Source organism: Pantoea sp. PvP021, assembly GCF_054056055.1.
Genome location: NZ_JBSRXX010000008.1, coordinates 1 through 56,934, shown reverse-complemented (window position 1 = coordinate 56,934; position 56,934 = coordinate 1). Strand labels below are relative to the sequence as shown.

The following is a 56,934-nucleotide window of genomic DNA, read 5'->3' as shown; positions in this document are numbered from 1 at the left end:
CCGGCTCAATCCCGATACCGCCCGCCAGCTGGTGATCAACCTGTCACGCTATCTGCGCTACAACCTGGAACTGAACGACGATGAGCTAATCGACATCCGTAAAGAGCTGTGGCAGGTGAAAGATTACATCGCCATCGAGCAGGCCCGGTTTGGCGATAAGCTGACGATGATCTATGACGTCGATGAGGATCTCCATTTTCTGCTGCCGAGTCTGCTGATCCAGCCTCTGGTGGAGAATGCCATTGTCCATGGCATCCAGCCCTGTAAAGGCAAAGGCGTGGTGACGCTGAGCGTCCGGGATCTGGGCGATCAGGTGCGGATCTCGGTGCGGGACACCGGCCAGGGCATCAGTGACGAAGTGATAGCACGGGTGGCGCGCAACGAGATGCCCGGTAATAAAATCGGCCTGCTCAATGTGCATCATCGGGTAAAACTTTTGTCGGGTCAGGGATTGAATATCGTGCGGCATCAGCCGGGCACCGAGATTTCCTTTACGCTGAGTAAGAATGGCCAGCGCCTGGCGGAGAATCTGTTATGAAAGCCATTATTGTGGAAGATGAATTCCTGGCGCAGCAGGAGCTGAGCTGGATGATTCAGCATCACAGCAAAATCGAGATCGAAGCCTGTTTTGACGATGGTCTGGACGTGCTGAAGTACCTGCAACAGCATCGGGTTGATGTGATTTTCCTCGATATCAACATCCCCTCACTGGATGGCATGCTGCTGGCACAGAATATCCATCAGTTTGCCCACAAGCCACTGATTGTCTTTATTACCGCGTGGAAAGAGCATGCGGTAGAAGCGTTTGAGCTGGAGGCGTTTGACTACATTCTCAAGCCCTACCAGGAGTCGCGGATTGTTACCATGCTGAACAAGCTCGAAGCCACAGCGCAGGCGCAGCAGGCGGTCAGCCATCTCAGCGCCACGCCCGCGCCGCAGACAGTCAACCTGATCAAAGATGAGCGCATTATCGTCACTGACGTGAATGATATTTACTACGTTGAGGCGCATGAGAAGCTGACGTTTGTTTATACCCGGCGCGAATCCTACGTGATGTCGATGAATATTACCGAGTTCTGTTCACGCCTGCCGGAACAGCAATTTTTCCGCTGCCACCGCTCTTACTGCGTCAGCCTCAGCAAGATTCGTGAAATCGAGCCGTGGTTTAACAATACCTATCTGCTGAAGCTGCGCGATCTGGAGTTTCAGGTGCCGGTCAGCCGCAGTAAGGTGAAGCAGTTTCGACAGCTGATGCGCCTGTAGCGCAGGAGGGTTAAAGGTCTGTTCAGAAAGGGGGATGGCGAAGCAGGAGAGCAGCAAAAAGTCCGGGGGGTTTTCCCGATCCTGCCCCGCTGAAGCAGGCCGATCGGGAAAATCGCTCGCGCGCAGAATGGCAGTGCGCGCGAGGTAAAGCAGAATCAGATTTCGCGACCCAGCGTCTGGCGCAGATGCGCGCCCGCGCCCAGCAGGCCAGGCTGGTCGTGCGTAATCATATAAACCGGGATGCTGGCAACATAGTCGCGGAAGCGGCCTTTATCTTCAAACGCCGCACGGAAACCCGACGACTTAAAGAACTCCAGGAAGCGTGGCACGATGCCACCGGCAATATAGACACCACCAAAGGTGCCAAGATTCAGCGCCAGGTTGCCGCCGAAACGGCCCATGATGACGCAGAACATTGACAGCGCGCGACGGCAGTCGGTGCAGCTGTCATCCAGCGCACGCTGGCTGACATCTTTCGGCTTCAGGTTTTCCGGCACGCGATTATCCACTTTAACAATCGCACGATAGAGGTTAACCAGACCGGCACCTGACAGCACACGTTCCGCTGAAACATGGCCCAGCTCTTCGCGCAGCACTTCCAGGATCTGATCTTCTTCTTCGCTGTTGGCAGCGAAGTCGACATGACCGCCCTCACCTGGCAGGCTGACCCAGCGCTTGTCCACATGCACCAGATGGCTGACGCCTAATCCGGTGCCGGCACCATAAATCGCGATAGGTTTATCTTTGACTGGCTCTGTACCGCCAAACTGAATCACGTTTTCGGCGGTCAGCATCGGGATCGCCATAGATACCGCAGTGAAGTCGTTAATGATTTCCAGGTGTTCAAAACCGATGTTCTCTTTGAGCTTGCGCGTGGAAAACGCCCAGTCATGGTTGGTCATTTCAACCCAGTCATCGGTAATCGGGCAGGCAATGGCAATACAGCCATCTTTAACGTCCTGCTGTTGTTCATCAAGATAGTGGCGGATGACGGCTTCGAGGCTGTCGTATTCTGATGTTGAGAATGTTTTGGCCTGGGTGATGCTGCCGCTTTCCACCTCACACAGGGCGAGGCGTGCGTTAGTACCGCCGACATCGCCGACCAAGGCATAGGTTGTCATTCTTCTGTTGCTCCGCTTGGGGTCTTAAGAGTTGGAGGACACTATAAAATTCTGCCCATAAAACAACAACGCTCACCGGTGCGATTGGTGAGCGTCTTACTCAGGTGTGCTACAGCCTAACCGCGATAGTCCACCCTGCACAGCGGCAACTATCTGAATCTTAGCCGCCGTTGCGTTGATTCAGGCAGGCGGTGACTTTTCGTAGCAGTGGCGGCAAATCCTCTTTCTGCATGACGACTTCAACCAGAGAGAGCCACTTCGGCTCTGAGAGTCGCGCCATCACTTCCTCTAACTGCACCGTTTCACTGATACGCCAGCTCTGCGCCTGGCCCTGCAGGCTAAGGGCGTGCGGTAAGGCCGTCCAGTTCCACTGGGCAATATCATTGTAACGTTGTGTTGCGCCGTGAATCGCCCGTTCGACGGTATAGCCTTCATTATTCAGCAAAAAGAGTATCAGTCGCTGCTGGTCACGCAGCATCGAACCCAGTTCCTGAATTGTCAGCTGCGCCGAACCGTCCCCGATGATCAGGATAACCCGGCGATCAGGATCGGCAGTCTGCGCGCCAAATGCTGCCGGAAGAGTATAGCCGATTGATCCCCATAATGGCTGAACCACCAGCTGCGCCTGCGAGGGCAATCTTAACGCGGCGGCCCCAAAGGCAGCTGTCCCCTGCTCGGCCAGAATAAGGTCGCCGGGTTGCAGGAATGCCTGCATCGCCTGCCAGAACGCCTGCTGGCTGATTACCGCCGCCGGTTCTGCAGATTGCGCGGCGGGCGGTGCGGCGGCGGGTTGCCACTGCTGGCCATAGCGTTTAAACAGCGGCAGCAGTTCGCTCAGCGCATCCGCCATCGACAGTGGCGCAAAACGTTCACCGCCCACGCTGGCGCTGGAGGGCTGCAGATCAATCAGTCGCTCAGGGTTAAACTGCTGCGTGAAGCCTGCAGTAATGGTGTCGGTAAATCGCACCCCGACGCAGATCGCCACATCCACCTGCTCGATCTGTTCGCACACCTGACCTGCGCTGGCCTCACCGGCATAGGTACCGACGTAACCCGGCTGCTGTTCATCCAGAACCCCCTTGCCCATCAGCAGGCTGGCACAGGGAATCGCACACTGTTCACGCAGCGCGGCCAGTGCGGACTGCTGCTGCCAGCGCAGCGCAAGAAAATCGGCCAGCAGTGAAACCCGCTGCGCCGGTGCCAGCAAACGTTCCGCCGCATCGCTGAAAGCGCGACGCGCAGCGGGCGAAGAGGATTGATGACTGTTCAGGGGCTGCGCGGGTGGCTGCACCTCCATGGCCGCCACGTCGACGGCCAGCGACAAATAGCCGGGACGACGGGCCTGCAGCGCACTGACGATCACCCGATCAATCTCAGCCGTGGCGTTGTCGGCGGTAAGCTGTGCCGTTGCCGCACTGACTTCTGTGGCCATGCGAATAAAATGCTGGAAATCGCCATCGCCCAGCGAATGATGAACACAATCCCCCTGCAACTGGGCCTGCGTCGCAGGCGCGCCAACGATATGGATCACCGGCAGATACTCGGCATAACTGCCCGCAATGCCATTAATCGCGCTGAGCTCGCCCACACCAAAGGTGGTCAAAAGCGCTCCCGCGCCGTTGCAGCGTGCATAACCGTCTGCCGCATAGGCTGCGTTAAGCTCATTAGCGCAGCCTACCCAGCTGATGGCCGGATGGGCGATGACGTGGTCAAGAAATTGCAGGTTATAGTCGCCCGGCACGCCAAACAGATGCTTTACACCAATCTCCTGCAGACGGGTCAGCAGGTAATCTCCAACAGTGAACGTGGACATTGCGCATTCCTTTCAGGGAAGAGTCGGGTTAAGTATCTGACACAGGATGAAATTAGCGAGGCGTGCCGCTATTTTAGCCAGCCGCAATGGCTGGAAAGGCGACGTTACGCTGGCGGAATATTCTGTAAAAATGCGAATTGCAGCGCGCTGTCACTGAGTGTAACCGTATACACTGATAGACTTTTGGCACATATCCCCGTTTTTACCCAGGAGCGCTGAATGTCCCTTTTCCCTCATCCCGATCGCTATCAACAGATGGAATATCGCCGCAGCGGCCGCAGCGGAATCAAACTGCCCGCCATTTCGCTGGGACTGTGGCATAACTTTGGTGACAGTACCCGGGTCGATAACAGCCGTGAGCTGCTGCGTCATGCGTTTGACCTTGGCATCACGCACTTCGACTTAGCCAACAATTACGGTCCACCCCCTGGCTCAGCCGAAGAGAACTTCGGGCGTATTCTGCGGGAAGATTTTCGTGCCCATCGTGATGAGCTGATCATCTCCACTAAAGCGGGCTATACCATGTGGCAGGGGCCTTATGGGGATTGGGGTTCGCGTAAATATCTGGTCGCCAGTCTGGATCAGAGCCTGAAGCGAATGGGGCTGGAGTATGTGGATATTTTCTATCATCACCGTCCCGATCCGGAAACCCCGCTGGAAGAGACGATGCGCGCGCTGGATCATGTGGTGCGCCAGGGCAAAGCGCTTTACGCTGCCCTTTCTAACTATCCGGCCGATCTCGCCGCCGAAGCGATAGCTATCCTGCGCGATCTCGGCACCCCTTGTCTGATTCACCAGCCGCGCTATTCGATGTTTGAACGCACACCTGAGCAGGGATTGATTCAGACGCTGGGCGATGCGGGCGTCGGCTGTATCGCCTTCTCTCCGCTGGCAGGCGGCGTGCTCACCGATCGCTATCTGCAGGGCATTCCGGAAGATTCGCGCGCGGCCAGCGGCAGCAAGTTCCTGAATGAGAACCAGCTGACGGATGAGAAGATGGAGAAAGTCCGCAAGCTTAATGCTATTGCGCAGCAGCGCGAACAGAAGCTGGCGCAGATGGCGCTGGCGTGGGTGCTGCGCGATGAGCGTGTGACTTCAGTACTGATCGGAGCCAGCAAAACAGCCCAGATCGATGACGCGGTGGCGATGCTCGCTCGCCGTCAGTTCAGCGACAGCGAGTTAGCTGCGATTGACGCGGCGCTGCTGTAACGGTTTTAGCGCCCGGCTGAGGCTGGGCGTTTTCTGCGCCAGAATAGTCTCAAACCCCTTTCTCTCCCCAATTTCCTCACAATCTTCCGACACAATGATGCGGTAACAACAGCAATACGCAGGCATAATCGCTGCGCCGCAACAGCGTCAGACTGTTGATGAGGAGAAGAAAATGAAAAGAGCCCTTATTTTTGCTGCCCTGCTGGCCCTGTTGTCGCCGCTGGCACACCACACAGCCCAGGCCTCCAGTGCCTCTATTACTCTGGCCCCCGGCGTCACCCTGAATCTTGGCGATCGCGATCGCCGTGGCTATTACTGGGATGGTGGTCGCTGGCGTGAACCGCGCTGGTGGAACGACCGCTATTCTTACAACGAACGCCGCTGGTGGCGACACGAAGAGTGGCGTCGTCAGCAGCAGTGGGAGCGCGAACGCCGCTGGCATGAGCGCGACCGTGAGCGTCGCTGGGAACATCAGTATCGCCGCGATCGTGATCGTGGATGGGATCATCATGACCGTCGTGGTCCTGACCATCGCGGTCCAGACCATCACGGACACGATCGCCATTAATAAAAACGCCCGGCAGAACCGGGCGCTTTTATTTATTGATTAGGTCAGGCCTGATTGCTGCCAGACGGAGCCAGCACAGGAAACCCGGTCAGATCGGAAAGACGCAAAAGATGTCATCCCTGACATGCTCGGCCCGGCTACGGGCCAACGCGTTGCGTTGTTCAAAAACGCTCCCGGCGTTTTTGTCCCTGGCGCGGGACGCTTTCCTCCTCTGACCGGATTCCCTGTGCTTTAAGCTAATTCGCGGCTGAAAGATATCTGACTTGAGTTTGTCAGTTGTCTGCAATGCCCGGCATAGCCGGGCGTTTTCTTGTTTACCATAACCGCTACAGCCCCAGCGCTTCACCCACCAGCAGGTAAAGATTCAGCGTAATCACCAGCAGCACGATCAGTCGCCCGGTATTCTGCATCAGACGCGAGTTAACCATATCGTCGCCCATCAGCTCGCGGTTGCCGGTAAAGGAGAGCAGCGGAATCAACGCCAGCGCAATACCGAAACTCAGCAGCACCTGACTCATTACCAGAACCCTTGTCGGGTCCCAGCCGGCCCAGATGACAATAAAGGAGGGCAGCATGGTGACGGTTCGGCGCACCCACAGGGGAATATGGAAGTGGATAAAGCCCTGCATCACCACCTGCCCCGCCAGCGTACCGACCACCGTTGAAGATAATCCGGCGGCCACCAGGCTCAGACCAAACACCGTCGCCGCTGCCTGACCTAACAGCGGTTGCAACGTCAGATAGGCCTGATCGAGTTCAGCGATTTTACTGTGACCGCTGAAGTGAAACGCCGCTGCGGCGGTCGCCATCATTGCCAGGTTAACAAATCCGGCGATGGTCATGGCAATCGCCACATCCAGTTTAGTTGAGGAGTACCGCTGACCTTTGCTGTCCTCACTTTTACCCTGCGTCAGCGCGGAGTGCAGGTAAATCACGTGCGGCATAATGGTCGCACCCAGCACACCCGCCGCCAGGAATACGGCATCCGACGTTGGTAACGCGGGCAGCGCCATGCCGATCACCAGCTCTTTGACACTGGGTTGTGAGAAAAAGAGTTCAACGATATAGGCCGCCGCCACAAACAGCAGCAGTCCGCCAATCACCAGCTCCAGCGGCTTTTGCCCCCGGCTCTGTAACATTAATATCAGGAACGTGGCGATGCCGGTCAGCACCGCGCCCTGCATCAAAGAAATGCCGAGCAGCAGTTTGAACCCCAGCGCGGCACCGATAAATTCCGCCAGGTCAGTGGCCATGGCGATAATTTCCGCCTGCACCCAGTAAAACCAGACGGCGGGCCGGGGAAAACGATCGCGGATGTGTTCAGCGAGGTTTTTGCCGGTAGCGATACCCAGCTTGGCTGACATCAGCTGAATCAGCATGGCCATGATGTTGGCCCATACCACCACCCACAGCAATTTGTAGCCGTAAGCAGCGCCCGCCTGAATGTTGGTCGCAAAGTTGCCCGGATCGATATAGCCGATAGCGGCGATAAAAGCGGGCCCCAGTAGTGCGAGTTTGACTTTTCTGACTCCGCGAGCGGCGCGCTCGGCGGTACGACTTTCAAACATATCCGGTACCCTGTCTGAACATTTGCCTGCCCCGGCAGCTTAGGGGTTAGCAGGTGCAAGTGAAATTCGTTTGTTGTTATCGGTGTAATAGATGCTGCTATAAAGTATAGCCATTGCTATACATTACAGTAAAGGATGTGATTGCTAAAAATGTGAGCAATAGTGTCACTTTACGCCCGGTGTAAAATTCAGACAATAATTATGTGGTTATCTGAAGTGAAGTATTTGTAAACAGGACGTGATCTCTGGAACTTTTCTGGAAAATATAACGATAGCGAATACTTATATTGTGGTTCAGATCTCGTTTTTAAGTAACGCGTTACATAGAATACGCAACAAAATACAACCCTCCTCAAATTTGGAGCAACCATGTCCCATATTTTGCAATTTCTTTTAGCACTGGTGGTGGTCGGGATACTCGCCTTGCTGGTTAGTCACGATCGTAAAAGCATTCGCATTCGCTACATTATACAGCTACTGGTGATTGAAATTGTGCTCGCCTGGTTCTTCCTGAACTCAGAAGCGGGACTCGGTTTCGTCAAAGGATTCGCGGGCTTCTTTGACCATCTGCTGAAGTATGCCGCTGAGGGTACCAACTTCGTCTTCGGCAACATGAGCGACAAAGGCCTGGCCTTCTTCTTCCTTAACGTATTGTGCCCTATCGTCTTTATCTCTGCGCTGATCGGTATTCTGCAGCATTTCCGTATCCTGCCATGGGTGATTCGCGGTATTGGTACCGTACTGTCGAAAGTGAATGGCATGGGAAAACTGGAATCTTTCAACGCCGTAAGTTCTCTGATACTGGGACAATCAGAAAACTTCATCGCCTATAAAGATATCCTGGGCCAAATGTCACAGCGCCGCATGTACACCATGGCCGCGACCGCGATGTCGACCGTATCGATGTCGATAGTCGGCGCCTACATGACCATGCTGCAGCCGAAGTATGTGGTCGCCGCGCTGGTGCTCAATATGTTCAGCACCTTTATCGTGCTGTCGCTGATCAACCCTTATCGCGTTGAGAACGAAGAAGATCTGCAGTTGCAGGATCTGCACAAAGGCCAGAGCTTCTTTGAGATGCTGGGCGAGTATATCCTGGCCGGTTTCCGCGTCGCGATTATCGTTGCCGCCATGCTGATTGGTTTTATCGCGCTGATTTCAGGTCTGAATGCGCTGTTTGATCTGATCTTCGGCATCTCCTTCCAGGGCGTTCTCGGCTTTGTCTTCTATCCGTTTGCCTGGGTGATGGGCGTGCCTGCTGGCGAAGCGTTGCAGGTCGGCAGTATTATGGCGACCAAGCTGGTGTCGAATGAGTTTGTTGCCATGATGGATCTGCAGAAAATCGCGGGTCAGCTGTCACCACATTCAGAAGGTATTCTTTCTGTGTTCCTGGTCTCGTTCGCTAACTTCTCTTCTATCGGCATCGTGGCCGGTGCGATTAAAGGTCTGAACGAAGAACAGGGTAACGTGGTTTCCCGCTTTGGTCTGAAGCTGCTGTACGGCTCTACGCTGGTGAGCGTGCTTTCCGCCGCTATCGCCGGTCTGGTTCTGGCGTTCTAAGCACGGTTCTGCGCACTACTCTAAGCATCAAAGGGCGAGCAGGTCTCGCCCTTCTCTTTCTGCTCTATCCTTGCTCTGCTTCCCGCTGATTCCCCTTTCCCGCGTTACCTCTTTCATTGCACATGTCACATCTGCATTCAGATAGTGCACGAGAGGCGGCACAACGTCCTGCAAACAGCATCGGATTTCATGACAGGTTATGCCGGTTAATAACGCAATTAAGCGTGCGCAGCAGCGTGAATGGCAAAGCAATAGCGTTGGGATCCGCAGCAACTGGCGAATAAGAGATTAATCAGAAAGGATTTTGACAACGGCGTGTCAGAAAATGGTGGAGATAAGCGGGATCGAACCGCTGACCTCTTGCATGCCATGCAAGCGCTCTCCCAGCTGAGCTATACCCCCACATCTGGAATCGTTTTTCAGTGCCAAACTTTTGGGAAGAAGTTTGGTGGAGCTAAGCGGGATCGAACCGCTGACCTCCTGCATGCCATGCAGGCGCTCTCCCAGCTGAGCTATAGCCCCGAACCGAAAAACTGTCGCGTTAAGCGACGGACGGCATAATATGAAACCCCCTCCGGGGTGTCAACGGCAAAATGACATTCTCTGTTTGATCGCTGAAAAAGGCGGCAACCTGCGAAGTTTCAGCAGCATGCTGCAGGGGAAAATCGTGTCTGTTCACACAGGACCGTTTTTTAACTGTTATTCAGTCTGCCGTCAGGTTAATTCACGGTTAAATATGTTATAGGAATTTTCTTGTCTTCGGCTTTTTCGCATGCAAAACTTAGCCCGCTAATTTAGTGGTACCCGGGACCCTCTCCCGCGCACCACGCGTCCACCAGGCGTTATCGTCCCATTAATCATAAAAAAACTACTGAGATACTATGTCGCTGCATACACCTAAAGAAATCGCACAACTGGCGATCCAGTCAGGCGTGGCTAAAAGCCGTGCACCTGTCAGCATCCTTCTGATTCTCGGCTTTATGGCGGGCGCATTTATTGCGACCGGCTTCCTGCTGGATCTTCACGTGATCAACACCCTTCCCGCTGAATGGGGCTCTTTTGGTGGCCTGTTAGGTGCCGCGGTCTTCCCGGTGGGGATCATCATGACCGTGCTGGCGGGTGGTGAGCTGCTGACCGGTAATATGATGACATTACCGGTGGCCTGGTTCGCCCGTCGCATCAGCTTTATGAGCGTGGCGCGCAACTGGTTCTGGGTTACCCTGGCTAACTTTCTCGGCAGCGTGGCTGTCGCCTGGTTCTTTGGTCACATGCTGGGTATGACCGAGGGCGATTACCTGAAGAAGACCGTTGCTATCGCTTCTGCAAAAGTCCACGCTGATTTCCTGCACGCCTTTATTTCCGGTATCGGCTGTAACTGGCTGGTTTGCCTGGCGGTATGGCTGGCCTTTGCCAGTAAAGATGTGGTCGGCAAGATCTTCGGCATGTGGTTCCCGGTGATGGCATTTGTGGCCATTGGCTTCCAGCACGTTGTCGCTAACATGTTTATTATTCCGGCCGCCATTTTTGCCGGTCAGATGAGCTGGGCAGAGTACTTCCCTAATTTTATTGCCGTCTTCTCAGGCAATGCCGTGGGTGGTGCCGTTTTCGTTGGTCTGGCCTATTTCCTTGCATTCCGCCCTGCCGCTGAACCCGCCAGTAATCCTCAGTAATGATGTTTTGCCTTTTGTCGAGAGACAAAAGGCAATTTCAGCTTCAGTTACTTTCACCCGTTACGTTTTGCTGTAATATGTCCTGCTAATGTATTAATCAGGGACTGCATCGTGAAAAAGGAATGGCTTACACCCGAAGAGCTGGCTGCAGAGACGGGTTACAGTCGGCAAACGGTGAATAAATGGATCAAGCGGGAAAACTGGACGACCACGCCGAAGCCCGGTGTGCAAGGCGGTAAAGCCCGATTGATTCACATTGATGAGCGCGTGAAAAGTTTTATTCAGTCGACCCGTAACCTTAACGAGCCGACGGCAACTTATGGCACTCCGTCTAATTCATTACCTGCGTTATTAATAAGTTCCGTCCAGCAAATGACTCAGGACGAGCAGGATCAATTCACTGCACTAATCTTACGCGAAGGTATCAAGGGCGTTTTGCAGCGACTGGGAATCAGCGAAGAGTAAGGTGTATTTATCAGGGAAGGTATGATGAAAAAGGAATGGTTAACACCCGAAGAACTCGCCTCAGAGACGGGCCTGAGCCGACAGACAGTGAACAAATGGATTAAGCGCGAAAACTGGACCACCCTGCCCAGACCCGGCATTCAGGGCGGCAAGGCGCGATTGATTCATGTCGATGATCGCGTAGAAAAATTTATCCATTCGACGCGTAGCCTGCACGAACCCGCCGCAATGTACAGGGTTCCGGCAGATTCACTGACGGCACTGTTGGTGAATGCGGTTCCACAAATGAGTCAGGCTGAACAGGAGCAGCTGTCAGCGCTGATATTACGGATAGGTATTAAAGGCATGTTGCAGCGTCTGGATATTACTGAAGAGTAAAAACCGGAAGCGCGAAGCTTCCGGTTCTGTTTATTAAGCCTGCGCTTCCCTCTCACTGATAAAGGCCAGCGCCTGCTCAATACGTGCAATGCTGCGGCTGCGGCCTATCGCTTCCACGGTGACATCCAGTCCGGGTGACTGACCGGCACCGGTCACGGCCACGCGCAGCGGCATGCCCACTTTCCCCATCCCGACTTCCAGCTCATCTGCGGTGCTCTGAATAGCCTGATGTACGTTTTCAGCCGTCCACTCTTCAATCGCGGCCAGCTTATCGCGTACCACTTCCAGCGGCTGACGCGCTACCGGACGAAGATGTTTCTTCGCGGCATCGGCATCAAATTCTGCAAAGTCTTCATAGAAGTAGCGGCAGGATGCAGCCATCTCTTTCAATGTTTTGCAGCGCTCGCCTAACAGACCAACCAGCTTCGCCAGTTCCGGCCCCGTGCGGGTATCAATTTTCTGCTCTTCAATATGCCACTGCAGGTGTGTCGCCACATATTCTGGCGGCAGCGTATTGATGTAGTGATGGTTCAGCCACTGCAGTTTCTCAGTGTTGAACGCACTGGCAGACTTACTGACTGCATCCAGGGTAAAGAGCTCAGCCATTTCGGCCACGCTGAAGATTTCCTGATCGCCATGTGACCAGCCCAGACGAACCAGGTAGTTGAGCAGCGCTTCTGGCAGGTAGCCATCATCACGATACTGCATCACCCCTACCGCGCCATGACGCTTGGAGAGCTTTTTGCCATCATCACCCAGGATCATTGAGACATGGGCATAGACCGGAACCTGCGCGCCAATCGCTTTGAGGATGTTGATCTGACGTGGCGTGTTGTTAATGTGGTCTTCACCGCGAATCACATGGGTGATGCCCATATCCCAGTCATCCACGACGACGCAGAAGTTGTAGGTTGGCGAACCATCGGTGCGGCGGATGATCAGATCATCCAGCTCCTGGTTGCTGAACTCAATCGGGCCACGGATCTGGTCGTCAAAGATGACCGAACCTTCCTGCGGATTGCGGAAACGCACAACGCACGGCTCATCATCTGCATGATGTTCATGGCTGTCACGGCAGCGGCCGTCGTAACGCGGCTTTTCGTTGTTGGCCATCTGCTCTTCACGCAGCGCTTCCAGACGTTCTTTAGAGCAGTAGCATTTATAGGCGGTGCCCGCTTCCAGCATTTCATCAATGACCGCGTTGTAACGATCAAAACGTTTTGTCTGGTAGTAAGGGCCTTCATTCCAGTCGAGGCTCAGCCAGTTCATGCCATCCATGATGGCTTCGATAGCTTCCGGCGTGGAGCGCTCCAGATCGGTATCTTCAATGCGCAGCACGAACTCGCCCTGGTTGTGACGGGCAAAGAGCCAGGAGTAAAGTGCGGTACGGGCGCCACCTACATGCAGATAGCCAGTCGGGCTGGGCGCGAAGCGTGTTTTGATTTTCATTGAGTATTGCCTTAGATGCGCGGGTTCTCTGTCTGGATGACAAAAAACAGGTTAGACGCGAAAAAACAGTGGGCACATTCTAGCATCTGACGGTGAATCCTCAATGCATGCCCGCCGGTTGCCGCCCGGGAAAAGGGGCTTTTCTGCCAGTAAAACCAGCACATTGGCTAAAAGCGCGACAGGGTGTTTAAAAATAAACCGAACGCACATTTATGTTTTAAAAAGCGTTGACTCAAAATCAACTATCCCTATAATGCGACTCCACACAGCGGGGGTGATTAGCTCAGTTGGTAGAGCATCTCCCTTACAAGGAGGGGGTCGGCGGTTCGAACCCGTCATCACCCACCACTCTTAACAGCGTGGCCCGCAGTGAACAGGTATGAAGATATGGGTGATTAGCTCAGTTGGTAGAGCATCTCCCTTACAAGGAGGGGGTCGGCGGTTCGAACCCGTCATCACCCACCATATCTTGCCTGTTAGTAGTACTGAAGTACGAAGTGGGTGATTAGCTCAGTTGGTAGAGCATCTCCCTTACAAGGAGGGGGTCGGCGGTTCGAACCCGTCATCACCCACCACTTCGGGTCGTTAGCTCAGTTGGTAGAGCAGTTGACTTTTAATCAATTGGTCGCAGGTTCGAATCCTGCACGACCCACCAATTCAGAATAAAGCGCCTTTAAGGCGCTTTTTTCGTTTCCGGGGCACGGACTTTACCGTGCAGGGTGAGAACCTGCTGCAGGTTCGACTGAATCGCCGGGAGCGATTCAGGCTGATGCGACAGCATCACCCGCAGGGCGAGGCCCACGACGGGCCGAGGCTATCCTGCACGACCCACCAATTCAGAAAAAAGCGCCTTTAAGGCGCTTTTTTCGTTTCTGCTGCACTGACTTAAGCATGACTTAAATCTGAACTGCCCTTTTCTGCGACTTCAGGCTTTAAAAAGCGTGCTGGATCAGGGAGCACTGACATTGGCTTAACAGATAAGCTCTCGCCTTTTCGCAACCTTAACAATTTCAGCTCTCAAGTCGTTTCACAGCGTGCCGATAACGTATCTGACAACTTACAGGGAGAAAAATGATGTCTTCAATTTCCGGAATTCTAAGCAGTGCAGTCAGTGGCGGTGACAGCGGTGGCGGTAGTGTTGCCTCGCAGGTCGCGGCGCTGAATAAACAGATTCAGAACGTCTTAACGCAAGTCAAAGAGCTGGCCGACAACAAAGAACTGACTGACGAACAGAAGTCTGAAATGCAGCAGATGTATCAGTCACAAATCACCATGCTGCAGGCACAGATTGCTCAGCTGGAACAGAAGCAGGCCGAGCAGGATCAGCCAAAGAGTGACAGCTCGTCTGTCAGTGAGAGCAAAGCAGACGGGATTAACCGCCCTACCGACACCAACAAAATTGACGTCTACATCTAAAATGCGGGCCTGGCCTCGCGTTGTTGCGCCAGCAGCGTCGCCTGCTGGCGCACCTCCTGCCAGATCGCTTCGGCAGCAGGCGTCAGCGAACGGTTTTTACGCTTGATCAGCGTCAGACTGCGATTGATCTCCGGATATAGACGCCGCACGGTTAATGCGCGATCAGCCGGCAACGGTAACGCCAGCGCGGGCAGAATACTGATGCCGATCCCCACCTGCACCATCGGAAACAGCGTAGCGGGATGACCAATCTCCTGAACGACTTCAGCCCTGATATTCTGCTGCTGCATCGCCGCATCAATGAGGACCCGACTGCCCGAAGCATAGTCCTGAAGCACCATGGTGCGGCCATCCAGCATTGACCATTCTGCCCTTTCCACCTGCGCCAGCGGATCATCATCACGGCATAGCAGCAGGAAAGGCTCATCCAGAATCGCGATGCTGTCAAAATCGCTGTCGCTGAGTGGCCCAATCACAATCCCGAAATCGACTTCGGCGTTACGCACACTTTGCAGCACCCACTGCTGGGCGCGATCGTGCAGTATCACTTTGATGTCAGGAAAGTGTTGCTGGCTGGCAGCCAGACATTGCGGCATCAGATGAGCGGAAATGGTCTGGCTGGCTGCCACCCTGACGGTACCACTGCGCTGTTCGCCAAAACTGCGGATATCCAGCAGCGTGGTATGAATCTCCTCCAGCAGGCGCTCCATGCGTGACGCCAGCTGTTTTCCCGCTTCAGTCAGCATCACCTCCCGGGTGGTTCGATCCAGCAATCGCACGCCGGTTTCCGCTTCCAGCTCTTTAATACTGTGGCTGACCGCCGACTGACTCAGCCCTATCGCCTGCCCCGCCTGGCTGAATCCGCCATAGTGAGCCACCGCAATAAAGGTTCGTAGCTGACGCAGGGTGTAATTCATCGATTCTGCTCATAGATTAATTCAATAAATCAATTTTATTTCTAAACAGCTTTCACGCACAATCGCGCTATTGAAAAATTTACCGGAATTTAACAATGGGATTTTTAAAACTTGATCCGATGATGGTTAAACTCATCATCACCGTGCTGCTGGCCTCTTTTCTGCCAGCCAGAGGGATCTACGTCGATATATTCAGCTATCTCGCGACAGCAGCGATAGCACTGCTGTTCTTTATGCATGGTGCCAAGCTGTCGCGTGAAAAGATCATCTCAGGCAGCAGTCACTGGCGGTTGCATCTGTGGATTATGTTCAGCACCTTTGTGCTGTTTCCGGTGCTGGGTCTGTTGCTGGTCTGGTGGCATCCGGTTAATGTCGGCCCGGAAATTTATACCGGCTTTATCTACCTCTGTATCCTGCCTGCGACCGTGCAATCCGCTATCGCGTTTACCTCCATGGCGGGCGGTAACGTTGCGGCAGCGGTATGCAGCGCCTCTGCATCAAGCCTGCTGGGTGTGTTTATTTCGCCGTTGCTGGTGAACCTGGTGATGGATATTCACAGCAGCGCGCCCAGCGATGGACTGGAGCAGATCGGGAAGATTATGCTGCAACTGATGGTGCCTTTCGTACTGGGACACCTCTCACGGCGCTGGATCGGTGGCTGGGTTGAGAAGCACCGCAGCCTGATTGGCAAAACCGACCAGACCTCGATTCTGCTGGTGGTCTACTCCGCCTTCAGTGAAGCGGTGGTTAATGGCATCTGGCATCGCGTTGGGTTGATTACGCTGCTGTGGATTGTGGCAGGCTCAATCATTCTGCTGACCGCCGTGCTGATTATCAACCTGCTGGCCTCGCGTCTGTTCCGCTTTAAACGCGCCGATGAGATTGTGGTGCTGTTTTGTGGTTCGAAGAAGAGTCTGGCGAATGGCGTGCCGATGGCGAATATCCTGTTCCCGGCCAGTACCGTGGGGATTATTGTGCTGCCGCTGATGATTTTCCACCAGGTACAGCTGATGGTCTGCTCATTTATTGCCGGACGTTATAAGAAGACCAATGAGAAGCAGCAGCAGGCTGTGCAGGTCAAGGATTCGGTAATGGAGTCTCAGAAATAGATCGGCTGCCCGCCAGTGCGGGCAGCGTTACTTACGGGTCTGAAGCGGTTTAACTAACCCTTCCAGACCCTCAATTTTTATTGTCAGGGTGAGTTGCATGAGATCACCCAGCAGACCAGACGGAAAGTCCCCACTGCGGGCAAACCACAGCAGATAAGGCTCAGGCAGATCGATCAGCATCCGCCCCTTATATTTGCCAAACGGCATAGGCGTATTGGCTATCGCCACCAGCTGATGTTCATCCATCTGAGGCTCCCAGCAGGCGGATCATTTCCGCTTCATCAATCACTTCAATGCCAAGCTCCGCTGCTTTCGCCAGCTTTGAACCAGCCGCTTCACCGGCAATCAGCAAATCAGTTTTCTTTGAGACACTGCCGCTGACTTTTGCGCCCAGCGCGATCAGCTGCGCTTTGGCATCATCGCGGTTCATCTGCGACAGTGAGCCAGTCAGCACCACCGTTTTACCCGCGAACGGACTGTCGATCTCTTCGGCTCTCACCACCACCACCTGCGGCCAGTGAATACCGATATCCTCGACCAGCTGGCGGATAACCTCACGGTTGCTTTCCTCTTCCATGAAGTTGCGCACGTGTGCCGCAACGACTTTGCCGACATCCGGCACCGCAATCAGCGCCTCAAGATCGGCATCCATGACCTTCTGCAATTCACCAAAATGGTTAGCCAGATTGGCAGCGGTGGCTTCACCCACTTCACGAATGCCCAGTGCATAGAGGAAACGCGCCAGCGTAGTCGATTTCGCTTTCTCCAGCGCGTCGACAACGTTTTGCGCCGATTTCGGCCCCATGCGATCCAGTCCGGTCAGTTTGCCCGCCGTGAGACGGAACAGATCCGCAGGTGTGTTGACGTACTCTTTCTCCACCAGCTGGTCGATAATCTTATCGCCCATGCCATCAACATCCAGTGCCCGGCGCGAGACAAAATGCTTCAGCGCCTCTTTGCGCTGAGCACCGCAGATTAAACCGCCCGTGCAGCGCGTGACCGATTCCCCTTCGACCCGTTCAACCTCGGAACCACAAACCGGACAGTGTGCCGGGAACAGGACTTCACGCGTCTGTTCAGGGCGCTCGGCGAGCACCACGTTGACCACCTGCGGGATCACATCACCGGCGCGGCGAATGACCACCCGATCGCCGATGCGTAATCCCAGCCGCTCGATTTCATCCGCATTATGCAGCGTGGCATTGCTGACGATCACGCCCGCGACCTGCACCGGCTCAAGGCGAGCTACCGGTGTGATAGCCCCGGTGCGGCCAACCTGAAATTCGACGTCCCGCACCCAGGTCAGTTGTTCCTGTGCCGGGAATTTAAAGGCAATCGCCCAGCGCGGCGCGCGCGCCACAAAGCCCAGCTTTTCCTGCAGTTCCTGTGAATCGACTTTGATCACCACGCCATCAATATCAAAACCCAGATTCGGACGCTGTTGCTCAATATCACGATAGAAGGCCAGGGCTTCTTCTGCGTTGTGCACCAGCTTAATGCGGTCGCTGACCGGCAGGCCCCAGGCTTTAAACTGTTGCAGACGCCCCATGTGACTGTGCGGCATCTCACCGCCTTCCAGCAGGCCAAAACCGTAGCAGAAGAAGGTCAGCGGACGTTTGGCGGTAATGCGCGGATCCAGCTGACGCAGAGAACCGGCTGCTGCATTGCGCGGATTAGCAAAGACTTTGCCATCAGTCCGGCGTGCTTCCTCATTCAGCTTTTCAAAGCCGCGCTGCGTCATAAATATTTCGCCACGCACTTCCAGCCGTGCCGGAATGTTGTCGCCTTTAAGCCGCAGCGGGATAGCGCGAATGGTGCGGACATTGGCGGTAATGTTCTCGCCGGTTGTGCCGTCACCGCGCGTTGCGGCCTGGACCAGCAGACCATTTTCATACATCAGGCTGACCGCAGCGCCATCGAGCTTGAGTTCACAGCAGTAGGTTATGTCGTCACTGCTTTTCAGGCGATCCTGCACCCGCTTGTTGAAAGCCATAAACGTGGCTTCATCAAAGGCGTTATCAAGCGACAGCATCGGGACTTCATGGCGCACCTGCTCGAAGACCGTCAGCGGCGCGGCACCCACGCGTTGTGTCGGCGAGTCTGGCGTAATGAGATCCGGGTGCTCCTCTTCCAGCTGACGCAGTTCACGCATCAGACGATCGTATTCAGCATCCGGCACTTCCGGCGCATCCATAACGTGATAGAGATATTCATGATGGCGCAACGTGGTGCGCAGTTCGGTGATGTGATCCTGGACGGATTTCATAAAGCCCCATCAGATAAAAAACCCCCGACAGGCGGGGGTTTGTTTTTAACAATTCAGATAGCGTTTAGCGCAGGTCTCAGACGCCAACCACATCGCGGATACGCGCTTTGTAAGTTTCCAGCTTCTGTGGCGTCATCATGCGACGCTCATCATCCAGCACCACGCCACCTACATCATCAGCGATACGCTGAGCCGACTGCAGCATCAGCTTGAAGTTCTGATTCGCATCGCCATAAGAAGGCACCATCATAAAGATAGAGATGCCAGGCGTGCTGAAATCGGTCATCAGGTCAGGATTGAATGAGCCCGGCTTAACCATATTGGCCAGACTGAACAATACAGGGCCGCTGCCAGCCGGACTGAGATGACGATGGAAAATGTTCATTTCACCAAACTGGAAGCCCGCCTGGAGAATACCCTGCAGTAGGGCCTCACCGTTCAGTTCACCGCCCGAGTGTGCGGCAACATGCAGCACCAGTACCGCTTCTTTCGGTTTTTCCGCTGGCGCTTTAGCAGCAGGCTGTGCTGGCGCGGGCGCCGATGTCACTTCAGGCTGCGGCTCAGGTTCTGCCTGGTACTGCGGTGCTGGCTGTACAGATTCCAGCGGGTCGAGATCCAGCAGTGGGTCGGCCTGAACGGGCGGCGCGACAAAAGTGGGTGCGGGCTGCTGACGAACCGGTTCAGGGCGCGACTGCGGAGCAGGCTGCGGTGCCGTGTTAAAAAGCGGGTCGCTTTCAGGTTCGGGTTGCGGTGCGGGTCGTGGCGCAGGCTGACGCACAGGCTCAGCGGGCGCAGGCTTACGCGGCGCTTCTGGCTGTGGCTCGCGAATCTCATCGAAACGCGGTTCCTGATGTACGTTGCGATCAGAACGAACGCGAACCTCGCCGACGCCATCATCCTCGTCGTCAATCAGGTCCTGCTCATCATTTTCATCACGTTGTTTTAGACGTTTGTGCGGGCGATCGCGGAACACTGACGAACGCTCTTTACGGCTGGTCCACAGCCCGTGAAGAAGGAGCGCTATAATGGCGATCGCGCCAACAACGATTAATATCAGACGCAAATCCTGCATCATTGTATTCTCTGTTGTTCCAATACCTTGCCACCGCGGCAAACTTTATCCTCTAACTGTATTTGCCCTGCTACACAAGTGCAAGTCTGTGCACTATTTTCTGACAAATAAGATAGGCAACCCACGCTTTTTCGCTGTTTTTTTACCCAAACGGCACCTGGCCTGGAGAAAAAGCCAGGTTATAGTGGGCGCGCCTTAACATCTTCAGGAGAACTGGCTTTATGGCCATTGAGAATTCCGTCTCAAATTTTAACGGCATGCACTACTTTAGCCAGGGCTGGAAACTGGTACGTCTGCCTGGCATTCGCCGCTTTGTAGTGATGCCGTTGCTGATCAATATCGTGATGCTGGGTGGCGCTTTCATCTGGCTGTTCTATCGTCTCGGTGACTGGATCCCGCGGCTGATGGCCCATATTCCGGACTGGCTGCAGTGGCTGAGCTATCTGTTATGGCCGCTGTCGGTGATTGCGATTGTGCTGGTGTTTAGCTACTTCTTTTCGACCCTGGCAAACTTAATTGCCGCTCCGTTTTGCGGCCTGCTGGCCGAGCAACTGGAAGGCCGCCTGACAGGCAAGCCCCTGCCGGACAGCGGCTGGGCTGGAATGATTAAGGATGTGCCGCGCATTATGAAGCGCGAGCTGCAAAAACTGGGTTATTACCTGCCCCGCGCGCTGGGACTGCTGCTGCTCTACTTTATTCCTGGCTTTGGCCAGACCGTTGCGCCGGTGCTGTGGTTCCTGTTCAGCGCCTGGATGTTGTCCATCCAGTATTGCGACTACCCGTTTGATAACCACAAAGTGCCGTTTCAGCAGATGCGCAACGCCCTGCGTCAGCACAAAACGGCCAATATGCAGTTTGGCGCGCTAATCAGTCTGTTCACCATGATCCCGGTTCTGAACCTGGTGATCATGCCGGTTGCCGTCTGCGGTGCCACCGCCATGTGGGTCGATCGCTACCGGTCAACGCTGGCACGTCATGAGTTGCGTTAAATTCATCAGCGCGCCTTATGCTCTTTTTAGCAGGGCTTATTGCCGGGCGACATATAGATATACGATTTCTTTCCTTCCGCCACCAGGCAGAAAAGGTATGCTCATAGGGTTCCCAATAATTCATACAGTTAAGGACAGGCTATGAGTAAGATCTATGAAGACAACTCTTTGACAATTGGTCATACGCCATTGGTTCGACTGAACCGCATCGGTAACGGCCGCATCCTTGCGAAAGTTGAATCCCGTAACCCGAGCTTCAGCGTAAAATGCCGTATCGGTGCCAATATGATTTGGGACGCAGAAAAACGCGGTATTCTGAAACCGGGTGTTGAACTGGTTGAACCGACCAGCGGCAACACCGGTATTGCTCTGGCCTATGTCGCCGCAGCGCGCGGTTATAAATTAACGCTGACGATGCCAGAAACCATGTCAGTGGAGCGCCGTAAGTTGCTGAAGGCGCTGGGCGCGACGCTGATACTGACCGAAGGCGCCAAAGGCATGAAAGGTGCCATCAGCAAAGCTGAAGAGGTTGTTGCCAGCAATCCGGATAAATATGTGCTGCTGCAGCAGTTCAGCAACCCGGCCAACCCGGAAATCCATGAAAAGACCACCGGCCCGGAAATCTGGGAAGACACGGACGGCGAAGTGGATGTCTTTATTGCCGGTGTCGGCACCGGCGGTACGCTGACCGGCGTGAGCCGCTACATCAAAAACACCAAAGGCAAAAAAGATCTGATTACCGTCGCGGTTGAGCCGACCGATTCCCCGGTGATTGCTCAGGCGCTGGCGGGCGATGAGATCAAGCCCGGCCCACACAAAATTCAGGGTATCGGCGCAGGCTTTATCCCGGGCAACCTTGAGCTGAATCTGGTGGACCGCGTCGTGGCCATCACCAATGAAGAGGCGATCAGTACGGCGCGTCGGCTGATGGAAGAGGAAGGTATTCTGGCCGGTATCTCATCCGGTGCTGCCGTTGCCGCGGCGCTGAAGCTGCAGGAAGATGAAGCCTTCGCCAACAAAAATATTGTGGTGATCCTCCCCTCCTCCGGTGAACGCTATCTGAGTACCGCCTTGTTTGCCGATCTCTTCACTGAAAAAGAGCTTCAGTAGCAGAGACCGATAGTCCGAAAATGGAGAAAAAAGCACCCAATCGGGTGCTTTTTTGTGGTGCAGATCTCACTTTCATCACCCGGCAGATTGATTTCAGTGACGCCGCTCTGGTATTTAGACTGCCAATTATTTCGATGCCTGAAATTAATCCGCGTTTGAAGTGGATCAAGCTGAATCGATTTACGGATTCAGTGAAACGGCGAATCACGGCATAATTAACCGGTGACGTGTAGAATCGGTTTTGAGACGCAACGGACTGTAGATTTGACGCATGCGCGTCTTTGGTCAGCATGAAGCTATACCCGCGCACCTACACAGGCTAAAGTAAAGGCTCCAGGCTAGACTTTAGATCCATAACACTCATCCTGATAACGTTGGGGAAATAGAATGTTCCAGCAAGAAGTTACCATTACTGCACCAAACGGTCTGCACACTCGCCCAGCTGCGCAATTCGTTAAAGAAGCCAAAGCTTTCCAGTCAGAAATTACCGTGACCTCTAACGGTAAATCAGCGAGCGCGAAGAGCCTGTTCAAGCTGCAGACACTGGGTTTAACCCAGGGAACGGTTGTGACCCTTTCCGCGGAAGGTGAAGACGAGCAGAAAGCAGTTGAGCATCTGGTCAAACTGATGGCTGAACTGGAGTAATCTCCGCTCAGCTCTCCAGCAAATCGACTCCTCTGCGCCATTGAGTGCAAACATCTTGATCGCGGACAACCTGTCCGCGTTATTGCTTTCGTAGAGTACGTGTCCCGCGACAATGGCACCGCACAGAGTCCCATCAGCCATCGTGATTAAAAGGTAGCGTTATGATTTCAGGCATTTTAGCATCACCAGGTATCGCTTTCGGCAAAGCACTGCTGCTGAAAGAAGACGAGATCGTCATCAACCGCAAGAAAATTTCTGATGACCAGGTTGAGCAGGAAGTTCAGCGCTTCCTCGATGGCCGCAGCAAAGCGGCATTACAACTGGAAGCGATTCGCGTCAAAGCGGGTGAAACCCTCGGTGAAGAGAAAGCAGCAATCTTCGAAGGCCACATTATGTTGCTGGAAGATGAAGAGCTGGAGCAGGAAATCATCGACCTGATCAAAAAAGATCACGCTTCTGCCGATGCTGCTGCTTACTCGGTCATCGATGGCCAGGCGAAAGCACTGGAGGAGTTAGATGACGAATATCTGAAAGAGCGTGCGGCTGACGTACGTGACATCGGTAAGCGTCTGCTGCAAAACATCCTCGGTCTGCATATCGTTGACCTGAGCGCTATTCCGGACGAATCCATTCTGGTGGCAAAAGATTTAACGCCGTCAGAAACCGCACAGCTGAACCTGAAGAAGGTGCTGGGCTTTATCACCGATCTGGGTGGCCGTACCTCACATACCTCAATCATGGCGCGCTCGCTGGAGATCCCAGCCATTGTCGGTACCGGCAATGTGACCGTCACGGTTAAAAATGGCGATTTCCTGATTCTGGATGGCGTTAACAATGCGATTCACGTCAATCCTTCAGAAGCGATTCAGGAAGAGCTGAAAGCCGTACAGAACCAGTATCTGTCGGAAAAACATGAATTAGCTAAGCTGAAAGATCTGCCAGCCGTTACGCTGGATGGTCATCAGGTTGAAGTCTGCGCCAACATCGGTACTGTGCGCGATATCGCCGGTGCTGAACGTAACGGCGCTGAAGGCGTGGGTCTCTACCGCACCGAATTCCTGTTTATGGATCGTGACTCACTGCCAAGCGAAGAAGAGCAGTTCCAGGCGTACAAAGCCGTCGCTGAAGCCATGGGTTCACAGGCCGTTATCGTGCGTACCATGGACATCGGCGGCGACAAAGACCTGCCTTACATGAACCTGCCAAAAGAAGAGAACCCGTTCCTCGGCTGGCGCGCTATCCGTATCGCCATGGACCGCAAAGAGATTCTGCATGCGCAGCTGCGTGCCATCCTGCGCGCCTCCTCTTTCGGCAAACTGCGCATCATGTTCCCGATGATTATTTCGGTTGAAGAAGTTCGCAGCCTGAAAGCGGAACTGGAACTGCTGAAAGCGCAGTTGCGTGAAGAAGGTAAAGCCTTTGATGAGAGCATTGAAGTCGGCATCATGGTGGAAACCCCGGCTTCAGCCGTGATTGCTCATCATCTGGCGAAGGAAGTCGACTTCTTCAGTATTGGGACAAACGATCTGACGCAGTATACTCTGGCGGTCGATCGTGGTAATGATTTGATCTCGCACCTGTACAACCCAATGGCGCCGTCTGTGCTTAACTTAATCAAGCAAGTCATTGATGCATCTCACGCTGAAGGTAAATGGACCGGCATGTGTGGTGAGCTGGCAGGTGATGAACGTGCTACACTACTGTTACTGGGAATGGGGCTGGACGAGTTCAGCATGAGTGCCATTTCTATCCCTGGCATCAAGAAAATCATTCGTAATACTAATTTTGAAGATGCGAAGGCATTGGCGGAGCAGGCACTGGCTCAACCGACAGCGGAAGATTTAATGAACCTGGTAAACAAGTTCATTAAGGAAAAAACGCTCTGCTAATCCGCATGATGCTGGCCCCAAATTACTGCTTAGGAGAAGATCATGGGTTTGTTTTCTAAACTTTTTGGCGAAAAAACGGATAGCGCTGGGACAATTGACATCGTAGCGCCTCTGTCAGGCGAAATCGTGAACATTGAAGACGTACCAGATGTGGTGTTTGCAGAAAAAATCGTGGGCGACGGTATTGCGATCAAGCCCAGCGGCAACAAAATGGTTGCTCCTGTTGATGGCACTATCGGTAAGATTTTTGAAACCAATCACGCTTTTTCGATCGAATCAGACAATGGCATTGAGCTGTTCGTCCACTTCGGTATCGATACGGTAGAACTGAAAGGTGAAGGCTTCAAACGCATCGCTGAAGAAGGCCAGAAGGTCAAAAAAGGCGACGTGGTTATCGAGTTCGACCTGCCGTTGCTGGAAGAGAAAGCGAAATCAACCCTGACACCGGTTGTCATCTCCAACATGGATGAAATCAAGGAATTGATTAAGCTGACTGGCCAGGTCACCGTCGGCGAAACGCCGGTGATTCGCATCAGAAAGTAAGCATTCGTTCATAACATAACGGCACCCGCGGGTGCCGTTATCGTTTCTGCTGTATGCCTGTTCAGGGCTGCCAGTGCGGCAGACGCAGCGTCAGTTCCAGTCCGCCTTCTGGCCGGTTTCTTGCCTCAACCTCACCATGATGCGCCAGCACCACCTTGCGCACGATAGCCAGTCCCAGACCATAACCTTTGCCCATCAGCGGCGAATTCACCCGCACAAACGGGTCAAAGATGCTGGAGAGCTTATCCTCATCGACACCCGGCCCCTGATCGCGCACCTGAATCACCAGCCACTGCTGTTCTGCGCGCAGATGAACATCAATCCGCTGCCCTGGCTGAGAGAAGCGCAGCGCATTGCGTAATACATTCTCTGCTCCGCGCCGTATCAGCTCTGCATTGCCTCGCACGGTGTAATCAGCGCGATCGTCGACCTGCAACTCTACCTGCACGCCTGGGATCTGCGCTTCATAACGGACATCGGTAATAACCGCCTGCAGCAAGCCGGTCAGATCAAAATATTGCTCATCCGGGATGCTTTCATGCTCAGCCCGCGACAGTGTCAGCAGTTCACCGATCATCTTGTCCAGCCGACGCGCCTCTTCATCAATGCGATCAAGCGAACTGTTCACACTTTCTGGCGTCTGTCTGGCCAGCCCGGTCGCCAGCTGCAGTCGCGCCAGCGGTGAACGAAGCTCATGTGAGATATCATGCAACAGTTCTTCACGGGCGCGCACCAGGGTATCGAGCCGCTCGACCATAGCGTCAAAGGCTTCAGCGACGTTTGAGATCTCGTCGTGGCGCTTACGCATGATCGGAAACAGCCGCACGCTTAAATCGCCCTCAGCCACGCGGGAAAATCCTTCCCGCAGCTGACGCATAGGTCGCGTCAGATTCCAGGCCAGAAGCAGACTGAACAGCAATCCCACCGAACCGGCGAAGACAAACATCGGCTCAGGAATATTCAGAAATTTTCGCGGCATCATGTTCAGCGTGCTGTCTTTACGCATGCCATCCAGGTCGTAGCGCAGATGATAGGCTTTGCCATCCGCGCCGCGAACCCAGCGCACCACCTCTTCAGGAAAGCGCCCTCTGATATCCAGGTTGCCGCTGTTTTCTGATTGGGACGGTTTTGTCTGTTGGGTGACGTGGAAGAACTGCCGATCGCTGTTATCCCAGTCCGAGAGCATCGCATTCAGCGCATCAGGCCCGCCCCGCTCCAGCACTGACGCGGCGGAGGTCATCTGCAGATCCACAATACGACGGATAGCCACGAGTTCAGGCGGTTCATGCCGTTTACCGGAGAGCGTGAAGCCGAGCCAGATAAGCTGGCTCATGATGACAAAAACGATCCAGAAGCCGATAAAGATCTTCCAGAACATGCGTCCACGGTAACTCTGTTTCATCGAATACGGTAACCGATGCTGCGAACGGTTTCGATGTTGATGCTGTCAGCGGTTAATGCACTGAGCTTCTGACGAATGTTACTGATATGCACATCGACGCTGCGGTCATAGGCTTCACGCGGACGACCGAGTCCCTTTTCGGAGAGCTCATCTTTTGACACCACTCTGTCCGGCGCACGCAGCAGCAGATCCAGCAGATTAAATTCCGACGCCGTCAGATCAAAGGTTTTACCCTGCCATTCGCTGATGCGGGTGGCGGGATTAAGCATCAGCTCTCCCCAGCGCAGCGGCTCTCTGGCGTCTGGCTGTGGCGCCTGCTCTTCGAAACGGCGCAATACGGCGCGCAGACGCGCCACCAGTTCACGGGGATAGCAGGGCTTGGGCATATAGTCATCCGCGCCCATCTCAAGACCGATCACGCGATCAATATTATCGCCTTTGGCGGTCAGCATAATCACCGGTATCCGGCTGTTCTGGCGCACCTGACGCAACACATCAATGCCGCTCATGTCGGGCAGCATAATGTCCAGGATCATGGCGGTGAACTCTCCCGATAACGCGCCCTGCACGCCGGCGCTGCCGGTCAGAACCAGCTGAGCATCAAACCCTTCCCCGATCAGGTACTGGCTTAACATCGTGCCTAATTCAACATCATCATCAACAAGCAAAATTTTCATGGTTATCTCTCTGGAGAATTGCCGCTATTTTGTCCTGTGCTGAACATTCGCGCAGCCTGATTTACGCGATCCTTACAGATTCAGTCTATCTGGCACCGAAAATTGTGGTTAAAAAAAAGGCCTGTGGGCAGTAAATGCACGCACAGGCCTGATTCCGCATCGGCAGAGGTTACTGATGGTAGAGTCCGGTAGAGAGATAACGGTCACCACGATCGCAGGCGATCGCCACCACCACGCTGCCAGGATTGGCCTGCGCGATGCGCAGCGCACCCGCCACCGCGCCGCCTGAACTGACGCCACAGAAAATGCCTTCACGGCGTGCCAGCGCGCGCATCGTCTCTTCCGCTTCCTTTTGCGTCATATCCATCACATCATCCACCAGATCGGGACGGTAGATCCCCGGCAGATAGGCCAGCGGCCAGCGACGAATACCCGGAATACTGCTGCCTTCGCTGGGCTGCAAACCGATCACCTGCACGCCCGTGTTGAGCTCTTTCAGATATCGTCCTACGCCGGTAATGGTGCCGGTGGTGCCCATGCTGGAGACAAAATGAGTCATGCGCTGGTTCGACTGCTGCCACAATTCCGGGCCGGTGGTCTGATAGTGACCCAGCGGATTATCGGGATTATTAAACTGATCCAGCACCCGGCCTTCACCGCGCGCCGCCATCGCCTGGGCCAGATCGCGTGCGCCCTCCATGCCCTGTTCACGTGGCACCAGGATTAACTCTGCGCCATAGGCGCGCATCGCGTCCTGCCGCTCCTGACTCATGTTGTCGGGCATCAGCAGGCGAAGTCGGTAGCCTTTCATCGCCGCGATCATCGCCAGCGCAATCCCGGTGTTGCCGCTGGTAGCTTCAATCAGCTGATCGCCAGGTGCAATATCACCACGCAGCTCTGCCTGATTGATCATCGACCAGGCCGCGCGATCTTTTACCGAACCTGCCGGATTATTGCCTTCCAGCTTGAGCCAGACCTCGCTGCCGTTGGCGGGCGTCAGGCGCTGCAACTTGATCAGCGGGGTATTGCCGATGGTATTTTCGAGAGTCGTCACGGTGCGGTTCCTGGCATCTTACAAACCAGATGCGAAAAAAAGGCGGGAGTGACACTCCCGCCCGGTGTTGAAGAGAAAATATCAGGCGCTTTGTGCAAAGGCAACTGCGCGCAGTGGCGTATCGCCCTTATAGAGACGCGCCTGCTGTAAGCCAACAAACAGACGCTCGCCGCGAATCGGCGCTGTCTGCTCACCTTCAAACACCACCGAAACCGGCTCGCTCTGCCAGCCGGCAGGCTGGACGACCAGCTGCCAGAAGTGTCCACGCGGGCTCACTTCCAGTACCTGTACCGGCAGCGGGGTTTCCAGACTGCTGCGGCGTGACACGTCGATTTCCCACGGACGCAGGAACAGCTCAACCGCGCCCTGGTGGGCCGAGGTATAGCCCAGCGGCCAGTGGTGCGCGCCAACGTGGAACTGTGATCCCTGAATCTCGCCATCAAAGCGGTTCACTTCACCCAGGAATTCCAGCACAAAACGGGTCGCCGGATCGCGCCACACATCATCTGGCGTGCCGACCTGTTCAATATTGCCCTGACTCATCACCACCACGCGATCCGCGACTTCCATCGCCTCTTCCTGGTCGTGGGTGACAAACACACTGGTGAATTTCAGCTCTTCATGCAGCTGACGCAGCCAGCGGCGCAGCTCTTTACGTACCTGAGCATCCAGCGCGCCAAAGGGTTCGTCCAGCAGCAGAATCTGCGGTTCAACCGCTAACGCACGCGCCAGCGCCACACGCTGTTTCTGGCCGCCCGACAGCTGTGCCGGGAAGCGATTCGCCAGATGAGCCAGCTGCACCATCTCCAGCAGACGGGTAACACGCTGTTTGATCTCCGCCGTTGAAGGACGCTCACGACGTGGCAGCACGGTCAGGCCAAAGGCAATGTTGTCGAATACCGTCATATGACGGAACAGCGCGTAGTGCTGGAAGACAAAACCGACCTGACGATCGCGCGCATGCAGGCGGCTGACATCGTTACCATGAAAACGGATTTGACCGCTGTTCTGATGCTCCAGCCCGGCAATGATGCGCAGCAGCGTGGTTTTACCCGAGCCTGATGGGCCAAGCAGCGCCACCATTTCACCCGAGGCAATATCCAGAGAGATATCGTTCAGCACCGATGTGCGACCAAAGGATTTGTTGATCTTGTTAATCTCAATGCTCATGATTTCCCTCCTGTTGCAGGCGTTTGTGCTGTTGCTCTAAACGCCACTGCACAATGCTTTTCAGAAACAGCGTCACAATTGCCATCAGGGTTAACAGGGCGGCCGCGGTGAATGCGCCAACGGTGTTGTAGTCCTGATGCAATAATTCAACCTGAAGCGGTAATGTGTAGGTCTCACCGCGAATCGATCCCGATACCACCGAGACCGCACCAAATTCACCAATCGCACGAGCGTTGGTCAGCACGATGCCATACAGCAGCGCCCAGCGAATGTTCGGCAGCGTTACGCGGCGGAACATCTGCCAGCCAGAGGCGCCCAGCAGCACCGCCGCTTCATCTTCATGACTGCCCTGACTCAGCATCACCGGGACCAGTTCGCGCACCACAAACGGACAGGTCACAAACACCGTCGCCAGCACCATGCCAGGCCAGGCAAACATAATCTGGATGTTATGCGCATCCAGCCAGCCGCCTGCCGGGCCATTAACGCCCCAGAACAGCAGATACATCAGACCGGCCACAACCGGCGACACGGCAAAAGGAATATCAAACAGGGTCAGCAGCAACTGACGCCCCGGAAAGGTGAAGCGCGTCACCAGCCAGGCGAGCAGCGTGCCGAACACCAGGTTAACCGGTACGGTGATCAACGCCACCATCACGGTCAGCCAGATGGCGTGCAGCATGTCCGGATCCGCCAGATTGCTGAGAGCGACAATGAGCCCCTGATTCAGCGCTTCCCAGAAGATGGAGGCCATCGGCACCACCAGCAGCAGAATCGAGATCAGCGTGCCGATACTAATCAGCAGCCACTTGCCCCAGTTCACTGGCTGACGTGCAGCGTGATTAATCTGTGAAACCTCAGCCATTAGTGACCTCCCAGACGACGGCCAAAGCGGCTCTGTAATGTGTTAATCGCAAATAACAGAATCAGCGATGCTGCCAGGATCACCGAGGCGATGGCGCTGGCCGCCGGATAGTCGAACTCCTGCAGCCGGACAAAAATCATCAGTGAGGTGACTTCCGTTTTCCAGGCGATGTTACCGGCAATAAAGATCACCGCACCAAATTCACCCAGGCTGCGGGTAAAGGAGAGCGCAGTCCCGGCCAGCAGCGCCGGTGCCACTTCCGGCAACACGACGCGGCGGAAGCTCTGCCATGGCGTGGCACCCAGCGTTTCGGCCGCCTCTTCATACTCCGGGCCTAACTCTTCCAGCACCGGCTGTACGGTACGCACCACAAACGGAATGCTGGTAAAGGCCATGGCGATGGCGATACCAATCCAGGTATAGGAAATTTTGATGTCGAACTGAGCGAACCACTGTCCATACCAGCCGTTGACCGAAAAGAGTCCGGCCAGGGTCAGACCCGCCACCGCCGTAGGCAGTGCAAACGGCAGATCCATCAGGCCATCCAGCAGCGTCCGGCCCGGAAAACGGTAACGGGTCAGGATCCATGCCATCAGCATGCCGAACACCGCATTAAACAGTGAGGCGACGCCTGCAGAGAGCAGCGTTACTTTATAGGCGGCAATCAGCTGCGGATTGGTCACCACATCCCAGTACTGTTGCAGCGTCATCTGCGACAGCTGCATGATCACCGCGCTGATAGGCAGCAGCAGGATCAGACAGGTAAAGAGCAGGCTGGTGCCGAGGCTGAGACCAAAGCCGGGCAATACGCGTTTCTGGCTGGCTGCAAACATTATCCGCGCCCCGCCGCTAACAACTTATCGAGCTCACCGCCGCTGACGAAGTGCGTCTTCATTACCTTATCCCAGCCGCCAAACGCCTCTTCCACCCGGAACAGGTTGGTCTGCGGGAAGCGATCTTTCTGCTCCGCCATAAGCTGTGCATTGTTCACGCGATAGTAGTAGTGAGTAATAATATTCTGCGCTTCAGGCGTATAGAGATAGTTCAGATAAGCGCTGGCCGCATCAGCGGTTTTATTGGTGGCGACGTTTTTATCCACCCATGCCACCGGAAACTCCGCCAGAATGTTGGTTTTCGGCACCACCACTTCATACTCATCTTTGCCGTACTGGTTGCGGATGTTATTCACTTCGGACTCAAAGCTAATTAATACGTCGCCCAGGCCACGCTCAGCAAAGGTCGTGGTCGCACCGCGACCGCCGGTGTCGAATACTTCAACGTTTTTCAGAAATTGCGTCATAAAAGCACGGGTTTTGGCCTGATCGCCCCCGTCCGCTTTATCTGCTGCGCCCCAGGCGGCCAGATAGGTATAGCGGCCATTCCCGGAGGTTTTCGGATTCGGGAAAATCAGCTTCACATCACTGCGGGTCAAATCTGACCAGTCGTGAATCTGTTTTGGATTTCCTTTGCGCACCAGAAACGCCATGGTGGAGTAGAAAGGCGAGCTGTTATTCGGCAGACGGCTTTTCCAGTCTGCGGCAATCAGGTTGCCTTTATCGTGCAGCACCTGCACATCCGTAACCTGATTGTACGTGACGACATCCGCGCGCAGTCCCTGCAGGATTGCCAGCGCCTGCTTCGATGAACCGGCGTGCGACATCTTAATGGTCAGTGGATCGCTGGGATGACTGGCATCCCACTGTTTAACGAAGGGAGCATTCAGGGCGACAAACAGCTCCCGCGACACATCGTAAGAGCTATTGAGGAGTTCAGTGGCATTGGCTGCGCCGGCCAGGCTCAGCGACAACGCGATACCGCTCACGATTTTTTTCATCGCTTGTAATGTCATTTGGCACCCTGAAAAAGTTTGATGCGGATCTCACCCGCTGAGGCACCAGTTTATTTATAACTCAGTGAAAACCAGTAACGGTTTTATATATCGTTTGATGATTTCAAAGTCGAAAAAAGCATAAGACGACGGCACTGTTTATGCAGAAATCAGCAAAAGCCGATAGGGAGGAGGAACCCCGTGCCGTGCGTGCCGGCAAAGGTTTTGGGAGGCTCAGCGGCCGCCTGACGGGCGGCGCGCTGAAGACGAGGAATTAACGCTGCCAGACAATCTTGCTGATTTTCCAGCTTTTCAGCGTATCGTCCGAGGGCATTAAGCCCTCCGGTCCATGCCAGTCACCCTGATAAACATAGGTCAGATGCTGACTGCCAGGCGCACGGCACGCCACGTCACGCGCATCGGTGCCGCTGGCTAAGGTGCAGTTGTCGAAGGCTTTGCTGAACTTATTACTGAAGACATCACCCACTTTGCTGCCATCGCTGCTGGCGATTGCGCTGTCCATGACCTCAATACGTTCAACCTGCGACTGCCCGTAAATCACCAGCTTAACGTTGCCATCATCCAGCGCCTGCCAGAAAGAGACCACCTGACCGTTCTGGCTGCGCATGCCCTGACGCAGGTTATAGTCACCGTTCAGTCCGGCATTAATCGCGTCCTCTTTCATGGCGGTCGAGGCAGTTAACCCACCCACACCCTGTTCAGTCGCGGTCAGCGAGGAACCGAACCAGTTCCACGGCAGCGCCGAAGACCAGTGATACGTCAGCGGATTCCACCAGCTTGCCTGCTGGCTGCTGTCAGCGCCGGAACCCGAACTGGCACAGCCGCTCAGTACAACCGCGGCGATCAGTAGCGTGGAACGAACAGCTTTCATGAGAACTCCTGTAAATGCGATGCCGGAAAGGCGGAACTGATTGGAGTCGCAAAGCGACAAAAAGTTTAGTGAAGATGATGTTCGGGCAGAAAGCAGTCGCGACAGCGGCGGCTGGATTGCAGCCAGATCAGCGCCAGCAGGTCAAAGAGCGTCAGCAGCAATGGCAGCGGTGAGGTGAGCAGATCGCCCTGCACAAACTGCATTCCCTGCCAGAGCAGATTCACCAGCAGCGACAGCGCCAGCACGCTGCGCCAGTGCTGCCAGAGTCGCGGCAGGCGGGTGCGATACCCGGTCAGTAGCAGGCCCGCCAGCGCCGGTAAACCCAGCGCAAGACCGATCCAGAACGCCTGACGATCCGGATAAAACAGCGCCAGCAGATCGTTGCCCTGCTGCCGTGACGCCCCGGCCATTACCAGCAGCAGCCAGGTCCGTGCCTGGAGTAACAGGATCAGCCAAAAAAGAAACGGCAGCCGCAGCTGCCCTCTGGCGTCATACTCGTCCGGCAGATAGCCTGGTGACGGCTTAGTATTCACGATCTTCGATCAAACGTTTACCAAACAGCAGCGCATCAACCGGCTCATAATCGAGCTTCTCATAGAACGCCACTACCTGATCATTCTCTTCGCGGATCATCAGATGCAGTTTCGGACAGCCGCGCGCGATAAGCTTCTTCTCCAGACGGTTCATCAGCGCATTCGCAAAGCCGCGTCCCTGATAGTCGGGATGCACGGCCAGATAGTAAGCCGCGCCGCGATGGCCATCATAGCCGCCCATCAGTGTGCCCACGACCACGCCGCCCACTTCAGCGACCAGAAAGAGATCGGGGTCGTGATTCATTTTGCGTTCGATATCCAGCTCCGGATCGTTCCATGGCCGTAACAAATCGCAACGTTCCCATAAGGTGATCACTTCTTCAAAATCTTCCTGGCGGAAGGCGCGGATTTCCATCTTCTTTACCTGCAAATAAGCACAATTTGCTGATTATCACGCATTCTCTGCCGCACGCAACCCTCCATGACGGGCGACAAATAAAAAAGCGCAAATTTACTGTTCGCGACCTGCAATACAAAGTAATGCCCTGAAATGGTTCTGTGATCGCAGGCAGCAGCCCCTTAGGCTATAACACCGGCAAGATTCCTGTTACCGGACCCGCACATGCACCTGCTTAAACGTTTGATTCATCGCCGTCAGTTACTGCTTTCCGGGCTGGCTCTGGCCATTTTATCGCCGCGCGCGGTTCAGGCTAAAGAACAAGCCCTTACTGGTGCAAATCGTTACTCGCGCCCTGCCCCGCCCGCAAAGAACGGTAAACGTATCGTGATGATCGACCCCGGTCACGGCGGCATCGACTCTGGTGCCGTTGGCGAAGAGGGTTCCGAAGAGAAACACATCGTGCTGGAGATTGCCGGCAACGTGCAGCGTCAGTTACAGAGCCATCCGCGCATAGAAGTGCGTCTGACCCGCGACAGCGACCACTTTATTCCGCTCTATCAGCGGGTGGAGATTGCCCACCAGCACGGCGCCGATCTCTTTATGTCGATTCATGCCGACGGTTTTACCAGTCCCGATGCCAGCGGTGCCTCGGTGTTTGCGCTCTCTAATCGCGGTGCCAGCAGCTCGATGGCGCGCTATCTGTCACAGCGGGAGAACGATGCGGACAAGCTGGGTGGCGTGAAAGCGCAGCAGCAGGATCACTATCTGCAGCAGATTCTGTTCGATCTGGTGCAGACGGACACCATCAAAAACAGCCTGACGCTGGGCAAGCATGTACTGGATCAGATCCGCCCGGTTCATCATCTTCACAGCCAGCACACCGAGCAGGCGGCCTTCGCAGTACTCAAGTCACCGTCGATCCCCTCGGTGCTGGTCGAAACCTCCTTTATTACTAATCCGCGTGAAGAGCAGCTGCTCGGCACCACCGCGTTTCGTCAGAAAATCGCCTCGGCTATTGCCAGCGGCATCGTCAATTACTTTGATGAGTTTGATCGCCGCAACGCCTGATGCATGTCGTCGGTTCAGGCCGTGCGACTCGCCGCACTCATGCAAGCGGCGCGGTTTTGCGTATAATCGCGTCAGACTTTGACAAACCATAAGCGAAAAAATGGCTGATATTTCCCGCGTAAAAGCGTTCCTGCTCGCATTGCAGGATGAGATTTGTAACCAGCTGGCGGCTGAAGATGGCGGCGCAGCGTTTGCCGAAGATAGCTGGCAGCGTCCTGGCGGCGGCGGCGGTCAGAGCCGCGTCCTGCGCAACGGCGCGGTGTTTGAGCAGGCGGGCGTCAACTTTTCGCACGTGCATGGCGATCAGATGCCGGCATCCGCCACTGCACACCGGCCGGAGCTGGCGGGTCGCAGCTTTGAAGCAATGGGCGTGTCGCTGGTGATCCACCCGAACAACCCTTATGTACCTACCAGCCACGCCAACGTGCGCTTTTTTATCGCGGAGAAACCGGGTGCCGATCCGGTCTGGTGGTTTGGTGGCGGATTTGACCTGACCCCTTTTTATGGCTTCGAAGAAGATGCGCTGCACTGGCACCAGACCGCCGCTGACCTCTGCCAGCCTTTTGGCGAGGATGTCTATCCGCGCTATAAAAAGTGGTGTGATGACTATTTCTATCTGAAGCATCGTGATGAGCAGCGCGGCATTGGCGGCCTGTTTTTTGACGATCTCAATACGCCCGACTTTGAGCAGAGCTTCAGCTTCATGCAGGCGGTTGGCCGCGGCTTTATGGATGCCTATCGGCCGATTGTGGCGCGCCGTAAAGATCACCCGTGGGGCGATCGTGAGCGTCAGTTCCAGCTCTATCGCCGTGGTCGCTATGTGGAGTTTAATCTGGTGTGGGACCGCGGCACGCTGTTTGGTCTGCAAACCGGCGGTCGCACTGAATCGATCCTGATGTCGATGCCCCCGCTGGTGCGCTGGGAATATGATTATCAGCCCGATGCCGACTCACCTGAAGCCGCCCTCTATCGCGATTTCCTGCCGGTGAAGAACTGGCTGAATCTGCCAGTCTGATCGTTTCTGCCGCTGCAGCGCGCGTCTCAACCCGCGCTGCGCTTACCTCTCGCCTGATCGGCCTCTTCTTTTTTACAGGGCACAGATTGCTACAGTGTGGCCTGCGTCATTCCTCCTGACTGCTATGCTTATGGGTGGAATATGGCGCACCCCACGGTTAACACCGCATGACGGCTCCTTCGCACCGCCTCGCAGCGCAACAATCAGAGAAACCGCATGTTCATCAGAAACTCTCTGTTGCAATGTTATGGGTTCGCGTTCCCGGTAGCAGAACATGCCACAGACCGGCTGCGAGGCCTGAGGTGCCCCCTGTTCGCTTTCATTTTTCTTTTCAAGGAGTTTAGAGATGAACCAGCTAGAAGCCCTAAAACAGTTCACCACCGTGGTGGCGGACAGTGGTGATATCGAATCGATTCGTAATTACCATCCGGAAGACGCCACCACCAACCCCTCACTCATTCTGAAAGCGTCCGGTCTCGAAGGGTATAAGCACCTGATGGATGACGCGATTGAGTACGCCAAAAAACAGGGCGGCAGCAAAGAGACGCAGATTATCAACGCCAGCGACAAAGTGGCGATCAACCTTGGTATGGAAATCCTGAAAAGCATACCGGGCCGTGTTTCGACCGAAGTGGATGCGCGCCTCTCCTTCGATCGTGGCATGTGTGTGACCAAAGCAGAAAAACTGATTCGGATGTATGAAGAGCACGGTATCGATCGCTCACGCGTACTGATTAAGCTGGCCTCGACCTGGGAAGGCATCCGCGCAGCGGAAGAGCTGGAGAAAAACGGCATTCAGTGCAACCTGACACTGCTCTTTTCCTTTGCTCAGGCGCGTGCCTGTGCCGAAGCGGGCGTGTTCCTGATCTCCCCGTTCGTTGGACGCATCTACGACTGGTATAACTCGCGCAAACCCATGGACCCCTACGTGGCAGATGAAGATCCGGGCGTGAAATCCGTGCGTCGCATCTACGATTACTACAAAAAGCACCGTTACAGCACCATCATCATGGGCGCCAGCTTCCGTAAAGTGGAGCAGATTATCGCGCTGGCAGGCTGCGACCGCCTGACCCTGTCACCTAACCTGCTGGAAGAGTTGCAGAACAGTGATGCGCCGCTTGAGCGCAAACTGGAGCCTTCAACTGAAGGTTTCCACCAGCCGTCGCCGCTCTCCGAGGCGGAGTTCCGTTGGGAACATAATCAGGATCCAATGGCAGTTGAAAAACTCTCTGACGGCATCCGCCAGTTCGCGGTTGACCAGCAGAAGCTGGAAGATGTGCTCGCCGCACGCCTGTAGTCTTTATTTTAGTCGGGCGGGACTTTCCCGCCCTGATGCATAACAAGGGAGAACTTTATGTCCTCACGCAGAGAGTTGGCAAACGCGATTCGTGCACTGAGCATGGATGCGGTACAGAAGGCAAATTCAGGCCACCCCGGTGCGCCAATGGGAATGGCCGATATCGCCGAAGTGTTGTGGCGCGACTTCCTCCAGCATAATCCGACCAATCCCGCCTGGCTTGATCGCGACCGCTTTATCCTCTCCAACGGCCACGGCTCGATGCTGCTTTATAGCCTGCTGCACCTGAGCGGTTATGACCTGCCGATTGAAGAGTTGAAAAATTTCCGTCAGCTGCACTCTAAAACGCCAGGTCACCCGGAAATCGGCTACACCCCAGGCGTTGAAACTACCACCGGCCCGCTGGGTCAGGGACTGGCTAACGCCGTGGGCTTAGCGATTGCAGAACGCACACTGGCCGCGCAGTTTAACCGTCCGGATCATGAGATTGTCGATCACCACACCTATGTGTTTATGGGCGATGGCTGTCTGATGGAAGGCATCTCGCACGAAGTCTGTTCACTGGCGGGGACCCTGGGTCTCGGCAAACTGATCGGCTTCTATGACCATAACGGTATCTCGATCGATGGCGAGACCGAAGGCTGGTTTACTGACGACACCCATAAACGTTTTGAGTCCTACAACTGGCATGTGATTGGCGATATCGACGGCCATGACGCTGATGCCATTCGTGAGGCGATCAAAGAGGCGCAGAGTGTCACCGATAAGCCTTCACTGATTATCTGCCGCACCATTATCGGTTTCGGTTCGCCGAACAAAGCCGGTAAAGAGGAGTCGCACGGCGCGGCGCTGGGTGAGGCAGAAGTTGCCCTGACCCGCAAACAGCTCGGCTGGAACTATCCGGCGTTTGAGATCCCGGCTGAAATCTACCAGCAGTGGGATGCCAAAGCGGCGGGTGCTGAACGTGAAAAAGCCTGGGATGCAAAATTTGCGGCTTACAAAGAAGCCCATCCAGAGCTGGCGAAAGAGTATGAGCGCCGGATGAATGGCGAAATGCCCGCCAACTGGGAAACCGAAGCGACCCGGTTCATTCAGGAGTTGCAGGCTAACCCGCAGAAAATCGCCAGCCGTAAAGCGTCACAAAACTCGCTGGAAGCCTACGGCAAAATGCTGCCGGAGTTCCTCGGCGGTTCTGCTGACCTGGCACCGAGTAACCTCACCATCTGGTCTGGTTCTAAATCGATCAAAGAGGATCCGGCCGGTAACTATATTCACTACGGCGTGCGTGAATTTGGTATGACGGCGATTGGTAACGGTATCGCGCACCATGGCGGTTTCGTTCCCTACACCGCAACCTTCCTGATGTTTGTCGAATATGCGCGAAACGCCGCGCGTATGGCTGCGCTGATGAAGGCACGACAGATTCTGGTCTACACCCATGACTCCATCGGTCTGGGCGAAGATGGCCCGACGCACCAGCCGGTAGAGCAGATCGCCAGCCTGCGTCTGACACCAAACATGAGCGTATGGCGTCCGTGCGATCAGGTCGAAACCGCTGTAGCGTGGAAAGCCGCCGTCGAACGTCATCACGGCCCGACAGCGCTGATCCTCTCGCGTCAGAATCTGCTACAGCCGGAACGTACCCCGGAGCAGATCGAAAACATCAAACGCGGCGGCTACGTGCTGAAGGATTGCGACGGCACACCAGAAGTGATTCTGATCGCAACCGGTTCAGAGATTGAGATCACCCTGGGTGCAGCGGATAAGCTCACTTCAGGCGGTCACAAGGTGCGGGTGGTTTCACTGCCTTCTACTGACCTGTTTGATGCGCAGGATGCCGCTTACCGCGAATCCGTACTGCCGAGCGGCGTGAAAGCGCGTGTGGCGGTAGAAGCGGGTATTGCTGACTACTGGTTCAAGTATGTCGGTCTGGACGGTGCGATTGTCGGTATGACCACCTTTGGTGAATCCGCCCCGGCCAGTCAGCTGTTCCCGGAGTTTGGCTTCACGGTTGAGAATATCGTCAGCCACGCTGAAGCATTACTCAAGCCAGTTTAATGCTTATGCCCTTCCCGGCTCACCGGGAAGGGCCATTTCTACTTATAGCCTGATACATAAAAAAAACTCCATTCCCCTCTTCCCGCCCTGCGCAAACTCATTACTATAGAGCCGTCATACTTAATGCTGCCTGTGCGCTGGCTGTCCGTCTGTTCCTGCTGTTGTTCTGCCGGGATAACGCGGTTCTGTCCTGATGCATCCCGATGAGTGAAGGCAGATTTCCTCCGATTTTATAGCGAAGCCACTTCCGTTGAACATGCGCACACCCTATTTACTGGCCCTGATGGTTTCACTGCTTCCATTAAAAAGCATGGCGCAGGTCGCGCCCGATCCGCTGCTGGCCTCTCAGATTGTTGATCGCTACGCGGAACATATCTTTTACGGCAGCGGTGCAACCGGCATGGCACTGGTGGCGATTGATGGCAATCAGCGGGTGTTCGCCAGCTTTGGTGAAACCCGTCCTGGCAATAATGTCCGTCCGCAGAAAGATTCGCTGATTCGCATCGCCTCGCTGAGTAAGCTGATGACCAGTGAAGTGATGGTGAAGCTGGCTGAGCGCGGACAAATTCGCCTCGACGATCCCCTGAGTAAATATGCGCCGCCGGGTTCACGCGTGCCCACCTACAATGGTCAGCCCATTCGCCTGATCAATCTCTCGACCCACACCAGCGGACTGCCTCGCGAACAGCCAGGCGGCAAAGCGCAGCGTCCGGTATTTGTCTGGCCGACCCGTGGTGAACGCTGGGCGTGGCTGTCGCGCGCTAACCTCAAAGCGGCGCCAGGCAGCAGTGCCGCCTACTCCAACCTGGGCTACGATCTGCTGGGTGATGCGCTGTCGCGCGCCACCGGCAAACCCTATCCGGCACTGTTTCAGCAGCTGATTACCCGACCGCTCGGCATGAAGGACACGACGTTTACGCCGTCGCCTGAGCAGTGCGGACGCCTGATGGTGGCGGAAAAAGGGGCCAGTCCGTGCAATAACACCCTGGCGGCGATTGGCAGCGGCGGCGTTTACTCCACGCCGGATGATATGGGCCGCTGGATGCAGCAGTTCCTTAACTCTTCGGTTAACCACCGCACGCCGCAGATCGATCGACTGCAGACGCTGATCTATCGTCGCGATCAGCTGAGCAAGGTAGAAGGCATGGATGTGCCGGGCAAAGCGGATGCGCTGGGGATGGGCTGGGTCTTTATGGGGCCGAAAAATGGTCGCCCTGGCATTATTCAGAAAACCGGCGGCGGCGGCGGTTTCATCACCTATATGGCGATGGTGCCGCAGCATAACGTGGGGGTATTTGTGGTGGTGACTCGCTCGCCGCTGACCCGCTTTACGCCAATGAGCGACGGCGTGAATAATATGCTGGCCGAACTGGTCGGTAATCAGCTTGGCTCACCGATGATGGTGCAGGCGATTCGTTAACGCTGCTGTACGCCACCGTCAGACTGGCTGACCCACAGGGTTGGCCAGTCATCACTGCTGTGCCAGGCATCACAGGTCGACTCTTCCGCATACTCCGCTAACACAAAACGCGTGCCATCAAACTGCCAGCGTGTGGCACTGCCGCAGTCACCCAATCCACGTCCTTTACCAAAGGTGTAGAGCTGGCCGCTGGCCGCATCATATTCGGCGTTGATCAGCTCAAGCTGCCGATCGCTGGCACCTGGTGGGGTAAACGGCAGAGTTAAGGTGATGCCGCGCGCGACATACGGCTGGCTGCGCGTCACTTCAAACGCCAGATCGATCACGTTATAAGCCCCCATTTCACAACTCACCAGCAGCAGCGCGCGCTGATCGGTGAGTGGCGCAACGCTGACTTCACGGCGCAGTGGATCGAGTGAGCAGGAGTCGGTATTGACCCGCCAGGTGCCGTAATCAATTAATCCGCTGGTCTCATCGCGCGTCAATGCCGCGGGTGGCTCGACAGCAGGCGGCAGTGGCGGCAGCGCAGGCGGCGGCGGAACATCCCAGCTGGCGCGATCGCCACGTTTGACCCATGCGCTCATGCTGTTGACCCGCCCCTGGGTGTCATCCATCAGCAACAGCGCGGCCTTCATGCCGCGCAGGGAGATCAGCGCATTGGGATCGAAAGTGAGCTGAAGGGTTTTCGCCTCCATCACCAGATCAAAAAACTCATCAATTGCGATGGCATTGCTGGTGGCGAGATGGTGCGGTTCAACCGTCCAGTGTTTGAGGTCGGGTTTCAGACGGCGCTGATCCAGTAGCAGGTTATCCTGAAGCGAACCGCCAGGCAGCGCGCCACTGTAGGCACTGCCGTAGTCGATTCGCAGCAAGGGGCGATCGTTGACGCCCGCATGCCGCGAAATCGTCATCACTAACCCTTTGTCGCCCGGAATATTGCGCGCCACGCAAAAGGCTTCATTGTTGCAGGTGATTTGCCAGTCGTTGAATGACTTTTGCAACGGTTCCGCCTGAACACAGGCAACCCACAGAGACGGCAACAGCCACAGCGATTTCATCCAATACGACATTAAGAAAATCGATCCCCGAATACCCAGAGTGGAGAGGATAGCGCATCAAAGGGCCTGCCAGGGTTCCCATTCTGTGAACCTGTGCAAAAAGCGCAGTTAACTGCTTAAAAAGCGTGCATGAAAAGTGGATTATGCTTCACTTTCTACGCTCAACGCCGTCACGCTGCAACAGGCTAACTGCATGATTTTTTATGGTATCAGCCAGCCAGCAATCTGCGCATGCTGCAACAGCATGACGGTTTTGCCGTCGCGAATGCGGCCATCGGCGACCATCGCCAGCGCATCAGGGAAAGGCAGTTCCAGTACGTCGATCGACTCATCTTCAACGCCGCCGCCCGCATTGTCGCGCAGCGATTCATTATATTCCGCTGCGAAAAAGTGGATCAATTCAGTGACGCCGCCCGGCGACATATAGCAGGCATAGAGTTTCTCCACCTCGCCCACCGCATAACCGGTCTCCTCAATCGCCTCTTTGCGAATGCAATCTTCCGGAGAGTCGTTGTCCAGCAAGCCGGCACAGGCTTCAATTAACATGCCGCCCTCGTTACCGTTGACGTAAGTGGCGATACGGAACTGGCGCGTCAGGACCACGCTGTTCTTTTCACGGTTATAGAGCAGGATGGTCGCCCCGTTTCCGCGATCGTAGACTTCACGTTTATGGCGGATAACCTCGCCACGACCATCGGTGATCTCATAGGTGTAGTTACGCAGCACAAACCAGTTTTCGGACAGGAGCTTATCTTTGATGATGTTGATCTTAAACGACATGAGGACTCCGCTACCGCATAAAGGGAGCCTTTCATCATAGGGGCAAGCTTGCGGGAAAACTATCTTAATTCTCGCGGTGAATGAGGCGGTTTACGCCAAAAAAAAGCCAGCCCGAAGGCTGGCCTGATTGCTGCAGCGCTTATCAGCGTGAGGTGTCGTCAGCCAGTCGGGTCGGCTGAGGCTCCTCTTCGTGATGATCCTGTTCGGTCTCAGCTATGGCGTGAACACGCTTACGCACGCCAAACCATCCCAGCACCAGCAGTACCGCGATCAGCGGAATGGAGGCGATGGTGTAAGTCCCGTTCGGGTAGTCAAACGCCATCAGCACCAGCACGCTGAACAGGAACAGCAGCGTCAGCCATGAGGTAAACGGCGCGCCTGGCAGCTTGAAGCTGACATCATCCGCCTTGCCCTCTTTAATCGCTTTGCGCAGACGCAGCTGACAAACCACGATAAAGGCCCAGGAGGAGATAATCCCCAGCGAGGCGACGTTCAGGACGATCTCAAACACCTGAGAAGGCACATAGTAGTTAAGCACCACACCAATCACATAGACGGCGATGGTCACCAGAATACCGGCATAAGGCACCTGCTGACCGTTCATCTTAGACATGAATTTCGGTGCAGAGCCACCCATCGACATGGAGCGCAGAATACGCCCGGTTGAGTAGAGGCCCGAGTTCAGGCTGGAGAGCGCGGCACTCAGCACCACGATATTCATGATGCTGCCAACGTAAGGCACGCCCAGCTTCGAGAAGAAGGTAACAAACGGACTCTGACCCGCCTGATAGGCGTTCCACGGCAGCAGCAGCACCAGCAGGACCACGGAGCCAACGTAGAACAGGCCGATACGCCAGATCACGCTGTTGATCGCTTTCGGCAGCATGGTTTTCGGGTCTTTACATTCTCCCGCCGCCGTACCTACCAGTTCGATAGAGGCAAAGGCGAACACCACACCCTGAATCAGCACCAGCGCAGGCAGTAAGCCGTGCGGGAACATGCCACCGTTATCGGTGATCAGATGGAAGCCGGTGCTGTTGCCATCCAGCGGTTTGCCGGTGCCAAGGAACACCACGCCCACCACCAGGAAGATCACAATCGCCAGCACTTTCACCAGTGCGAACCAGAACTCCATCTCGGCAAACCACTTTACGCCGATCATGTTCATGGTGCCGACAATCGCCAGCGCGCCCAGGGCGAACACCCACTGTGGCACATCACCAAACGCGCCCCAGTAGTGCATGTAGAGCGCGACGGCGGTGATATCGACGATGCCGGTCATTGCCCAGTTGACGAAGTACATCCAGCCCGCCACGTAGGAGGCTTTCTCACCCAGGAATTCACGGGCGTAGGAGACGAAGCTGCCGCTGCTGGGACGGTGTAACACCAGTTCGCCCAGCGCACGCAGAATAAAGAAGGAGAAGATGCCACACACCAGATAGATGATGGCTAAGGCGGGGCCAGCAGCCTGCAAACGGCCACCTGCGCCCAGGAACAAACCGGTACCGATGGCACCGCCGATCGCAATCATCTGTACGTGACGGTTACCCATCGCCTTCTGGTAGCCGGCGTCATGAGAGTTGAGCCAGCGTCGTTTCGCAGCGCGCATCTCGCCTGGGGTTTTGTTTTTAGATTTCATAGCATTCCTGTTTGTCCTGACTATCAGTCGTCGCCCCCATTTCAGGCGTAATGCCCTGTGAAATGGGGTATTTTCCTCTGTGCGTTTGCCTGTGAGTGAGTGCCAGGCAGCGCGGGAATTTACGGCGATGAATCCTACCCGTTCTGCAAGAACGAAGCAAAATATACCGGGCAGATGCACAGGCTGATTTGTAAGAATCCATCCTGATGCACAAAAACAAAAAAACCGGCCATTTTCAGGCCGGTAAAAGCTACAGGGATGGAAACAGGAGGGTTGGGTTAGCGATAAATCTCTGCGGTGCCGCTCCACAGGCTGGAGTCGCCTGGGTTATCGACACCGATAACGCGGTAATGGCTGGCGCCCATCTCTTCCGCTTTTTGCGACAGCTGGCGATTCGCATCGTCCAGCGAGCCGCGAACACCGGAAACCGAAACGCTACCGATGCTCTGCATACTCTGCGCCTGCGACTGATCGACCGGCGCGGCGGCAAAAGTGGCAAATGAGGCGGTAGCCAGTAATGCGCCTGCCAGGACAGCATTCAGCTTTTTCATTGGATGCTCCTTAATCTGTGTTCGGGGTTGAGTTGATGACTGGATGAATTATTAGCGCTGCAATGAAAAGCAACATCGGGACGATGTAAACCTGTTCCTTTTTTAAGCGTTGAACAGCAGCACGTCCTGGGAACTGTCAGTTGCGGTCATTTTATGTGCGATGTGTAACGTCCTGTGCGATAAACAGGGAATGGATCATTTGCGTTACGTTAATGCGCTCTTATAATTCCCGCACTCTCAACAGGGCCATTCATGTGATTGTTAAACGTTCCGTAACTCAAAGCATCGCTCAGGCGCTCAGCGCCATTGTCCTGCTGTCGCTGCTCACCACCGGTCTGGCATTGGTCACGCTCCTGAGCAGCCAGCGCGACGCGGAGGCGATCAATCTGGCGGGTTCACTGCGCATGCAGAGCTATCGCATGGCCTGGGATGCCAGCCGTCAGCCGCAAAATCTGGCTCATCATCTGGCGCGCTATCAGCAAACGCTGGATGCCCCGGTGCTGCAGAAACTCGATCGGCCCTGGGTACCCCGTGAAGTAAGTGTTCGCTATCAACGGCTGCGTGCCGCCTGGCCCTCGCTGCAGCAACAGTTGCAACAGGGCGATACCGTGGCTTATCAGCAGCAGGTGCCGATCTACGTCGGTGAAATCGATCGCTTTGTGCTGGGTCTGCAGCGCTATACCGAGTTGAAAATGCATCTGGTGGCCGCCAGCAGCCTGGTGGGGGTCATTGCGATTGTGGCGCTGGCACTGATGACGATTCGCTTTACCCGACTGCAGGTGGTGCGCCCGCTTAATGCGCTGGTTACCGCCAGTCGCTATGTTGAGAGCGGTAACTTTGCTTTTCCGCCGCTGCACGTTGAGCAGCAGAATGAACTGCGGGTGCTGTCGCATGCCTTCAGCGGCATGGCGGCACGGCTGCATTCGCACTACCAGCTGCTGGAAAGCACGGTGCGCGCCAAAACAGAAGATTTAACCCAGGCTAATCGCACGCTGTCGCTACTCTATGACAGCTCACAAATGCTGACCGCCAGCCCGCTGCATCCGGCACTGTTTGAAGCCGTGTTAACCAATGTACTGACGCGCGAGAAACTGACGGCGATCCGGCTCGACAGCGACCAGTTTCAGTTTCGTGCCGGTGATGATCAGGCAGCCGGTCAGTGGCAGCGTCTGCCGTTACAGCAGGACGAGCAGCAGATTGGCGAGCTGCGCTGGCAGACAGCTGGTGCCTCGCCTCCGGATGAACTGATGCGCAGCCTGGCGGCGATGCTGGGACGGGCTATCTGGATCTGGCAGGCACAGCAGCAGTATCAGCAGATGCTGCTGATTGAAGAGCGCACGACCATTGCCCGGGAATTACATGACTCGCTGGCGCAATCGCTCTCGTTTTTACGCATTCAGCTGACCCTGCTGCGCCGCGCCGTTGATAAAGACGATAGCGCCGCCCATACCATTATCGCGGACTTCGATCAGGCGCTGGCCGAGGCCTATCGTCAGCTGCGTGAGCTGCTGACCACCTTCCGTCTGACCATTGAGCAGGCGGATCTGGTGGCGGCCATGCAGGCGATGATCGCCTCGCTGCAGGAGAAGAGCAGCGCAGAGATACACTTTAACTATCAGACCGGCCTGCAGAGTCTGGAAGCACAACAGCAGGTGCATGTGTTGCAGATCGTCCGTGAGGCGCTGCTGAATGCGATTCGTCACGCCAGTGCGCAGGTTATCCGGGTGGATTATCAGCACAGTGAAAAAGGTGAGCACTTACTGACGATTACGGATGATGGCGTGGGGATGAACAGCACTGACGAACCGCCGGGCCATTACGGCCTGACTATTATGGCGGAGCGCGCTCAGCGCCTGAGCGGCCATCTGACCCTCCATGCACAGCCACGGGGTACCAGGGTGGAGTTGCGCTTTCCACCGCAACCGGCGCGCCCGCTGGAATAGCAGGCCAGAGCGGGTCTTAATTCATTAAAATAATCTATCGGTTTGCGACCGCGGGCTATTCGATACAAAACAGGGTGTTGTCCCTGAACAATACCGTCTGATCTGCCGCAGTCTGAAACCTATGAAACGGAGAAAATATGCAACAGCCCGCATTAACATTGATGATTGTGGATGACCACCCGCTGATGCGCCGCGGTGTCCGTCAGCTGCTGGCGCTGGATCCCCGGCTGGAGGTGATCGCCGAAGCCAGCAACGGCACTGAAGCGCTGGCGGAGGCCCGCCATCAGGAACCGGACATCATTCTGCTCGACCTGAATATGAAAGGCATGTCCGGACTGGATACGCTGAAGGCGCTGCGCCATGAAGGGATCAGTTCTCGCATTCTGGTGCTGACCGTTTCTGACGCCCGCAGCGATATTTTTGCCATGGTGGATGCCGGTGCTGACGGCTATCTGCTCAAGGACAGCGAGCCGGAGGTCCTGCTGGCGCATATCCTGCAGGCATCACGAGGCGAAAAGGTCTTCAGCGAGGGCGTCACCCGCTATCTGGCTAATCGCCAGCACAGTGCCGATCCTCTGCGTCAGCTCACAGAGCGCGAACGGGATGTGCTGCAGGAGGTGGCGCGTGGCCTGTCGAATAAAGAGGTTGCCGCTATTCTGCATATCTCTGAAGAGACGGTAAAAGTGCACATTCGTAACCTGCTGCGGAAACTGGATGTCCGCTCACGCGTCGCCGCCACGGTGATGTGGCTTGAAAGCCGCAAATAGCCAACGAATTTACATTTTCTCCTCAATTTCTCCACGATTTCCCCCGCTGCCGCACGTAGAGTAAACGGCGGCGGAGAAACGTGGCAAAGACCCGCCGAGTTTCCTGCCAGAGCGCCCGTTGCTGGTGGGCCTGACCAACGATAAAAGTAGTGAGGAGTGTCGATTTAATGTCGAATTTCTTTATCGACCGCCCTATCTTTGCCTGGGTTCTGGCGATTCTGCTGTGCCTGTGTGGCACGCTTTCGATTATTTCGCTGCCTATTGAACAGTACCCCGATCTGGCACCGCCCAACGTGCGCATCACCGCTAACTATCCGGGCGCATCCGCCCAGACGCTGGAAAACACCGTTACCCAGGTGATCGAGCAGAACATGACCGGCATCGATAATCTGATGTACATGTCCTCTAACAGCAGCAACACCGGCCAGGCACAGATCACCCTCACCTTTACCGCCGGGACCAATCCCGATGAAGCCCGTCAGCAGGTACAGAATCAGCTGCAATCCGCACTGCGCAAATTGCCACAGGCGGTGCAGTCGCAGGGTGTGACCGTCAATAAAACCGGTGACAGTAATATTCTGATGGTGGCATTCGTTTCAACCGACGGCAGCATGGATAAGCAGGATATTTCAGACTATGTCGCCAGTAATATTCAGGATCCGCTAAGCCGTATTGATGGCGTCGGCCAGGTTGACGCTTACGGCTCGCAATATGCGATGCGTATCTGGCTCGATCCCAATAAACTGATCGCCTATTCGCTGACCACGGAAGATGTGGTCAGTGCGATCCAGTCGCAGAACACCCAGGTTGCCGTGGGTCAGGTGGGTGGCCTGCCGTCGGTAGAGAAACAGGCGCTTAACGCTACGGTCAACGCCCAGTCGATGCTGCAGACCCCTGAGCAGTTCCGGGCGATTACCCTGAAGAACAATCCCGATGGTTCGGTGGTGACGCTGGGCGATGTCGCCAGCGTGGCGCTGGGCGCTGAGAAGTATGATTATCTGAGTCGTTACAACGGCCAGCCCGCGTCAGGCCTGGGGGTGAAGCTGGCATCCGGTGCCAACGAGATGAACACCGATAAGCTGGTGCGGGCGCGCATTGAGGAGCTGTCCCACTACTTCCCGCACGGTCTGGAAGCAAAAATCGCCTATGAAACCTCCCCTTTCGTTAAAGCGTCAATCACCGATGTGGTGAAGACGTTGCTGGAGGCGATTGTGCTGGTATTTGGCGTGATGTACCTGTTTATGCAGAACTTCCGTGCCACCTTAATTCCTACTATTGCAGTGCCGGTGGTGCTGTTCGGCACCTTCAGCGTGCTCTATGCCTGCGGGTTCAGCATCAATACCCTGACCATGTTTGCCATGGTGCTGGCAATCGGGCTGCTGGTGGATGATGCCATCGTGGTGGTGGAAAACGTTGAACGTATCATGCATGAAGAAGGACTCTCGCCGCGTGCCGCCACCCGAAAATCGATGGGCCAGATTCAGGGCGCGCTGGTGGGTATCGCGCTGGTGCTCTCTGCGGTGTTTGTGCCGATGGCGTTTTTCGGCGGCACCGTCGGCGCCATTTACCGTCAGTTCTCAATTACCATTGTGTCGGCGATGGTGCTGTCGGTGCTGGTGGCGATGATCCTGACACCGGCGCTCTGTGCCACGCTGCTCAAACCCGTGGCGCAGGGCGAGCAGCCTGAGCGTCGCGGCTTCTTCGGCTGGTTCAATCGTCACTTTAATCGCAATGCTGACCGCTACGAGCGCGGGGTCGCGAGTATCCTGCGCAAGGGCGGTCGCTGGCTACTGCTCTATCTCGGCATCATCGGCCTGATGGCCTTTCTGTTTCTGCGTCTGCCGACGTCGTTTCTGCCGCTGGAAGATCGCGGCGTATTCCTGACGCAGGTTCAGCTTCCGGCAGGCGCGACGCTCGAGCAAACTGCCAGCGTCGTCGCCAAAGTTGAAAACTATTATCTCACCGAGGAGAAGGCCAACGTGCTGTCGGTCTTCTCCACCATCGGCGCAGGTCCGGGAGGCAATGGACAAAACGTGGCGCGTCTGTTTGTGCGGCTGAAAGACTGGGAAGCGCGGCCCGGTGCCGATCGCACCTCGTTCGCGATTATCGATCGCGCGACGAAGGCATTCCAGAAGATCAAAGAGGGCCGGGTGATTGCCAGCAGCCCGCCAGCCATCACCGGCATGGGCAGCAGCTCCGGCTTTGACCTGCAACTGCAGGATCACGCGGGCGTCGGTCATACCCAACTGATGGCGATGCGTGACAAACTGCTGGAGATGGCGGGCAATGACAACGCGCTGTCGCGGGTACGACACAATGGACTGGATGACAGCCCGCAGCTGCAGATCGATGTTGATGCACGTAAAGCGCAGGCGCTGGGCGTGTCGCTGGATACCATCAACGACACTCTGACCACCGCGTGGGGTTCCAGCTACGTGAATGACTTCCTGGATCGTGGCCGGGTGAAGAAGGTCTATGTACAGGCTGCCGCTGAATTCCGCATGCTGCCAGACGACATCAACAAATGGTACGTGCGCAATAGCAGCGGCAAAATGGTGCCCTTCTCCGCGTTTGCCACCAGCCGCTGGGAGACCGGTTCCCCACGTCTTGAACGCTACAACGGCTATTCGTCGCTGGAGATTGTCGGCGAAGCGGCCAGTGGCGTCAGCAGCGGCACGGCGATGGATGAGATGGAAAAACTGGTTAATGCCCTGCCCCTGGGCGTCGGGTTCCAGTGGACCGGTGCCTCTTATCAGGAGCGGCTCTCCGGTTCGCAGGCGCCGGCACTTTATGCGATTTCGCTGCTGGTGGTCTTTCTCTGCCTGGCCGCGCTGTATGAAAGCTGGTCGATCCCGTTCTCGGTGATGCTGGTGGTGCCGCTGGGCGTGGTCGGCGCGCTAATCGCCACCTGGATGCGTGGGCTGGAAAATGACGTCTATTTCCAGGTTGGCCTGCTGACGGTAGTGGGGCTATCCGCCAAAAACGCCATCCTGATTGTAGAATTTGCTAATGAGATCAACAGCCGTGGACGCGAGCTGGTGGAATCTACGCTGGAGGCATCGCGTCAGCGCCTGCGGCCGATTCTGATGACCTCGCTGGCCTTTATCTTTGGTGTACTGCCCATGGCGATCAGCAGCGGAGCGGGCTCCGGCAGCCAGCATGCCGTGGGAACCGGTGTGATGGGCGGAATGATCTCTGCCACACTGCTGGCGATCTTTTTTGTGCCGCTGTTCTTTGTGCTGGTACGCCGCCGCTTCCCGCTCAAAGAGAAGCCGCTCGACTAAGTAGAGGCGCAAATAAAAAGCGGTCACTGATATCAGTGGCCGCCTTATTTCTGTGTGTGGTAAGAATTCCAGCAAGCGGGATTAACCTGCTTTTTCTTCGCGCGTTACTTGTTGCGTAACATCGCTTCGATAAATTCTTTCCAGGTTCCCATTTCGGTGTCAATCATAATGCCCTCTCTTATTGTGCTGGCAATGTTACGCTCTTTTTTTATACAGGTGAATACGTTTACACCTGTTATATCTATCGGCATACGCCATAAAAACATGAATGTTGCTGGTTTTGCAAGCTGACGCACACTTCAGCAACTCCTTAACCCCGTTGAAAATAATTTATTTTAAACCCAGCGGTAGACTATTTTATCAACATGGCGAAATTCCTAAGCTCTTATTGATAAGCAGGGTAATGGTTAGCTGCGAAATTGATAGCGTTTACCCGATGCCGGACGATGACCTTGTTGCCGTGCTCTGTGGCCCGATTCCCGCGCCTGTGCAGATGCCGCAACGGATCACACTATGGTAAACTCGCACTTTGGCTGCTTTTTTCAGCTTTCACTTCTCACAGGACAATAAGGATCGGGCAATGAGCACGCAGTGGGTGATGTTCGGGATTAAAAATTGCGACACCATAAAAAAAGCCCGGCGCTTTTTAACAGACGCAGGCGTTGACTATCACTTCCACGACTACCGTGCGGATGGCCTGAACGATGCCCTGCTGCAGGAGTTTATCGATGCACTGGGTTATCAGGCTCTGCTTAACACCCGGGGCACCACCTGGCGTAAATTGCCTGAGAGTGATCGCGACGCGGTTACCGATGCCAGCAGCGCCAAAGCGCTGATGCTGGCGCATCCCGCCATGATTAAGCGTCCGCTGTTGCGCGCCCCGGATGGCTCCCTGCTCGCCGGTTTCAGCGAAGCCACCTATCAGAATGCTATCCAGGAGAAGTCATAATATGTTTTGCCCGGTCATTGAGCTGACGCAGCAGCTTATTCGTCGCCCCTCTCTCAGCCCCGATGATGCCGGATGTCAGGCTCTGCTGATCGCCCGTCTTGAAGCCATTGGCTTTAAGATTGAAACGATGAACATCGACGACACCCTGAATTTCTGGGCCACCCGTGGCGAAGGTGAAACGCTGGCGTTTGCCGGTCACACCGATGTGGTGCCGCCTGGCGATGCCAGCCGCTGGATTAATCCGCCATTTGAACCCACCATCCGCGACGGCATGCTGTTTGGCCGCGGCGCGGCCGACATGAAAGGATCGCTGGCGGCAATGGTGGTGGCTGCCGAACGTTTTGTTGCAGTGCGTCCCAATCACCGCGGGCGACTCGCCTTTATGATTACCTCTGATGAAGAGGCCAGCGGGGCCAACGGCACGGTTAAAGTGGTTGAGCGGCTGATGGCGCGCCGCGAACGGCTCGACTATTGCCTGGTAGGCGAGCCCTCCAGCACGGAAGTGGTGGGTGATGTGGTGAAAAATGGCCGTCGCGGCTCAATCACCGCTAACCTGATGGTGCATGGCGTGCAGGGCCACGTCGCCTATCCGCATCTGGCGGATAACCCGGTTCACCGGGCGATGCCCGCGCTGAACGAGCTGGTCGCGACCGAGTGGGATCAGGGAAATGAGTTCTTTCCGGCGACCAGCATGCAGATTGCCAACGTCCAGGCGGGCACCGGCAGTAACAATGTGATCCCCGGCGAGCTGTTTGTGCAGTTTAACTTCCGCTTCAGCACCGAACTCACCGATGAGATGATTCGTCAGCGGGTCGCTGAGCTGCTGGATCGTCACCAGTTGCGTTACACCATTGAGTGGAAACTCTCTGGCCAGCCCTTCCTGACCACGCGCGGTAAGCTGGTTGATGCCGTCGTGAAAGCTGTAGCGCACTATAATGAAATTAAGCCGCAGCTGCTGACCACGGGCGGAACCTCCGATGGCCGCTTTATTGCCCGGATGGGTGCACAGGTGGTGGAACTGGGGCCAGTGAATGCCACCATTCATAAAATCAATGAGTGTGTGAAAGCCTCCGACCTGCAGATGCTGAGCCGGATGTACCAACGCATCATGGAACAACTGATCGCCTGACGGCGGTTTTAAGGAGCAGCAAATGGAATTTATTAAAGATTACTGGTGGATCCTGGTGATCCTGCTGATGGTTGGCGTGCTGATGAACGTTTATAAAGATCTGAAACGCATCGATCATAAAAAATTTATGGATAACAAACCTGACCTGCCGCCGCATCGTGATTTCAACGATAAATGGGATGACGACGACAACTGGCCGAAGAAGAAGTAAACGAAAAAGCCCCTGCTATGCAGGGGCTTTTTTATGGTTCTTCACAAAATCAGCTCTCATCAGCGTTAAGATCGAGCTTGCGCAGGGGCTTTTTACATCATCACGATAACATCATCGTCACCCGGTTTTGCGCCGCTTAACGCCTCATCAAAGTAGCGTTTTGGCACCGTATAACGCAGATGATTCAGCGCCAGCTCCATGCTGCGGTGATCGATGGCGTGTTCCAGATCGTCAACGATATCCAGGGTAACGTCGCCACCGCAGGCGGTCAGCCGATGCTCCGCCTGCTGCGCATGGTGCAGCGGGACCTGCTCATCATAATCACCGTGGATCAGGTGGATGGTGGTGCGGGTACTGGCCTTCTCCGGCAGGGTAATAAACCGGCCATTAAATACCACCGCGCGGCCCGCCAGATCCGGATGCGCCTTAACCCCTTCCAGCACCATACTGCCGCCCTGCGAAAAGCCGATTAAGGCTGTCGCTTCCGGCCGCACGCTGCTCTTTTTTTGCCAGTGACGCACAGACCCAACAAACTGCGGCATGGCCGCATCAACCCGCTGCTGGACGGTCTGATCGTGCAGGTCGGTTTCGCCGAACCACTGACGACTCGCACCAGGCGAGCCGACGGACACCACCAGCGCGTCGGGAAACGTTCGGGCAAACCAGTTGCCAATCTCGCCCATTGAATCCGGGTTATCGCCAACGCCATGGTAGAGCAGAAACAGCTGTGCTGTGGTGGCAGGCTGTTGAACGATTACATATTTCAGTGTCATGTTGACCTCCTGTGTTCACTCTACGCCGCCTGGCATAAAATCATATGAGGATAATTTGAACCAGCTGGTCGAATTATTTCAACGGCAGGTGCAGCAAGGCTGCATCAACGCCCAGTGTCTGGAGGGCCGCTGCCGCCTGCTGACGCAGCGCTGCGACTAGCGCTTTGCGCCCACTCACTCCCGCCTGCTGGGCCAGTTCGCCCAGGGCTGTGGGTGTGGCAACCGCCGCAGCCAGCAGCGGTACAGAGGCTGAACTGGCCTGCACCAGACGCTGCAACACCGGCAGGCTCGCTTCCAGTGGCCGCTGCGCCCAGGCAAAACCCGCCGCCAGACGAATATCCTGCGCGGTCAATCCGTCGTCAGTAACCTGATCAAACTGCAGTTCCAGTGCGATATGCTGGCGCAACAGCGGCCAGTCTCGCGCCAGCTGTTCTGCCGCGCGGTGCTGCAATGCCTCACCCGCAGCAGAACAGGGCAACATGGCCATCGCCGCGTAGCAGCCGCTGCTGGCTTCGCGCTGACTGCCAATCCGCACCAGGCTAAAGCCACAGGCGCGCCAGAACGCCCAGAGAGATTCAGTGTAGCCGAAGCTGACGGAGAGGTAGTCATATCCGGCTGCCGCACTGGCCGCTGCCGCAACCAGCTGCTGTCCGGTTCCCAGACGACGCCGCTCCGCCGCCACGGCAATACGGCTGATGCGCAGCGAGCGCAATGTCGCCGCCTCAGCCAGACCAGCGTGGGCTGCCAGCGACTGTGCCACCAGATTCCCGCGAGGTCGCCGGGTACCCGCCCAGACCGCCTGTGCCAGTGCAGGTTCAAGACCGCCCTCTTCCACCAGCCAGAGCGCACCCTGTAACGCCGACGCGTCGCCGGCCCGCCACAGCTGCATGCCCGGAGCATCCAGCAGGCGGCGCAGATCAAGTGGTGAGGTACGATAGTGTGCACTGGTCAGCAGACGATACGCGGCCTCCAGCGCGCTGAAATCGTGGCGCTCAACACGATGAGGCGTTACAGGGCAATCGGGTGCGGGTGCGGCGGCATCGTCAAACAGCAGCGCCTGGTTCAGCCACTGCTCCAGCGGATCGAAACGCGACCAGCGCAGCGGCTCATCGAGCGTAAAATAGTGTGCATCAGGAAGCCCGGCGCAGAATTTAAGGATAAACCCGCGCCCGCTTCCTTCGTAGCCCTGTACGGTGGTTGTGAGCAATACGCGGGGATATCGACTGACCAGCGCCTGAAGCAGCGGTGCCGGGATCGCCGCCGCTTCATCCACAATCAGCCATTCCGCCTGCGGCGGCGTCTCCAGCGCCAGCAGCGCATCGGGTGCCATAAAGTGAAAAGCGTCAGCGGCGAAGGTGCTCAGCACCTCCGTTGAGGCTTTGGCCGGAGCCGTGACCAGACAATGTCCGTTCAATCGCGCCAGCATACCCGCCAGCGCCGATTTACCGCGTCCACGGGGCGCGGTCAGCACGGCAACCCCCGATGGGAGCCTCATCAGCTGATCGAGTATCGCCTGCTGCTGCTGCGGTGCCTGACAGTGCCACTGCGGCCAGTCCGGCTGCGCCGGAAACCGGCATGGCTGATGCTGCCGCTCCACCAGCACCTGGTCATCCGCTAATATCAGCTGTTGCAGGTGGTGAACAAAATAAGGGGTGGCGATGGGTTCAGCGATATCGGCCCAGCGCAGGCTGTCGCTGTCAGGCTGCTGCGCCCACTGTTCCCAGGGCGGCACCAGCAGTAACAGCCAGCTACCGGCGGTGAGCGTGCCAGCCAGCGCAGCGAAAGCGTCGGCATGAAAGCCCTGACGGGCGTCAAACAGAGCATGACGAAATTCACGGCCAAGCAGCGTGCGCACCGCAGCAGGCTGTTTGTGCAGGACCGGCGTTTTATACTGACCCGGCCCTTTATCCGAAGCAGAGAACAGCGGTTCCGGGCTCAACGCCAGCCAGTCGCCGGTCAGCGTTTCACGCCACGCCGCAGCCCGTAGTAAACACCAGGCCGGGTCGCCGCTGATCACCGCCAGACGACGCACACCGGCCTGCTGCATAAGCTGCGTAAGAGGCTGCAGACTCATCAGTTGCTGGCGAAGGTGTTGCACTGTCCTGGATTGCCACCATCAAACCCGCGCTTGAACCAGGTGTAGCGCTGCTCAGACGTGCCGTGGGTGAAGCTGTCCGGCACTACGCGGCCCTGACCTTTCTGCTGCAGGCGGTCATCGCCAATTGCCTCGGCGGCATTCAGCGCTTCCTGCAGATCGCCCGCTTCAAGGATATTTTCCTGCTGCATATAGTGTCCCCAGACACCGGCAAAACAGTCCGCCTGCAGTTCCATTTTGACGGAGAGCTGATTGACCTGCGTCTGGCTGGCACCCTGCTGCATCTCACGCACTTTTGGTTCAATACCCAGTAGTTTCTGGACATGGTGGCCAACTTCATGCGCGACGACGTAGCCCTGGGCGAAGTCACCGTCCGCGCCAAGTTTGGTTTTCATCTCGTCATAAAAAGAGAGGTCGATGTAGACGGTCTGATCGGCAGGACAGTAGAACGGCCCCATGACTGACTGTCCGGTACCACAGCCGGTGCGGGTTGCGCCGCGATACATCACCAGCTTCGGCGCCACATACTGTTTGTTCATCTGCTGGAACAGTTTGCCCCAGGTATCTTCCGTGGTGGCCAGGATCACCTTCGTGAATTTCGCAGCCTCATCATCATTGGCGCTGACGCTGCGCTGTTGCTGCTGGCTGGTCGGTGCAACTTCACCGCCTGTCAGCAGTGCGGTCAGGTCGTAACCGTAATAACCCGCGATGGCCACAACAATCAGCAGCACAATACCGCCTTTACCGCGCGGCAGACGAATCTGGCGGCCTCCGCCGCCTAAACCGGACGATTGATCGCGACGGTCTTCTACATTGTCGCTTTCGCGACGCCCTTGCCAGCGCATGCTGTATTCCCTCAGTCATTTTTTCAGATGGCATGATTTTAGTTGTGTGAGGCAGCAATCACCAGCTTTACCCTGAAATGAAAAAAGGAGAGCCGGGGCTCTCCTTTTTCTTTCTGCTGACCCGTCCTGAATAGCGTTGACACATTTTCCCGATGTTTTAAGGAGAATGTGATGAAACAGTATGTTAAACGTACACAACGGGACTACTCTC

Annotated in this window: 52 protein-coding genes, 6 tRNA genes and 1 other RNA gene (1 of these 59 only partly in view); 31 read left to right on the top strand and 28 right to left on the bottom strand. The window is 55.7% G+C overall.

All coding sequences use genetic code 11. The features are described from left to right. A protein-coding gene (locus ACVKSX_RS18405; RefSeq protein ID WP_010257859.1) for a sensor histidine kinase crosses the window boundary here: on the top strand, nt 1-538 show its 3' portion. 1,133 nt of this gene lie to the left of the window's left edge; the window shows 538 of its 1,671 coding nt (coding positions 1,134-1,671); its start codon lies off the left edge, out of view; its stop codon occupies nt 536-538. Further along, nucleotides 535-1,263 carry a LytR/AlgR family response regulator transcription factor gene (locus tag ACVKSX_RS18400; RefSeq protein ID WP_003848909.1) on the top strand — a complete coding sequence of 243 codons (729 nt, stop codon included), beginning with the start codon at nt 535-537 and terminating at the stop codon, nt 1,261-1,263. The genes ACVKSX_RS18405 and ACVKSX_RS18400 overlap by 4 nt, the downstream gene beginning before the upstream one ends. A gap of 155 nt (nt 1,264-1,418) precedes the next feature. Here the strand turns inward: ACVKSX_RS18400 and glk are convergent, their stop codons facing one another. Both glk and ipdC read right to left on the bottom strand, forming a co-directional pair. Beyond that, a complete protein-coding gene (gene glk, locus ACVKSX_RS18395) occupies nt 1,419-2,384 on the bottom strand; it encodes a glucokinase (protein WP_010257856.1) in 966 nt (321 codons plus the stop codon). Nucleotides 2,385-2,544: 160 nt separating this feature from the next. Further along, the gene (gene ipdC, locus ACVKSX_RS18390) at nt 2,545-4,197 is read right to left on the bottom strand and encodes an indolepyruvate decarboxylase (RefSeq protein WP_354438093.1); all 1,653 of its coding nucleotides are present in this window, start codon (nt 4,195-4,197) and stop codon (nt 2,545-2,547) included. Nucleotides 4,198-4,416: 219 nt separating this feature from the next. Here ipdC and mgrA point away from each other — a divergent pair, with 219 nt between their 5' ends. Together mgrA and ACVKSX_RS18380 are read left to right on the top strand one after the other, a co-directional pair. Next, the gene (gene mgrA, locus ACVKSX_RS18385; RefSeq protein ID WP_010257851.1) at nt 4,417-5,406 is read left to right on the top strand and encodes an L-glyceraldehyde 3-phosphate reductase; all 990 of its coding nucleotides are present in this window, start codon (nt 4,417-4,419) and stop codon (nt 5,404-5,406) included. A 172-nt stretch (nt 5,407-5,578) separates the two neighbouring features. Next, nucleotides 5,579-5,974, top strand: coding sequence for a DUF2502 domain-containing protein (locus ACVKSX_RS18380; protein WP_010257849.1), 396 nt, complete (start codon nt 5,579-5,581; stop codon nt 5,972-5,974). 326 nt (nt 5,975-6,300) lie between these two features. Here the strand turns inward: ACVKSX_RS18380 and ACVKSX_RS18375 are convergent, their stop codons facing one another. After that, a complete protein-coding gene (locus tag ACVKSX_RS18375) occupies nt 6,301-7,542 on the bottom strand; it encodes an Nramp family divalent metal transporter (RefSeq protein ID WP_010257845.1) in 1,242 nt (413 codons plus the stop codon). Nucleotides 7,543-7,911: 369 nt separating this feature from the next. On the opposite strand from ACVKSX_RS18375, the gene ACVKSX_RS18370 reads away from it, so the two are divergent. Next, nucleotides 7,912-9,102 (top strand): NupC/NupG family nucleoside CNT transporter, encoded by a 1,191-nt coding sequence (locus ACVKSX_RS18370; RefSeq protein WP_010671371.1) that lies wholly within the window; start codon nt 7,912-7,914, stop codon nt 9,100-9,102. Nucleotides 9,103-9,428: 326 nt separating this feature from the next. On the opposite strand, the gene ACVKSX_RS18365 is transcribed toward ACVKSX_RS18370, so the two are convergent. Together ACVKSX_RS18365 and ACVKSX_RS18360 are read right to left on the bottom strand one after the other, a co-directional pair. Then, nucleotides 9,429-9,504 (bottom strand) — tRNA-Ala (locus ACVKSX_RS18365). Between the two features lie 44 nt (nt 9,505-9,548). Continuing rightward, a tRNA-Ala gene (locus ACVKSX_RS18360) sits at nt 9,549-9,624 on the bottom strand. 359 nt (nt 9,625-9,983) lie between these two features. Between ACVKSX_RS18360 and ACVKSX_RS18355 the strand changes: the two genes are divergently transcribed. From ACVKSX_RS18355 to ACVKSX_RS18345, 3 genes are all read left to right on the top strand, one after another. After that, complete coding sequence (locus ACVKSX_RS18355; RefSeq protein ID WP_010257841.1) at nt 9,984-10,772, top strand: formate/nitrite transporter family protein; 789 nt, start codon at nt 9,984-9,986, stop codon at nt 10,770-10,772. A gap of 111 nt (nt 10,773-10,883) precedes the next feature. Beyond that, nucleotides 10,884-11,237, top strand: a complete 354-nt coding sequence (locus tag ACVKSX_RS18350; protein WP_010257838.1) for a YfeC-like transcriptional regulator — start codon at nt 10,884-10,886, stop codon at nt 11,235-11,237. Nucleotides 11,238-11,261: 24 nt separating this feature from the next. Then, nucleotides 11,262-11,615 (top strand): YfeC-like transcriptional regulator, encoded by a 354-nt coding sequence (locus ACVKSX_RS18345; protein WP_010257835.1) that lies wholly within the window; start codon nt 11,262-11,264, stop codon nt 11,613-11,615. 33 nt (nt 11,616-11,648) lie between these two features. Here ACVKSX_RS18345 and gltX read toward each other — a convergent pair whose 3' ends face one another. Next, nucleotides 11,649-13,064, bottom strand: a complete 1,416-nt coding sequence (gltX, locus tag ACVKSX_RS18340; protein WP_033772366.1) for a glutamate--tRNA ligase — start codon at nt 13,062-13,064, stop codon at nt 11,649-11,651. A 272-nt stretch (nt 13,065-13,336) separates the two neighbouring features. On the opposite strand from gltX, the gene ACVKSX_RS18335 reads away from it, so the two are divergent. The 6 genes from ACVKSX_RS18335 (at nt 13,337) to ACVKSX_RS18310 (ending at nt 14,480) form a co-directional block, all read left to right on the top strand. Beyond that, a tRNA-Val gene (locus ACVKSX_RS18335) sits at nt 13,337-13,412 on the top strand. A 41-nt stretch (nt 13,413-13,453) separates the two neighbouring features. Continuing rightward, nucleotides 13,454-13,529 (top strand) — tRNA-Val (locus ACVKSX_RS18330). A gap of 34 nt (nt 13,530-13,563) precedes the next feature. Beyond that, nucleotides 13,564-13,639 (top strand) — tRNA-Val (locus tag ACVKSX_RS18325). Nucleotides 13,640-13,643: 4 nt separating this feature from the next. Then, nucleotides 13,644-13,719, top strand: a tRNA-Lys gene (locus ACVKSX_RS18320). A 43-nt stretch (nt 13,720-13,762) separates the two neighbouring features. Continuing rightward, a non-coding RNA gene (locus ACVKSX_RS18315) (RtT sRNA) lies at nt 13,763-13,898 on the top strand. A gap of 240 nt (nt 13,899-14,138) precedes the next feature. Beyond that, a complete protein-coding gene (locus tag ACVKSX_RS18310) occupies nt 14,139-14,480 on the top strand; it encodes a FlxA-like family protein (RefSeq protein ID WP_010259880.1) in 342 nt (113 codons plus the stop codon). Here the strand turns inward: ACVKSX_RS18310 and ACVKSX_RS18305 are convergent. Further along, complete coding sequence (locus tag ACVKSX_RS18305; RefSeq protein ID WP_010259882.1) at nt 14,477-15,397, bottom strand: LysR family transcriptional regulator; 921 nt, start codon at nt 15,395-15,397, stop codon at nt 14,477-14,479. The two genes, ACVKSX_RS18310 and ACVKSX_RS18305, sit on opposite strands and share 4 nt — an antisense overlap. Before the next feature lie 95 nt (nt 15,398-15,492). Here ACVKSX_RS18305 and ACVKSX_RS18300 point away from each other — a divergent pair, with 95 nt between their 5' ends. After that, nucleotides 15,493-16,506, top strand: coding sequence for a bile acid:sodium symporter family protein (locus ACVKSX_RS18300; RefSeq protein WP_010671370.1), 1,014 nt, complete (start codon nt 15,493-15,495; stop codon nt 16,504-16,506). 27 nt (nt 16,507-16,533) lie between these two features. Here the strand turns inward: ACVKSX_RS18300 and ACVKSX_RS18295 are convergent, their stop codons facing one another. From ACVKSX_RS18295 to zipA, 3 genes are all read right to left on the bottom strand, one after another. Beyond that, complete coding sequence (locus tag ACVKSX_RS18295) at nt 16,534-16,752, bottom strand: DUF3820 family protein (RefSeq protein ID WP_003848878.1); 219 nt, start codon at nt 16,750-16,752, stop codon at nt 16,534-16,536. Continuing rightward, entirely contained in the window at nt 16,745-18,772 is a 2,028-nt protein-coding gene (gene ligA, locus ACVKSX_RS18290) for an NAD-dependent DNA ligase LigA (protein ID WP_022624163.1), read from the bottom strand. The genes ACVKSX_RS18295 and ligA overlap by 8 nt, the downstream gene beginning before the upstream one ends. Before the next feature lie 76 nt (nt 18,773-18,848). Then, nucleotides 18,849-19,847, bottom strand: a complete 999-nt coding sequence (zipA, locus tag ACVKSX_RS18285; RefSeq protein WP_029519439.1) for a cell division protein ZipA — start codon at nt 19,845-19,847, stop codon at nt 18,849-18,851. A 218-nt stretch (nt 19,848-20,065) separates the two neighbouring features. Between zipA and cysZ the strand changes: the two genes are divergently transcribed. From cysZ to crr, 5 genes are all read left to right on the top strand, one after another. Continuing rightward, on the top strand, nt 20,066-20,833 hold the full coding sequence (gene cysZ, locus ACVKSX_RS18280) for a sulfate transporter CysZ (RefSeq protein ID WP_010671367.1): 768 nt from the start codon (nt 20,066-20,068) through the stop codon (nt 20,831-20,833). A gap of 141 nt (nt 20,834-20,974) precedes the next feature. Continuing rightward, nucleotides 20,975-21,943 (top strand): cysteine synthase A, encoded by a 969-nt coding sequence (gene cysK, locus ACVKSX_RS18275; RefSeq protein ID WP_010259895.1) that lies wholly within the window; start codon nt 20,975-20,977, stop codon nt 21,941-21,943. A gap of 387 nt (nt 21,944-22,330) precedes the next feature. Then, on the top strand, nt 22,331-22,588 hold the full coding sequence (ptsH, locus tag ACVKSX_RS18270; RefSeq protein ID WP_003848868.1) for a phosphocarrier protein Hpr: 258 nt from the start codon (nt 22,331-22,333) through the stop codon (nt 22,586-22,588). A gap of 161 nt (nt 22,589-22,749) precedes the next feature. Then, nucleotides 22,750-24,477, top strand: coding sequence for a phosphoenolpyruvate-protein phosphotransferase PtsI (gene ptsI, locus ACVKSX_RS18265; protein WP_010259908.1), 1,728 nt, complete (start codon nt 22,750-22,752; stop codon nt 24,475-24,477). A 42-nt stretch (nt 24,478-24,519) separates the two neighbouring features. Further along, entirely contained in the window at nt 24,520-25,020 is a 501-nt protein-coding gene (crr, locus tag ACVKSX_RS18260) for a PTS glucose transporter subunit IIA (RefSeq protein ID WP_010259911.1), read from the top strand. A 61-nt stretch (nt 25,021-25,081) separates the two neighbouring features. Here the strand turns inward: crr and ACVKSX_RS18255 are convergent, their stop codons facing one another. From ACVKSX_RS18255 to ACVKSX_RS18210, 10 genes are all read right to left on the bottom strand, one after another. Then, entirely contained in the window at nt 25,082-26,422 is a 1,341-nt protein-coding gene (locus ACVKSX_RS18255) for an ATP-binding protein (protein WP_061901216.1), read from the bottom strand. Beyond that, nucleotides 26,419-27,099 carry a response regulator transcription factor gene (locus ACVKSX_RS18250; RefSeq protein WP_010671364.1) on the bottom strand — a complete coding sequence of 227 codons (681 nt, stop codon included), beginning with the start codon at nt 27,097-27,099 and terminating at the stop codon, nt 26,419-26,421. Before ACVKSX_RS18250 ends, ACVKSX_RS18255 begins: the two co-directional genes overlap by 4 nt. Before the next feature lie 169 nt (nt 27,100-27,268). Next, nucleotides 27,269-28,153, bottom strand: coding sequence for a cysteine synthase CysM (gene cysM / locus ACVKSX_RS18245; protein WP_010259921.1), 885 nt, complete (start codon nt 28,151-28,153; stop codon nt 27,269-27,271). 81 nt (nt 28,154-28,234) lie between these two features. Further along, a complete protein-coding gene (cysA, locus tag ACVKSX_RS18240; RefSeq protein WP_033758582.1) occupies nt 28,235-29,323 on the bottom strand; it encodes a sulfate/thiosulfate ABC transporter ATP-binding protein CysA in 1,089 nt (362 codons plus the stop codon). Further along, the gene (gene cysW, locus ACVKSX_RS18235) at nt 29,313-30,188 is read right to left on the bottom strand and encodes a sulfate/thiosulfate ABC transporter permease CysW (RefSeq protein ID WP_161735126.1); all 876 of its coding nucleotides are present in this window, start codon (nt 30,186-30,188) and stop codon (nt 29,313-29,315) included. The genes cysA and cysW overlap by 11 nt, the downstream gene beginning before the upstream one ends. Continuing rightward, nucleotides 30,188-31,021: a sulfate/thiosulfate ABC transporter permease CysT gene (gene cysT / locus ACVKSX_RS18230; RefSeq protein ID WP_010259932.1), complete on the bottom strand. Its 834-nt coding sequence runs from the start codon at nt 31,019-31,021 to the stop codon at nt 30,188-30,190. The genes cysW and cysT overlap by 1 nt, the downstream gene beginning before the upstream one ends. Further along, a complete protein-coding gene (locus ACVKSX_RS18225) occupies nt 31,021-32,037 on the bottom strand; it encodes a sulfate ABC transporter substrate-binding protein (RefSeq protein ID WP_033772378.1) in 1,017 nt (338 codons plus the stop codon). The genes cysT and ACVKSX_RS18225 overlap by 1 nt, the downstream gene beginning before the upstream one ends. Before the next feature lie 253 nt (nt 32,038-32,290). After that, nucleotides 32,291-32,908 (bottom strand): RpoE-regulated lipoprotein, encoded by a 618-nt coding sequence (locus ACVKSX_RS18220; RefSeq protein WP_061703714.1) that lies wholly within the window; start codon nt 32,906-32,908, stop codon nt 32,291-32,293. 65 nt (nt 32,909-32,973) lie between these two features. Further along, nucleotides 32,974-33,441, bottom strand: coding sequence for a DUF2919 family protein (locus tag ACVKSX_RS18215; protein WP_010259942.1), 468 nt, complete (start codon nt 33,439-33,441; stop codon nt 32,974-32,976). Beyond that, complete coding sequence (locus ACVKSX_RS18210) at nt 33,431-33,856, bottom strand: GNAT family acetyltransferase (RefSeq protein ID WP_003848834.1); 426 nt, start codon at nt 33,854-33,856, stop codon at nt 33,431-33,433. Before ACVKSX_RS18210 ends, ACVKSX_RS18215 begins: the two co-directional genes overlap by 11 nt. Nucleotides 33,857-34,063: 207 nt before the next feature. Between ACVKSX_RS18210 and amiA the strand changes: the two genes are divergently transcribed. The 5 genes from amiA to ampH all read left to right on the top strand — a co-directional run bounded on the left by amiA (nt 34,064) and on the right by ampH (nt 40,699). Then, entirely contained in the window at nt 34,064-34,909 is an 846-nt protein-coding gene (gene amiA / locus ACVKSX_RS18205) for an N-acetylmuramoyl-L-alanine amidase AmiA (RefSeq protein WP_320503613.1), read from the top strand. A gap of 100 nt (nt 34,910-35,009) precedes the next feature. Further along, nucleotides 35,010-35,924, top strand: a complete 915-nt coding sequence (gene hemF / locus ACVKSX_RS18200; RefSeq protein ID WP_010671360.1) for an oxygen-dependent coproporphyrinogen oxidase — start codon at nt 35,010-35,012, stop codon at nt 35,922-35,924. A 346-nt stretch (nt 35,925-36,270) separates the two neighbouring features. Beyond that, the gene (gene tal, locus ACVKSX_RS18195; protein ID WP_010259954.1) at nt 36,271-37,221 is read left to right on the top strand and encodes a transaldolase; all 951 of its coding nucleotides are present in this window, start codon (nt 36,271-36,273) and stop codon (nt 37,219-37,221) included. Between the two features lie 57 nt (nt 37,222-37,278). Continuing rightward, a complete protein-coding gene (gene tkt, locus ACVKSX_RS18190) occupies nt 37,279-39,279 on the top strand; it encodes a transketolase (protein ID WP_010259958.1) in 2,001 nt (666 codons plus the stop codon). Nucleotides 39,280-39,535: 256 nt separating this feature from the next. Further along, on the top strand, nt 39,536-40,699 hold the full coding sequence (gene ampH / locus ACVKSX_RS18185; RefSeq protein WP_010259962.1) for a D-alanyl-D-alanine-carboxypeptidase/endopeptidase AmpH: 1,164 nt from the start codon (nt 39,536-39,538) through the stop codon (nt 40,697-40,699). Here the strand turns inward: ampH and ACVKSX_RS18180 are convergent. From ACVKSX_RS18180 to ACVKSX_RS18165, 4 genes are all read right to left on the bottom strand, one after another. Continuing rightward, nucleotides 40,696-41,769, bottom strand: coding sequence for a DUF1176 domain-containing protein (locus ACVKSX_RS18180; RefSeq protein WP_022624156.1), 1,074 nt, complete (start codon nt 41,767-41,769; stop codon nt 40,696-40,698). The two genes, ampH and ACVKSX_RS18180, sit on opposite strands and share 4 nt — an antisense overlap. Before the next feature lie 189 nt (nt 41,770-41,958). Further along, nucleotides 41,959-42,537 (bottom strand): GDP-mannose pyrophosphatase NudK, encoded by a 579-nt coding sequence (nudK, locus tag ACVKSX_RS18175; RefSeq protein ID WP_187508227.1) that lies wholly within the window; start codon nt 42,535-42,537, stop codon nt 41,959-41,961. 142 nt (nt 42,538-42,679) lie between these two features. Then, a complete protein-coding gene (ansP, locus tag ACVKSX_RS18170; protein ID WP_010259970.1) occupies nt 42,680-44,176 on the bottom strand; it encodes an L-asparagine permease in 1,497 nt (498 codons plus the stop codon). 278 nt (nt 44,177-44,454) lie between these two features. Beyond that, the gene (locus tag ACVKSX_RS18165; protein WP_010671356.1) at nt 44,455-44,727 is read right to left on the bottom strand and encodes a YdgH/BhsA/McbA family protein; all 273 of its coding nucleotides are present in this window, start codon (nt 44,725-44,727) and stop codon (nt 44,455-44,457) included. A 254-nt stretch (nt 44,728-44,981) separates the two neighbouring features. Between ACVKSX_RS18165 and narQ the strand changes: the two genes are divergently transcribed. The 3 genes from narQ to acrD all read left to right on the top strand — a co-directional run bounded on the left by narQ (nt 44,982) and on the right by acrD (nt 50,721). Next, on the top strand, nt 44,982-46,670 hold the full coding sequence (gene narQ, locus ACVKSX_RS18160) for a nitrate/nitrite two-component system sensor histidine kinase NarQ (RefSeq protein ID WP_029519734.1): 1,689 nt from the start codon (nt 44,982-44,984) through the stop codon (nt 46,668-46,670). A gap of 137 nt (nt 46,671-46,807) precedes the next feature. Then, nucleotides 46,808-47,437, top strand: coding sequence for a two-component system response regulator NarL (gene narL, locus ACVKSX_RS18155; protein WP_010259976.1), 630 nt, complete (start codon nt 46,808-46,810; stop codon nt 47,435-47,437). Between the two features lie 167 nt (nt 47,438-47,604). After that, nucleotides 47,605-50,721, top strand: a complete 3,117-nt coding sequence (gene acrD / locus ACVKSX_RS18150; RefSeq protein ID WP_022624153.1) for a multidrug efflux RND transporter permease AcrD — start codon at nt 47,605-47,607, stop codon at nt 50,719-50,721. 104 nt (nt 50,722-50,825) lie between these two features. Here acrD and ACVKSX_RS18145 read toward each other — a convergent pair whose 3' ends face one another. Beyond that, on the bottom strand, nt 50,826-51,017 hold the full coding sequence (locus ACVKSX_RS18145; RefSeq protein WP_010259981.1) for a hypothetical protein: 192 nt from the start codon (nt 51,015-51,017) through the stop codon (nt 50,826-50,828). Nucleotides 51,018-51,301: 284 nt separating this feature from the next. On the opposite strand from ACVKSX_RS18145, the gene ACVKSX_RS18140 reads away from it, so the two are divergent. The 3 genes from ACVKSX_RS18140 to ACVKSX_RS18130 are packed head-to-tail and all read left to right on the top strand — an operon-like array spanning nt 51,302 to nt 53,010. Then, on the top strand, nt 51,302-51,670 hold the full coding sequence (locus ACVKSX_RS18140; protein ID WP_010671352.1) for an ArsC family reductase: 369 nt from the start codon (nt 51,302-51,304) through the stop codon (nt 51,668-51,670). Between the two features lies 1 nt (nt 51,671). Beyond that, nucleotides 51,672-52,799, top strand: coding sequence for a succinyl-diaminopimelate desuccinylase (dapE, locus tag ACVKSX_RS18135; protein ID WP_010671351.1), 1,128 nt, complete (start codon nt 51,672-51,674; stop codon nt 52,797-52,799). A 22-nt stretch (nt 52,800-52,821) separates the two neighbouring features. Continuing rightward, a complete protein-coding gene (locus ACVKSX_RS18130; protein ID WP_003848800.1) occupies nt 52,822-53,010 on the top strand; it encodes a YpfN family protein in 189 nt (62 codons plus the stop codon). Nucleotides 53,011-53,102: 92 nt separating this feature from the next. Here the strand turns inward: ACVKSX_RS18130 and ypfH are convergent, their stop codons facing one another. The 3 genes from ypfH to ypfJ form a co-directional block, all read right to left on the bottom strand. Then, on the bottom strand, nt 53,103-53,783 hold the full coding sequence (ypfH, locus tag ACVKSX_RS18125; protein WP_010259992.1) for an esterase: 681 nt from the start codon (nt 53,781-53,783) through the stop codon (nt 53,103-53,105). A 73-nt stretch (nt 53,784-53,856) separates the two neighbouring features. Then, nucleotides 53,857-55,857 (bottom strand): tRNA(Met) cytidine acetyltransferase TmcA, encoded by a 2,001-nt coding sequence (locus ACVKSX_RS18120; RefSeq protein WP_354438082.1) that lies wholly within the window; start codon nt 55,855-55,857, stop codon nt 53,857-53,859. After that, a complete protein-coding gene (gene ypfJ / locus ACVKSX_RS18115; RefSeq protein WP_010259999.1) occupies nt 55,857-56,723 on the bottom strand; it encodes a KPN_02809 family neutral zinc metallopeptidase in 867 nt (288 codons plus the stop codon). The genes ACVKSX_RS18120 and ypfJ overlap by 1 nt, the downstream gene beginning before the upstream one ends. Nucleotides 56,724-56,934 lie beyond the last annotated feature (211 nt).

Excerpts from the sequence above, each read along its gene's own strand:
- cysK (WP_010259895.1), top strand. The coding sequence starts at position 20,975 with ATGAGTAAGATCTATGAAGACAACTCTTTGACAATTGGTCATACGCCA.
- ACVKSX_RS18310 (WP_010259880.1), top strand. The coding sequence starts at position 14,139 with ATGTCTTCAATTTCCGGAATTCTAAGCAGTGCAGTCAGTGGCGGTGAC.
- ACVKSX_RS18345 (WP_010257835.1), top strand. The coding sequence starts at position 11,262 with ATGAAAAAGGAATGGTTAACACCCGAAGAACTCGCCTCAGAGACGGGC.
- cysZ (WP_010671367.1), top strand. The coding sequence starts at position 20,066 with ATGGCCATTGAGAATTCCGTCTCAAATTTTAACGGCATGCACTACTTT.
- ACVKSX_RS18165 (WP_010671356.1), bottom strand. The coding sequence starts at position 44,727 with ATGAAAAAGCTGAATGCTGTCCTGGCAGGCGCATTACTGGCTACCGCC.
- ACVKSX_RS18120 (WP_354438082.1), bottom strand. The coding sequence starts at position 55,857 with ATGAGTCTGCAGCCTCTTACGCAGCTTATGCAGCAGGCCGGTGTGCGT.
- ptsH (WP_003848868.1), top strand. The coding sequence starts at position 22,331 with ATGTTCCAGCAAGAAGTTACCATTACTGCACCAAACGGTCTGCACACT.
- glk (WP_010257856.1), bottom strand. The coding sequence starts at position 2,384 with ATGACAACCTATGCCTTGGTCGGCGATGTCGGCGGTACTAACGCACGC.
- ansP (WP_010259970.1), bottom strand. The coding sequence starts at position 44,176 with ATGAAATCTAAAAACAAAACCCCAGGCGAGATGCGCGCTGCGAAACGA.
- cysW (WP_161735126.1), bottom strand. The coding sequence starts at position 30,188 with ATGGCTGAGGTTTCACAGATTAATCACGCTGCACGTCAGCCAGTGAAC.
- ACVKSX_RS18250 (WP_010671364.1), bottom strand. The coding sequence starts at position 27,099 with ATGAAAATTTTGCTTGTTGATGATGATGTTGAATTAGGCACGATGTTA.
- ACVKSX_RS18355 (WP_010257841.1), top strand. The coding sequence starts at position 9,984 with ATGTCGCTGCATACACCTAAAGAAATCGCACAACTGGCGATCCAGTCA.
- ypfH (WP_010259992.1), bottom strand. The coding sequence starts at position 53,783 with ATGACACTGAAATATGTAATCGTTCAACAGCCTGCCACCACAGCACAG.
- ACVKSX_RS18300 (WP_010671370.1), top strand. The coding sequence starts at position 15,493 with ATGGGATTTTTAAAACTTGATCCGATGATGGTTAAACTCATCATCACC.
- ACVKSX_RS18210 (WP_003848834.1), bottom strand. The coding sequence starts at position 33,856 with ATGGAAATCCGCGCCTTCCGCCAGGAAGATTTTGAAGAAGTGATCACC.
- ACVKSX_RS18295 (WP_003848878.1), bottom strand. The coding sequence starts at position 16,752 with ATGGATGAACATCAGCTGGTGGCGATAGCCAATACGCCTATGCCGTTT.
- dapE (WP_010671351.1), top strand. The coding sequence starts at position 51,672 with ATGTTTTGCCCGGTCATTGAGCTGACGCAGCAGCTTATTCGTCGCCCC.
- ptsI (WP_010259908.1), top strand. The coding sequence starts at position 22,750 with ATGATTTCAGGCATTTTAGCATCACCAGGTATCGCTTTCGGCAAAGCA.
- crr (WP_010259911.1), top strand. The coding sequence starts at position 24,520 with ATGGGTTTGTTTTCTAAACTTTTTGGCGAAAAAACGGATAGCGCTGGG.
- ampH (WP_010259962.1), top strand. The coding sequence starts at position 39,536 with ATGCGCACACCCTATTTACTGGCCCTGATGGTTTCACTGCTTCCATTA.
- ypfJ (WP_010259999.1), bottom strand. The coding sequence starts at position 56,723 with ATGCGCTGGCAAGGGCGTCGCGAAAGCGACAATGTAGAAGACCGTCGC.
- ACVKSX_RS18220 (WP_061703714.1), bottom strand. The coding sequence starts at position 32,908 with ATGAAAGCTGTTCGTTCCACGCTACTGATCGCCGCGGTTGTACTGAGC.
- ligA (WP_022624163.1), bottom strand. The coding sequence starts at position 18,772 with ATGAAATCCGTCCAGGATCACATCACCGAACTGCGCACCACGTTGCGC.
- acrD (WP_022624153.1), top strand. The coding sequence starts at position 47,605 with ATGTCGAATTTCTTTATCGACCGCCCTATCTTTGCCTGGGTTCTGGCG.
- gltX (WP_033772366.1), bottom strand. The coding sequence starts at position 13,064 with ATGAAAATCAAAACACGCTTCGCGCCCAGCCCGACTGGCTATCTGCAT.
- ipdC (WP_354438093.1), bottom strand. The coding sequence starts at position 4,197 with ATGTCCACGTTCACTGTTGGAGATTACCTGCTGACCCGTCTGCAGGAG.
- ACVKSX_RS18130 (WP_003848800.1), top strand. The coding sequence starts at position 52,822 with ATGGAATTTATTAAAGATTACTGGTGGATCCTGGTGATCCTGCTGATG.
- ACVKSX_RS18400 (WP_003848909.1), top strand. The coding sequence starts at position 535 with ATGAAAGCCATTATTGTGGAAGATGAATTCCTGGCGCAGCAGGAGCTG.
- mgrA (WP_010257851.1), top strand. The coding sequence starts at position 4,417 with ATGTCCCTTTTCCCTCATCCCGATCGCTATCAACAGATGGAATATCGC.
- cysA (WP_033758582.1), bottom strand. The coding sequence starts at position 29,323 with ATGAGCATTGAGATTAACAAGATCAACAAATCCTTTGGTCGCACATCG.
- ACVKSX_RS18305 (WP_010259882.1), bottom strand. The coding sequence starts at position 15,397 with ATGAATTACACCCTGCGTCAGCTACGAACCTTTATTGCGGTGGCTCAC.
- hemF (WP_010671360.1), top strand. The coding sequence starts at position 35,010 with ATGGCTGATATTTCCCGCGTAAAAGCGTTCCTGCTCGCATTGCAGGAT.
- nudK (WP_187508227.1), bottom strand. The coding sequence starts at position 42,537 with ATGTCGTTTAAGATCAACATCATCAAAGATAAGCTCCTGTCCGAAAAC.
- ACVKSX_RS18180 (WP_022624156.1), bottom strand. The coding sequence starts at position 41,769 with ATGTCGTATTGGATGAAATCGCTGTGGCTGTTGCCGTCTCTGTGGGTT.
- zipA (WP_029519439.1), bottom strand. The coding sequence starts at position 19,847 with ATGATGCAGGATTTGCGTCTGATATTAATCGTTGTTGGCGCGATCGCC.
- tal (WP_010259954.1), top strand. The coding sequence starts at position 36,271 with ATGAACCAGCTAGAAGCCCTAAAACAGTTCACCACCGTGGTGGCGGAC.
- ACVKSX_RS18255 (WP_061901216.1), bottom strand. The coding sequence starts at position 26,422 with ATGAAACAGAGTTACCGTGGACGCATGTTCTGGAAGATCTTTATCGGC.
- tkt (WP_010259958.1), top strand. The coding sequence starts at position 37,279 with ATGTCCTCACGCAGAGAGTTGGCAAACGCGATTCGTGCACTGAGCATG.
- cysT (WP_010259932.1), bottom strand. The coding sequence starts at position 31,021 with ATGTTTGCAGCCAGCCAGAAACGCGTATTGCCCGGCTTTGGTCTCAGC.
- ACVKSX_RS18370 (WP_010671371.1), top strand. The coding sequence starts at position 7,912 with ATGTCCCATATTTTGCAATTTCTTTTAGCACTGGTGGTGGTCGGGATA.
- narL (WP_010259976.1), top strand. The coding sequence starts at position 46,808 with ATGCAACAGCCCGCATTAACATTGATGATTGTGGATGACCACCCGCTG.
- ACVKSX_RS18225 (WP_033772378.1), bottom strand. The coding sequence starts at position 32,037 with ATGACATTACAAGCGATGAAAAAAATCGTGAGCGGTATCGCGTTGTCG.
- ACVKSX_RS18375 (WP_010257845.1), bottom strand. The coding sequence starts at position 7,542 with ATGTTTGAAAGTCGTACCGCCGAGCGCGCCGCTCGCGGAGTCAGAAAA.
- ACVKSX_RS18140 (WP_010671352.1), top strand. The coding sequence starts at position 51,302 with ATGAGCACGCAGTGGGTGATGTTCGGGATTAAAAATTGCGACACCATA.
- ACVKSX_RS18380 (WP_010257849.1), top strand. The coding sequence starts at position 5,579 with ATGAAAAGAGCCCTTATTTTTGCTGCCCTGCTGGCCCTGTTGTCGCCG.
- amiA (WP_320503613.1), top strand. The coding sequence starts at position 34,064 with ATGCACCTGCTTAAACGTTTGATTCATCGCCGTCAGTTACTGCTTTCC.